This is a genomic window from Phenylobacterium sp. (genome assembly GCF_030645195.1).
Taxonomy (GTDB): domain Bacteria; phylum Pseudomonadota; class Alphaproteobacteria; order Caulobacterales; family Caulobacteraceae; genus Phenylobacterium.
Genome location: NZ_JAUSLW010000146.1, coordinates 1 through 56,312, shown reverse-complemented (window position 1 = coordinate 56,312; position 56,312 = coordinate 1). Strand labels below are relative to the sequence as shown.

Annotated in this window: 52 protein-coding genes; 34 read left to right on the top strand and 18 right to left on the bottom strand. The window is 69.5% G+C overall.

Annotation, left to right across the window (positions count from 1 at the left end):
* Positions 1-147: 147 nt before the first annotated feature.
* The 5 genes from Q7T09_RS12265 to Q7T09_RS12245 form a co-directional block, all read right to left on the bottom strand.
* Positions 148-525, bottom strand: coding sequence for a response regulator transcription factor (locus Q7T09_RS12265; protein ID WP_304700003.1), 378 nt, complete (start codon positions 523-525; stop codon positions 148-150).
* A gap of 193 nt (positions 526-718) precedes the next feature.
* The gene (locus Q7T09_RS12260) at positions 719-1,345 is read right to left on the bottom strand and encodes a response regulator transcription factor (RefSeq protein ID WP_304700002.1); all 627 of its coding nucleotides are present in this window, start codon (positions 1,343-1,345) and stop codon (positions 719-721) included.
* Positions 1,342-2,724, bottom strand: a complete 1,383-nt coding sequence (locus tag Q7T09_RS12255) for a sensor histidine kinase (protein ID WP_304700001.1) — start codon at positions 2,722-2,724, stop codon at positions 1,342-1,344. Before Q7T09_RS12255 ends, Q7T09_RS12260 begins: the two co-directional genes overlap by 4 nt.
* 170 nt (positions 2,725-2,894) lie before the next feature.
* Positions 2,895-3,623: an RlmE family RNA methyltransferase gene (locus tag Q7T09_RS12250; protein ID WP_304699999.1), complete on the bottom strand. Its 729-nt coding sequence runs from the start codon at positions 3,621-3,623 to the stop codon at positions 2,895-2,897.
* Positions 3,620-4,744: a Ppx/GppA phosphatase family protein gene (locus Q7T09_RS12245; RefSeq protein WP_370689239.1), complete on the bottom strand. Its 1,125-nt coding sequence runs from the start codon at positions 4,742-4,744 to the stop codon at positions 3,620-3,622. The genes Q7T09_RS12250 and Q7T09_RS12245 overlap by 4 nt, the downstream gene beginning before the upstream one ends.
* A gap of 230 nt (positions 4,745-4,974) precedes the next feature.
* On the opposite strand from Q7T09_RS12245, the gene hspQ reads away from it, so the two are divergent.
* On the top strand, positions 4,975-5,361 hold the full coding sequence (gene hspQ / locus Q7T09_RS12240) for a heat shock protein HspQ (RefSeq protein ID WP_304699997.1): 387 nt from the start codon (positions 4,975-4,977) through the stop codon (positions 5,359-5,361).
* Positions 5,362-5,609: 248 nt separating this feature from the next.
* Positions 5,610-6,479, top strand: a complete 870-nt coding sequence (gene phhA, locus Q7T09_RS12235) for a phenylalanine 4-monooxygenase (RefSeq protein ID WP_304699996.1) — start codon at positions 5,610-5,612, stop codon at positions 6,477-6,479.
* A 39-nt stretch (positions 6,480-6,518) separates the two neighbouring features.
* Here phhA and Q7T09_RS12230 read toward each other — a convergent pair whose 3' ends face one another.
* Positions 6,519-7,277: a cyclic nucleotide-binding domain-containing protein gene (locus tag Q7T09_RS12230; RefSeq protein WP_304700042.1), complete on the bottom strand. Its 759-nt coding sequence runs from the start codon at positions 7,275-7,277 to the stop codon at positions 6,519-6,521.
* 316 nt (positions 7,278-7,593) lie between these two features.
* On the opposite strand from Q7T09_RS12230, the gene Q7T09_RS12225 reads away from it, so the two are divergent.
* From Q7T09_RS12225 to Q7T09_RS12175, 11 genes are read left to right on the top strand one after another with little or no spacing between them, the layout of a single operon-like run.
* Positions 7,594-8,985: a nitrate/nitrite transporter gene (locus Q7T09_RS12225; protein ID WP_304699994.1), complete on the top strand. Its 1,392-nt coding sequence runs from the start codon at positions 7,594-7,596 to the stop codon at positions 8,983-8,985.
* Positions 8,985-10,409: a NarK family nitrate/nitrite MFS transporter gene (locus Q7T09_RS12220; RefSeq protein WP_304699992.1), complete on the top strand. Its 1,425-nt coding sequence runs from the start codon at positions 8,985-8,987 to the stop codon at positions 10,407-10,409. Before Q7T09_RS12225 ends, Q7T09_RS12220 begins: the two co-directional genes overlap by 1 nt.
* Complete coding sequence (locus tag Q7T09_RS12215) at positions 10,406-14,137, top strand: nitrate reductase subunit alpha (RefSeq protein WP_304699990.1); 3,732 nt, start codon at positions 10,406-10,408, stop codon at positions 14,135-14,137. Before Q7T09_RS12220 ends, Q7T09_RS12215 begins: the two co-directional genes overlap by 4 nt.
* Positions 14,134-15,657 (top strand): nitrate reductase subunit beta, encoded by a 1,524-nt coding sequence (narH, locus tag Q7T09_RS12210; protein ID WP_304699989.1) that lies wholly within the window; start codon positions 14,134-14,136, stop codon positions 15,655-15,657. Before Q7T09_RS12215 ends, narH begins: the two co-directional genes overlap by 4 nt.
* Positions 15,658-15,660: 3 nt before the next feature.
* Positions 15,661-16,368: a nitrate reductase molybdenum cofactor assembly chaperone gene (gene narJ / locus Q7T09_RS12205; protein ID WP_304699988.1), complete on the top strand. Its 708-nt coding sequence runs from the start codon at positions 15,661-15,663 to the stop codon at positions 16,366-16,368.
* 13 nt (positions 16,369-16,381) lie between these two features.
* Positions 16,382-17,149, top strand: a complete 768-nt coding sequence (gene narI / locus Q7T09_RS12200) for a respiratory nitrate reductase subunit gamma (protein ID WP_304699987.1) — start codon at positions 16,382-16,384, stop codon at positions 17,147-17,149.
* Positions 17,150-17,154: 5 nt separating this feature from the next.
* Entirely contained in the window at positions 17,155-18,279 is a 1,125-nt protein-coding gene (locus Q7T09_RS12195; RefSeq protein ID WP_304699985.1) for a peptidylprolyl isomerase, read from the top strand.
* Positions 18,280-18,282: 3 nt separating this feature from the next.
* Complete coding sequence (locus Q7T09_RS12190) at positions 18,283-19,470, top strand: hypothetical protein (RefSeq protein ID WP_304699983.1); 1,188 nt, start codon at positions 18,283-18,285, stop codon at positions 19,468-19,470.
* 23 nt (positions 19,471-19,493) lie between these two features.
* Positions 19,494-20,042, top strand: a complete 549-nt coding sequence (locus Q7T09_RS12185; RefSeq protein WP_304699981.1) for a hemerythrin domain-containing protein — start codon at positions 19,494-19,496, stop codon at positions 20,040-20,042.
* Entirely contained in the window at positions 20,039-20,704 is a 666-nt protein-coding gene (locus Q7T09_RS12180; RefSeq protein WP_304699979.1) for a carbonic anhydrase, read from the top strand. Before Q7T09_RS12185 ends, Q7T09_RS12180 begins: the two co-directional genes overlap by 4 nt.
* Positions 20,701-21,303, top strand: a complete 603-nt coding sequence (locus tag Q7T09_RS12175; RefSeq protein ID WP_304699978.1) for a molybdenum cofactor guanylyltransferase — start codon at positions 20,701-20,703, stop codon at positions 21,301-21,303. The genes Q7T09_RS12180 and Q7T09_RS12175 overlap by 4 nt, the downstream gene beginning before the upstream one ends.
* Here the strand turns inward: Q7T09_RS12175 and Q7T09_RS12170 are convergent.
* The 5 genes from Q7T09_RS12170 to Q7T09_RS12150 form a co-directional block, all read right to left on the bottom strand.
* Positions 21,239-22,453: an FAD-binding oxidoreductase gene (locus Q7T09_RS12170; RefSeq protein ID WP_304699976.1), complete on the bottom strand. Its 1,215-nt coding sequence runs from the start codon at positions 22,451-22,453 to the stop codon at positions 21,239-21,241. The genes Q7T09_RS12175 and Q7T09_RS12170 overlap by 65 nt on opposite strands.
* Positions 22,450-23,358, bottom strand: a complete 909-nt coding sequence (locus tag Q7T09_RS12165) for a U32 family peptidase (protein ID WP_304699974.1) — start codon at positions 23,356-23,358, stop codon at positions 22,450-22,452. The genes Q7T09_RS12170 and Q7T09_RS12165 overlap by 4 nt, the downstream gene beginning before the upstream one ends.
* Positions 23,355-24,347 (bottom strand): peptidase U32 family protein, encoded by a 993-nt coding sequence (locus Q7T09_RS12160; RefSeq protein ID WP_304699973.1) that lies wholly within the window; start codon positions 24,345-24,347, stop codon positions 23,355-23,357. The genes Q7T09_RS12165 and Q7T09_RS12160 overlap by 4 nt, the downstream gene beginning before the upstream one ends.
* A 1-nt stretch (position 24,348) precedes the next feature.
* On the bottom strand, positions 24,349-24,873 hold the full coding sequence (locus Q7T09_RS12155; protein ID WP_304699972.1) for an SCP2 domain-containing protein: 525 nt from the start codon (positions 24,871-24,873) through the stop codon (positions 24,349-24,351).
* A 107-nt stretch (positions 24,874-24,980) separates the two neighbouring features.
* Positions 24,981-26,351: an FAD-binding oxidoreductase gene (locus Q7T09_RS12150; RefSeq protein WP_304699971.1), complete on the bottom strand. Its 1,371-nt coding sequence runs from the start codon at positions 26,349-26,351 to the stop codon at positions 24,981-24,983.
* A gap of 228 nt (positions 26,352-26,579) precedes the next feature.
* Between Q7T09_RS12150 and Q7T09_RS12145 the strand changes: the two genes are divergently transcribed.
* On the top strand, positions 26,580-26,978 hold the full coding sequence (locus Q7T09_RS12145; protein ID WP_304699970.1) for a hypothetical protein: 399 nt from the start codon (positions 26,580-26,582) through the stop codon (positions 26,976-26,978).
* Positions 26,979-27,134: 156 nt separating this feature from the next.
* A complete protein-coding gene (locus tag Q7T09_RS12140; protein ID WP_304699968.1) occupies positions 27,135-27,737 on the top strand; it encodes a TetR/AcrR family transcriptional regulator in 603 nt (200 codons plus the stop codon).
* 114 nt (positions 27,738-27,851) lie between these two features.
* On the opposite strand, the gene Q7T09_RS12135 is transcribed toward Q7T09_RS12140, so the two are convergent.
* Positions 27,852-29,375, bottom strand: a complete 1,524-nt coding sequence (locus Q7T09_RS12135; RefSeq protein WP_304699966.1) for an AAA family ATPase — start codon at positions 29,373-29,375, stop codon at positions 27,852-27,854.
* 68 nt (positions 29,376-29,443) lie between these two features.
* On the opposite strand from Q7T09_RS12135, the gene Q7T09_RS12130 reads away from it, so the two are divergent.
* Positions 29,444-30,112 carry a phosphoribosyltransferase gene (locus tag Q7T09_RS12130; protein WP_304699964.1) on the top strand — a complete coding sequence of 223 codons (669 nt, stop codon included), beginning with the start codon at positions 29,444-29,446 and terminating at the stop codon, positions 30,110-30,112.
* 55 nt (positions 30,113-30,167) lie between these two features.
* On the opposite strand, the gene Q7T09_RS12125 is transcribed toward Q7T09_RS12130, so the two are convergent.
* A complete protein-coding gene (locus Q7T09_RS12125) occupies positions 30,168-30,827 on the bottom strand; it encodes a dienelactone hydrolase family protein (protein WP_304699963.1) in 660 nt (219 codons plus the stop codon).
* Between the two features lie 141 nt (positions 30,828-30,968).
* Between Q7T09_RS12125 and Q7T09_RS12120 the strand changes: the two genes are divergently transcribed.
* The 5 genes from Q7T09_RS12120 to Q7T09_RS12100 all read left to right on the top strand — a co-directional run bounded on the left by Q7T09_RS12120 (position 30,969) and on the right by Q7T09_RS12100 (position 37,481).
* Positions 30,969-32,279 (top strand): erythromycin esterase family protein, encoded by a 1,311-nt coding sequence (locus tag Q7T09_RS12120; RefSeq protein ID WP_304699961.1) that lies wholly within the window; start codon positions 30,969-30,971, stop codon positions 32,277-32,279.
* Between the two features lie 82 nt (positions 32,280-32,361).
* The gene (locus tag Q7T09_RS12115) at positions 32,362-33,519 is read left to right on the top strand and encodes a site-2 protease family protein (RefSeq protein WP_304699960.1); all 1,158 of its coding nucleotides are present in this window, start codon (positions 32,362-32,364) and stop codon (positions 33,517-33,519) included.
* A 3-nt stretch (positions 33,520-33,522) separates the two neighbouring features.
* The gene (locus Q7T09_RS12110; RefSeq protein WP_304699958.1) at positions 33,523-36,051 is read left to right on the top strand and encodes a cation-translocating P-type ATPase; all 2,529 of its coding nucleotides are present in this window, start codon (positions 33,523-33,525) and stop codon (positions 36,049-36,051) included.
* A gap of 9 nt (positions 36,052-36,060) precedes the next feature.
* Entirely contained in the window at positions 36,061-37,068 is a 1,008-nt protein-coding gene (locus Q7T09_RS12105) for a zinc-dependent alcohol dehydrogenase family protein (protein ID WP_304699957.1), read from the top strand.
* Entirely contained in the window at positions 37,065-37,481 is a 417-nt protein-coding gene (locus Q7T09_RS12100; protein ID WP_304699956.1) for a group III truncated hemoglobin, read from the top strand. The genes Q7T09_RS12105 and Q7T09_RS12100 overlap by 4 nt, the downstream gene beginning before the upstream one ends.
* Before the next feature lie 34 nt (positions 37,482-37,515).
* Here Q7T09_RS12100 and Q7T09_RS12095 read toward each other — a convergent pair whose 3' ends face one another.
* Positions 37,516-38,217: an alternative oxidase gene (locus tag Q7T09_RS12095; protein ID WP_304699953.1), complete on the bottom strand. Its 702-nt coding sequence runs from the start codon at positions 38,215-38,217 to the stop codon at positions 37,516-37,518.
* A gap of 172 nt (positions 38,218-38,389) precedes the next feature.
* On the opposite strand from Q7T09_RS12095, the gene Q7T09_RS12090 reads away from it, so the two are divergent.
* The 3 genes from Q7T09_RS12090 (at position 38,390) to Q7T09_RS12080 (ending at position 42,151) form a co-directional block, all read left to right on the top strand.
* Positions 38,390-39,991 carry a GMC family oxidoreductase gene (locus Q7T09_RS12090; RefSeq protein ID WP_304699951.1) on the top strand — a complete coding sequence of 534 codons (1,602 nt, stop codon included), beginning with the start codon at positions 38,390-38,392 and terminating at the stop codon, positions 39,989-39,991.
* A gap of 79 nt (positions 39,992-40,070) precedes the next feature.
* Positions 40,071-41,204 carry a zinc-binding dehydrogenase gene (locus tag Q7T09_RS12085; RefSeq protein ID WP_304699950.1) on the top strand — a complete coding sequence of 378 codons (1,134 nt, stop codon included), beginning with the start codon at positions 40,071-40,073 and terminating at the stop codon, positions 41,202-41,204.
* A gap of 2 nt (positions 41,205-41,206) precedes the next feature.
* Complete coding sequence (locus tag Q7T09_RS12080) at positions 41,207-42,151, top strand: retroviral-like aspartic protease family protein (protein ID WP_304699948.1); 945 nt, start codon at positions 41,207-41,209, stop codon at positions 42,149-42,151.
* 100 nt (positions 42,152-42,251) lie between these two features.
* On the opposite strand, the gene Q7T09_RS12075 is transcribed toward Q7T09_RS12080, so the two are convergent.
* The 3 genes from Q7T09_RS12075 to Q7T09_RS12065 form a co-directional block, all read right to left on the bottom strand.
* Entirely contained in the window at positions 42,252-42,944 is a 693-nt protein-coding gene (locus Q7T09_RS12075; RefSeq protein ID WP_304699947.1) for a TetR/AcrR family transcriptional regulator, read from the bottom strand.
* Positions 42,945-43,127: 183 nt separating this feature from the next.
* A complete protein-coding gene (locus tag Q7T09_RS12070) occupies positions 43,128-43,661 on the bottom strand; it encodes a GNAT family N-acetyltransferase (RefSeq protein WP_304699946.1) in 534 nt (177 codons plus the stop codon).
* A gap of 135 nt (positions 43,662-43,796) precedes the next feature.
* The gene (locus Q7T09_RS12065) at positions 43,797-44,999 is read right to left on the bottom strand and encodes a Xaa-Pro peptidase family protein (RefSeq protein ID WP_304699944.1); all 1,203 of its coding nucleotides are present in this window, start codon (positions 44,997-44,999) and stop codon (positions 43,797-43,799) included.
* A 52-nt stretch (positions 45,000-45,051) separates the two neighbouring features.
* On the opposite strand from Q7T09_RS12065, the gene Q7T09_RS12060 reads away from it, so the two are divergent.
* From Q7T09_RS12060 to Q7T09_RS12030, 7 genes are all read left to right on the top strand, one after another.
* Entirely contained in the window at positions 45,052-45,960 is a 909-nt protein-coding gene (locus tag Q7T09_RS12060) for an aminotransferase class IV (protein WP_304699943.1), read from the top strand.
* Positions 45,957-46,694 carry a hypothetical protein gene (locus tag Q7T09_RS12055; protein ID WP_304699942.1) on the top strand — a complete coding sequence of 246 codons (738 nt, stop codon included), beginning with the start codon at positions 45,957-45,959 and terminating at the stop codon, positions 46,692-46,694. Before Q7T09_RS12060 ends, Q7T09_RS12055 begins: the two co-directional genes overlap by 4 nt.
* A gap of 74 nt (positions 46,695-46,768) precedes the next feature.
* On the top strand, positions 46,769-47,698 hold the full coding sequence (locus tag Q7T09_RS12050; RefSeq protein ID WP_304699940.1) for a response regulator: 930 nt from the start codon (positions 46,769-46,771) through the stop codon (positions 47,696-47,698).
* Positions 47,699-47,717: 19 nt separating this feature from the next.
* Positions 47,718-48,212: a GAF domain-containing protein gene (locus Q7T09_RS12045; RefSeq protein WP_304699939.1), complete on the top strand. Its 495-nt coding sequence runs from the start codon at positions 47,718-47,720 to the stop codon at positions 48,210-48,212.
* A 177-nt stretch (positions 48,213-48,389) separates the two neighbouring features.
* The gene (locus Q7T09_RS12040) at positions 48,390-49,532 is read left to right on the top strand and encodes a GNAT family N-acetyltransferase (RefSeq protein ID WP_304699938.1); all 1,143 of its coding nucleotides are present in this window, start codon (positions 48,390-48,392) and stop codon (positions 49,530-49,532) included.
* Between the two features lie 4 nt (positions 49,533-49,536).
* Positions 49,537-50,472, top strand: a complete 936-nt coding sequence (locus tag Q7T09_RS12035; RefSeq protein ID WP_304699937.1) for a glycosyltransferase — start codon at positions 49,537-49,539, stop codon at positions 50,470-50,472.
* The gene (locus Q7T09_RS12030; RefSeq protein WP_304699936.1) at positions 50,469-51,386 is read left to right on the top strand and encodes a hypothetical protein; all 918 of its coding nucleotides are present in this window, start codon (positions 50,469-50,471) and stop codon (positions 51,384-51,386) included. The genes Q7T09_RS12035 and Q7T09_RS12030 overlap by 4 nt, the downstream gene beginning before the upstream one ends.
* A 25-nt stretch (positions 51,387-51,411) precedes the next feature.
* Here the strand turns inward: Q7T09_RS12030 and Q7T09_RS12025 are convergent, their stop codons facing one another.
* Positions 51,412-52,116, bottom strand: coding sequence for an FkbM family methyltransferase (locus Q7T09_RS12025; RefSeq protein WP_304699934.1), 705 nt, complete (start codon positions 52,114-52,116; stop codon positions 51,412-51,414).
* Between the two features lie 151 nt (positions 52,117-52,267).
* On the opposite strand from Q7T09_RS12025, the gene Q7T09_RS12020 reads away from it, so the two are divergent.
* From Q7T09_RS12020 to Q7T09_RS12010, 3 genes are all read left to right on the top strand, one after another.
* The gene (locus tag Q7T09_RS12020; RefSeq protein ID WP_304699932.1) at positions 52,268-53,440 is read left to right on the top strand and encodes an acetyl-CoA C-acetyltransferase; all 1,173 of its coding nucleotides are present in this window, start codon (positions 52,268-52,270) and stop codon (positions 53,438-53,440) included.
* Between the two features lie 72 nt (positions 53,441-53,512).
* Positions 53,513-54,211, top strand: a complete 699-nt coding sequence (locus tag Q7T09_RS12015; RefSeq protein WP_304699931.1) for an SDR family NAD(P)-dependent oxidoreductase — start codon at positions 53,513-53,515, stop codon at positions 54,209-54,211.
* Between the two features lie 122 nt (positions 54,212-54,333).
* Positions 54,334-56,312, top strand: a 1,979-nt coding sequence (locus tag Q7T09_RS12010; protein ID WP_304699929.1) for a TonB-dependent siderophore receptor, incomplete at its 3' end; no start/stop codon positions are given.

Genomic DNA, 56,312 nt, shown 5'->3' with positions numbered 1-56,312 from the left:
TCTCGCGCAGCGCGAAGACAGTCCGAAGGTAGTCGGCCGGCCGCAAGCGCGACAATTAGACTTGCGGAAGACGACGTTCTCTCAAGGGGTTAGGTGACCCTGCACCTTGGTATAGGTCCCCGGGGCCCTGCGCGGCCGGCGGAAACCTCAGGCCGGGTCCAGGACCGAGCGGATATGGCTGAGCAGCACATCCTGGTCGCAGGGCTTCTCCAGATAGGCCAAGGCCCCCGCCTCAAGCGCGCGGAGGCGTGGCGCGGGGTCAGGAGAGGCGGTGACGAAGATGGTCGGGAGACCGCGTCCCTCGGCGATGAGCCGGTCCTGCAGCTCGAGACCGCCGAGGTCGGGCATCTGCACGTCGAGGACCAGGCAGGCCGCTTCACGGGTCGCGTCGGACCTGAGGAAGTCGCCGGCCGATCCAAAGGCGGTGACGCGGTAGCCGAAGGCCTTGATCAAGCCGGCCAAGGCCTCCCGGAAGGAGACGTCGTCGTCCACGATGGCGATGAGAGACCGGGCCGATCCCGCCATCCGGACGTTCCTGACTGCTGAGACGCGACGACGGGCCCGAGGCCGGCGCCGACCGGGGGAGCGAGCCCCGATTGAAGACCCGGCGGGCTCCGGTTTCAAACCGAACTTGGGGTCGGCGGGGGCTCTTCAGGTCTTAGGCGACCTATCCCTTGGTATAGGTTCCTGGGACGATATGGCCGCCGGAGGGGCGGCGTCAGGGGCCGTCCGGCGCGAGACCCAGGCGGTCGGCCATGCGGACCAGGTCGGCCACCGAGCGGGCGCCCATCTTGCGCATCACCTGGCCTCGGTGGACCTTGACGGTGATCTCGCTGACTCCGATCTCGCCGGCGATCTGCTTGTTGAGGCGGCCGGTGGCCACCAGGCCCAGGACCTGGCGCTCGCGGGGCGTCAGGGCCTCGAACTTCGCCGTCAGTTCGGCGGCGGCGGCCTCGGCCTGACGGCGCGCCCGGTCGCGCGCCACCCCGACCCCAAGGGCGTCCAGCAGATCCTGTTCCCGGAACGGCTTGGAGAGGAACTCCACCGCCCCGGCCTTCATGGCCCGCACCGACATCGGGATGTCGCCGTGCCCGGTGATGAAGACGATCGGCAGGCGGATGTCGGCCCCGGCCAGCTCGGCCTGCAGATCAAGCCCGCTCTGGCCCGGAAGGCGGACGTCGAGGATCAGGCAGCAGGGTCCCTCCGGAAGCTTGCCGGCGAGGAACTCGGCCACCGAGCCGAACAGCCTGACCTGGAAGCCGACCGAGCGCAGCAGGCCCTCCAGCGACTCCCGGATCGAGATATCGTCATCGACGACGATGATGGTGGGCGGCGCCTCGCTCATGCGGCGGCGAGGGCCGCGACGGGGAGGCAGAACCGGAACACCGCGCCGTGGGGCGAGGCCGGACCGGCCCAGAGGCGGCCGCCATGGGCCTCGACGATGGAGCGCGAGATCGGCAGGCCCAGGCCCACCCCGCCGTCCTTGGTGGTGAAGAAGTGTTCGAACAGGTGATCGCTGGTGGCGGGGTCCAGCCCGACCCCGCAGTCCTCGACCTCCACCAGGACCTCGCCGTCAGCCCCGAGCGCGGACCGGACCCGCAGCCAGCGGGGACGGTCATTGACGCCCTTCATCGCGTCCACGCCGTTGAGAATGAGGTTGAGCATCACCTGTTGCAGCTGGATCCTGTCTCCCCGCACCAGGGGAAGTCCCGACGCGAGATCTGTCGACACGCTCACCTGGGATCGACGGCGCTCGTCGGCGGTGTAGAGCAGGACCTCCTCCGCCACCTCGTTCACGTCAAGGGGAGCGTCGTCGGTCCGGGACTTCGCGAGCAGCCCCCGGGTCCGGGCGACCACGCCGCTGGCGCGCTTGGCGTCACGGCTCATGCGCTCGATGGCGGCCCTCACCTCGTCCAGGTCGGGCGGGTCGCGCGCCAGCCAGCGCAGGGCGGCGTCGCCGTTGGTGATGATCGCGGCCACCGGCTGATTGATCTCGTGGGCGATGGAGGACGCGAATTCCCCCACCGAAAGCAACCGCCCGGCCCTCGCCAGTTCCGCCTGAGCCTCGCGGGCGGCGTCCTCGGCGGCGAGCCGCGCGGCCTCGGACGCCTTCAGCTGCGCCCGATCCTCGGCCACCGACATGGCGAAGGCCAGTTCGCTGCCAAGCTCCGAGAACAGCTCCAGTTCCTTGGTCCCGAAGGCGTGAGGGCGCGAGGCGTAGACCAGGATGACGCCCACCACGCGTCCGTCTCGCCTGAAGGGCACCGTGACGCTCGACCGGATGCCGAAGGGGCGAGCCCGCTCCCGCCAGGGCGCGAACATGGGCTCCGTCAGTGCGTCGCGCATGATCAAGGACTCGCCGCTGCGGATGGCGCGACCGGTGGGGCCATTGCCCTCCGGCAGGCTCTCGTCCCAGCTGAGATTGAGGCCGTCGAGATAGGCAAGGGCGGGACCGGCCCCCGCCAGCAGACGCACCGGTTTGCCCGGGCCGGAGTCCGCCAGGCCCACGGCGGCGATGACGTATTCCTCCTGGGCGACGATCGCGCCGCAGATGCTGGCCACCAGGTCGTCCAGGGTCTGGAAGTGGATCAGGGCCGAGGAGGAGCGCCCATAGGCCGCCAGCGCCCAGTTCAGCCGGCGGAGTTCGGCCTCGGTGTCGGCCAGGGCGCCATCAGCGGCCCGGAACAGGCCGTCTTCGCTCGGGGTGTCTGCGCGCCCGTCCAACTCCACCCCCGGCCAACCTTCTGCGCGACACCCGCCCTGAACCCGAGCGATTTCCAGACTCTCAGATCAGCGACCTTGCACCGCAGGAGGATAGCCTGAGGACTCCGCCGGTGAACAGGCCGCTTGAAGCAACCCAAGAGAGCATACCCCAGCCTCTAACGCGTGACAGCCTAGCGCCGCTCGCCACTCCGGCCCTTGAACCCCGTCGCCACCAGGTAGGTCTCCGAGGAGTCCGCGCGGCTGGCCTTGGGTTTCATGTTCTTCACCTCGGTGAAGTGGTGCTTGAGACTGGCGATGACCAGCGAGGTCTCGCCGCCCTGGAAGGCCTTGGCGATGAAGGCGCCGCCGGGCTTGAGCACGCTGATGGCGAAGTCCACGCCGATCTCGATCAGGCCCATGATCCGCAGGTGGTCGGTCTTGCGGTGGCCGACGGTGTTGGGGGCCATGTCCGACAGCACGATGTCCGGCGGCCCGCCCAGCATCTCGATCAGCAGGGGACCGCAGGCCGGGTCGGTGAAGTCCATCTCGATGATCTGGGCAGGCGAGATCGGATCGACCGGCAGCAGGTCGACGCCGACGATATTGACCACGCCGCGTTCGACGGCGACCTGGGTCCAGCCGCCGGGGGCCGCGCCGAGGTCGATGACCCGCATGCCGGGCTTCAGCAGGTGCAGGCGGTCGTCGATCTCCGTCAGCTTGTAGGCGGCGCGGGAGCGGTAGCCGTGGGCGCGGGCCTTGGCGGCGAAGGGGTCGTTCACCTGCCGCGACAGCCAGGCCTGGGAGGACGGGGTCCGCATCTTGGCGGTCTTCAGGCGCGCGGGCTTGCCGCGGCCTTCCTCGGTGCCGCCCATGGGCGGCTTGACCATGCGTTTGCGGGCCGGAGGGAGTTCGTCGGTCATTCGGCGGCCTGGGGCAAGGGTTTGCCGCGACGGCCGCGGCGGCGCTTGCGGCGGCTGCGGCCGCCGCCTTCGGACATCAGGGACATCAGGATGCCCTCGCGCAGGCCGCGGTCGGCGACGCGGACGCGGGTGCAGGGCCAGAGCTCCTGGACGGCCTGGAGGATGGCGGCGCCGGCCAGGACCAGGTCCGAACGGTCGGGGCCGATACAGGGCTGGTCGGCGCGCTGCTGGGCGGTGAGGCCGAGCAGCAGGTTGGCCGCGCCCTCGCACTCGTCCCGCGTCATCCAGATGCCGTCGACGCGGGAGCGGTCGTAGCGCGGCAGGCGCAGATGCATGCCGGCCAGGCTGGTGATGGCGCCCGAGGTGCCGATCAGGTGGGCGCGGTCCTCGTCGAACAGCGGCCGCATCGGGTCGGCGTGGCGGAAGGCGGCGAGATCGACCTTCACCCGTTCCACCATGGCGCGGAACCAGGCCTGGGTGACCTCGGCCCCCTCCGGGAACTGCTCGGCCAGGGTGACGACCCCGATGGGAATGGAGAGCCAGGCCTTGATGGGCAGCTTCGAGGCCACGAAGGTGCTGAGTTCGCCCCCCAGGCCCTCGCCCTTCAGGTCCACCCAGGAGAGCTCGGTGGAGCCGCCGCCCACGTCCACCACCAGGGCGGCGTCGGCGCTGCGATCCAGCAGGTTGAGGCAACCGGCGACGGAGAGCTGGGCCTCCTCGCGCGGGGCGATGATCTGCAGGCGCAGGCCGGTCTCCTCGAAGACCCGGTCGATGAATTCCTGACCGTTCTCGGCCATGCGGCAGGCCTGGGTCGCGATGGCCTTGAGCTTGACCACCCGGCGGCGACGGACCTTCTCGGCGCTGACCTTCAGGGCGGCCATGGCGCGTTCCATGGCGACATCCGACAGCCGGCCGCTCTGGGAAAGCCCCTCACCCAGGCGCACGATCCGCGAATAGGCCTCCACCACCCGGAAGCTCTTGCCCGACGGCGTGGCGATCAAGAGCCTGCAATTGTTGGTCCCGAGGTCGAGCGCGCCATAGCAGGGCGCATCACTCCCAGACCTCTCCCGGCCATTCCTCATGGCGCCGGGCGCGGACGCGCTTCCAGCCTGATCGCTCATTCAGGCGCCGGGCAAGCGCGTAGGATAAGAGGGCGAAACACGCATCGCGTGTTTCTGCGCGCCTCAGACATGGACCGCCAACCTGTCCTTCGCAGACGCCGGTACGGGCGCCTCGTTTCAAGGCGACTGTACCAAGCAAGTTCGCCTGCCGGAAGGCGCGCCCTTGTACACGGACGCGTGAGCGCTACGTTCATCTCCCAGTTAGGTACCTCGGTGTAGATTCTCAGGTCATGGACGCTCGACTCGAAAAGCCAAACGCAGGTCACCTGCCCAATCCCGCGGCGATCGCGGACATTCGGCTGGCCAAGTTCGCCATCGGCGACGTTGTGAAGCACCGTGTCTTCAATTTCCGCGGCGTGATCTTCGACGTCGACCCCACCTTCGCCAACACCGAGGAGTGGTGGCAGTCGATCCCGGAGCATGTGCGGCCCCGCAAGGACCAGCCCTTCTATCACCTGCTGGCCGAGAACGACGACAACGCCTATGTCGCCTATGTCTCCGAGCAGAACCTGCTGCCCGACGAGAGCGGCGAGCCGGTGGGCCACCCCCAGGCGCCGCTGATCTTCGAATCCTTCAACGAGGGCCACTACACCCTGCGGCCGCGCATCAGCCACTAGGCGCTTCTCCTCTCCCGCTGGCGGGAGAGGTCGGGTGAGGGCTCTTTCTGAACCTCCGTCGTTACTTCGAGGCCGTGACGCGCAGCCCTGCTGCGCGCCCCCTCACCCTACCCTCTCCCCCTGAGGGGGCGAGGCGTGGGCAAGCTCCACCCGTCTGGAGACCTTCCAAGCAAGGTTTTCGCGCCGACCTGGCCGAAACCGGCGCATTGCGAACGGAACTTCCGGCGATTTGGGGGCATTCTGCGGCCATGAGCGCTGACGGTTTTCCCCCGCCCGGAGCCCGGGCCGACTGGACCATCGACCAGGACTGGGCTGCCTACACCCCGGCCGAGCATCAGGTCTGGATGACCCTCTATGAGCGGCAGGCCAAGCTGCTGCCGGGGCGGGCCTGCGACGCCTTCCTGCACGGCCTGGACGCCCTGGACCTGCACCGAGGCGGCATCCCCGACTTCTCGCGGATCAATGAGGAGTTGGACCGGCTGACCGGCTGGCGCGTGGTGGCGGTGCCGGGCCTCGTGCCCGACGCGATGTTCTTCGAGCACCTGGCCAACCGGCGGTTCCCGGCCGGGCGGTTCATCCGTCGGCCGGAACAGCTTGATTACCTTCAGGAACCCGACATCTTCCACGACGTCTTCGGCCACGTGCCGATGCTGACCGATCCGGTGTTCGCCGATTATATGCAGGCCTATGGCGAGGGCGGCCTGCGCGCCCTGGGCCGGGGCCAACTGCACAACCTGGCGCGGCTCTACTGGTACACCGTCGAATTCGGCCTGCTGGAGACGAGCGAGGGCCTGCGCATCTATGGGGCCGGCATCGTCTCGTCCCACGCGGAGTCGATCTTCGCCCTGGACGACCCCTCCCCCAACCGCCTGGGTTTCGATCTGGAGCGGGTGATGCGGACCCCCTACCGGATCGACGACTTCCAGCAGGTCTATTTCGTGATCCCGTCCCTGCAGGCCTTGCTGGACGCAACCCTGCAGGACTTCGCCCCGATCTATCAGCGCCTGTCCGGCGCCGCCGACATCCCCATCGCGGCGATCGAGGCCGGGGATCGGGTGCTTACCCGGGGAACCCAGGCCTATGCCGTGGCCAAGGGCGTTTCCCAGGTTTCGGCGTGACGGGCGCCTGAACCGGCAGCCACTTCAGGCTGACACGCTCTAGCTGGCGCGGCTGGCCGGCCAGAGTTCCCGCTCGGCCTTGCCGATGGGCGCCGGGCTCGGCGGCTGGTGGTTGTCGATCAGGGGGTCGGGCTTGGCCAGGCGCTCCAGCACCACGGGCCGGGCGATGGTCACCTCGGGCCCGTTCACCACCACGCCATAGCCGGTCAGGGTGGCGAAAGCGCGGGAAAGGTTCTCCGGGGTCATACCCAGCAGGGAGGCCAGCAGGCGCTTCTCATGGGGCAGGGTGAAGGTCTCGGCCCCGCCCTGGCGCACCTTCTGGGTGATCAGGTAGTTCGCCAGGCGCTCGGCCCCGCCGCGTAGCTTGTGGTTCTTCAGCGAGCGCACCAAGCCGCGATAACAGCCGGCCAGCTCCTGGCTGGCGGCGTAGCTGAAGTGGGCGTCGGTCTGCATCGCCCGGCGCAGGGCCTCGCCCGAGAGCATCAGGATGTCGGACCGCTCGACGGTGCGGGCGCTCATCAGGGCGTCGGCGTCGAGGGCGACGGCGGCGAAGATGAAGGTGGAGACGGGTCGCAGGACCGCCAGCGTGGTCTCCTTGTCGTTCCAGGTGCCCTCCAGCTCCACGAGGCCGTCGAGCAGGACATAGAGGAAATCGACGGGGTCGCCCTCGTGCAGCAGGGTCGTGCCCGCCGGGAATTTCTGCAGGAAGGCGCCGGCGGTCACCGCGTTGAAGGTCTCGTCGGAGGCGCCGCAGAACAGAGGCAAACCCCTTACGCGCTCGACATCCACCACTCGCATCGACATTCCCTTGGTCCCCTTACGTCAACCATCAATCGGTCCGCTCAGCGAGTCGAGCCTTGATTTGGATCAAGCGGGGCGAAAGCGCCGCGGGCGGGCCCGCGGCTTGACGATCATCAATCGGGTGGCCCAACAAAAGTAATCGTGGGTGTTACGCGCGTAAATCGAGCTCGCTATTCGTGCTGTGAACCCGTCGAATATAGCAACATCGGGGGTTGGATTTGATGATCGTCAATCCAATTCCCGCGCGGCGACTGCATAGAAACGGTCGAAGCGAGGGCGCTTGGTCCCCGCCATAGAGAGGCCGGGGGACAAGTTGAGCGTCGCCGTCACACCGCCCACCACACAGGCCGCGCCGGGCGCCGGCATGGCGCTCTGGATGAGCACCTTCTCCTTCACCGCCTGTTTCGCGGTGTGGACGATCTTCTCGATCATCGGGGTGCAGATTAAGCAGAATCTCGGCCTCACCGAGGCGCAGTTCGGCCTGCTCGCCGGTACGCCGATCCTCACCGGCTCCCTGGTCCGCGTCATCCTGGGGGTCTGGGCCGACCAGTATGGCGGCCGGGTGGTGAACTTGGTGGTGATGCTGTCGGCCGCGCTGGCCACCTTCCTGCTTTCTCACGCGCAGACCTATCCGCAGTTCCTGCTGGCGGCCTTGGGCGTCGGCATGGCTGGCGGCTCCTTCGCGGTCGGCGTGGCCTATGTGTCCAAGTTCTTCCCCAAGGAAAAGCAGGGCACGGCGCTGGGCATCTTCGGCGCCGGCAATGTCGGCGCCGCGGTCACCAAGTTCGCCGCCCCCTTCGTGATGATCGCCTATGGCTGGCAGACCGTCGCCCAGGTCTGGGCCGTGGCCCTGGCGGTGATCGCCGTCATCTACTTCCTGCTGACCCGGGACGATCCCGAACTGGTGGAGCGCCGCCGGACCGGCGCCAAGCCCGTGGCCGCGGCGATGCAGTTCGCGCCGCTGATGAAGCTGCAGGTCTGGCGCTTCGCCCTCTACTACTTCTTCGTCTTCGGCGCCTTCGTGGCCCTGGCGCTCTGGCTGCCCCACTATCTGGTGGGGGTCTATCACCTGGACATCCGCACCGCGGGCATGCTGGCGGCGGCCTATTCGATCCCCGGGTCCCTGTTCCGGGTGTTCGGCGGCTGGCTCTCCGACAAGATCGGCGCGCGCAAGGTGATGTACCTGACCTTCAGCATCAGCGTGGTGGCCACCTTCCTGCTGTCCTATCCGCCCACCAGCTATGTGGTGGACGGGGTCCACGGACCGATCGTCTTCCGCCTGGCCACGGGGCTGGTCCCCTTCATCGTCCTGTTATTCTGCCTCGGCTTCGCCATGAGCCTGGGCAAGGCCGCGGTCTACAAGCACATCCCGGTCTACTACCCCGACACCATCGGCTCGGTGGGCGGCCTGGTGGGCATGGTGGGCGGTCTGGGGGGCTTTGTCCTGCCCATCGCCTTCGGGGCCCTCAACGACCTGACCGGCGTCTGGACCAGCTGTTTCATGCTGCTGTTCGTCCTGGTGGCCAGCGCCCTGGCCTGGATGCACTTCGCCATCCGCCGGATGGAGCATGCCGGCGCCCCGCAGCTGGGTGAGCTGCCCGAACTTCCCGAGATGGCGTCCCTGCACGCCGACCTTCAACCGCGCCCGGTTTCCGGTGCGCCCGCCAGCGCTCGCGCGGCGACCCCAAAAAGAGGAACGCATTGATGGCTTCCCGCAAACCCGCCCGCCACGTCCTGATCGACTGGCGCCCAGAAGACCCGGCCTTCTGGTCGGGATCGGGCAAGGCGATCGCCAGCCGGAATCTCTGGATTTCGATCCCCAACCTGCTCCTGGCCTTCTCGGTCTGGATGGTGTGGTCGATGGTGGTGGCCAAGCTGAAGCTGGTCGGCTTCAAGTTCACCACCGAACAGCTCTTCTGGCTCACCGCTCTGCCCGCGCTCTCGGGCGCGACCCTGCGGATCTTCTACACCTTCATGGTCCCGATCCTCGGCGGCCGGCTGTGGACGACGCTGACGACCCTGTCCCTGCTGATTCCGGCGATCGGCATCGGTCTGGCCGTGCAGGATCCCACCACTCCCTATGTGGTGTTCGTGGCCCTGGCCCTGCTCTGCGGCCTGGGGGGCGGCAACTTCGCTTCCTCGATGGCCAACATCGGGTTCTTCTTCCCGAAGAGCCAAAAGGGCAATGCGCTGGCCCTCAACGCCGGGTTCGGGAACCTTGGCGTGAGCGTCATGCAGTTCCTGGTGCCGGTGGTGATCGGGATCGGGATGTTCTTGCCCCTGGTGGGCGCGCCCCAGACCGTGGTGGAAAAGGGCGTGTCGAGCACGATCTGGCTGCAGAACGCCGGCTTCGTCTGGGTCCCCTTCATTCTCATCGCCGGCAGCCTGGCCTGGTTCGGCATGAACGACATCGCCTCGGCCCGGGCCTCCTTCACCGAGCAGTCGGTGGTGTTCAAGCGCAAGCATAACTGGGTCATCTGCTGGCTCTACGTTGGCACCTTCGGCTCGTTCATCGGCTTCTCGGCGGCCTTTCCGCTCCTGATGAAGACCCTGTTCCCCGACGTCCAAGCCATGCAGCTGGTCTTCCTCGGTCCGCTGGTCGGGGCGGCCTCGCGGGCGCTCACCGGCTGGGTCTCCGACAAGTTCGGCGGCCACAACGTCACCCACTGGGTGTTCATCGCCCTGGCGCTCGGCGTGCTGTCGGTGATGTACAGCGTCGGCGGCTTCGGCGCCGAGCCCTCCTTCCCGATCTTCTTCGCCAGCTTCATGTGGCTGTTCCTATGGACCGGGGTCGGCAACGCCTCGACCTTCCAGATGATCCCCGCGATCGTGCGGGCCGACATGCCTCGGCTGCTGCCGCAAGCTGATCCGGCCGCGCGCCTGAAGGCCGCGGAGATGGAGTCGGCGGCCATCGTCGGCTTCAGCTCGGCCATCGGCGCCTTCGGCGGCTTCTTCATCCCGCTGGCCTTCGGCAACGCGATGAAGGCCAGCGGCGGGCCGAGCGCCGCCCTGCTGGTCTTCCTGGCCTTCTACCTCAGCTGCGTCGCGGTGAACTGGGGCTTCTACGCCCGCAAATCCTCGCTGCTGCACGCGCCCCAAACCCCTTCGAAGATGGAAATCGTGGCATGAGCCATACCCTTGATCGCCTGACCTTCTTCGCCCGCAAGACCGAGCTGTTCTCCGATGGCCACGGCGTCCTCACCGACGAGGACCGCAAGTGGGAGGAGGCCTATCGGCGCCGCTGGCAGCACGACAAGGTCGTCCGCTCCACCCACGGGGTGAACTGCACGGGCTCCTGCTCCTGGAAGATCTACGTCAAGGGCGGGATCGTCACCTGGGAGACCCAGCAGACCGACTATCCGCGCACCCGGCCGGAGCTGCCCAACCACGAGCCGCGGGGCTGCGCCCGGGGCGCCAGCTACAGCTGGTATCTCTATTCCGCCAACCGGGTGAAATACCCACTGATCCGCTCACGCCTGCTGAAGCTGTGGCGGGCCGCGCGCGCCACCCGCAGCCCGGTGGCCGCCTGGGCCTCGATCCAGAACGATCCCGCCCAGCGCGCCTCCTATACGACCATGCGCGGGGCAGGGGGCTTCATCCGGGCGACCTGGGACGAGGTCACCGAGATCATCGCCGCGGCCAACGCCCACACCATCAAGGCCTGGGGCCCGGACCGCATCTTCGGCTTCTCGCCGATCCCGGCCATGTCCATGGTCTCCTACGCCGCGGGCGCCCGCTATCTGCAGCTGATCGGCGGCGTCTGCGGCTCGTTCTACGACTGGTACTGCGACCTGCCGCCGGCTTCGCCCCAGACCTGGGGCGAACAGACCGACGTGGCCGAGAGCGCCGACTGGTTCAATTCCGGGTTCCTGCTCCTCTGGGGCTCCAACGTCCCCCAGACCCGCACCCCGGACGCCCACTTCTACACCGAGGCCCGCTATCGCGGCGCCAAGTCGGTGGTGATCTGCCCCGACTATTCCGAGGCCTCGAAGTTCTCCGACCTGTGGCTGCCCGTGAAGCAGGGGACCGACGCCGCGCTCGGCATGGCCTTCGGCCACGTGATCCTCAAGGAGTTCCACATCGACAAGCAGGTGCCGTACTTCCGCGACTACCTGCGGAAATACAGCGACCTGCCCATGCTGGTCCGCCTGGTCCCGCAGGACGGCGCCTATGTGCCCGAGCGCCTGCTGCGCGCCGCGGAATTCGACAAGGCGCTCGGCGAGGCCAACAACCCCGACTGGAAGACCGTCGCCCTCGACGAGACGACCGGCGAGGTCGTCGTGCCCAACGGCTCCATCGGCTTCCGCTGGGGCGAGGACGGCAAGTGGAACCTGGAAGAGAAGGACGGGGCCGGTCGCGAAACCACCCTGCGCCTGGGCCTCAAGGGCGTCCACGACGAGGTCGCCGCGGTTCGCTTCCCCTACTTCGGCGGCGCGGCCACCAACGGCTTCGCCATGACCGATCACCCGGACGTCCTGGTCCGCAACGTGCCGGTCAAGCGCATGATGCTGCCCGAGGGCGAGACCCTGGTGGCCTGCGTCTATGACCTGTTCCTGGCCAATTACGGCGTCGACCAGGGCTTCGGCGGCGACCACATGCCCGCCAGCTACGACGATGTGGAGCCCTATTCCCCGGCCTGGGCCGAGGCGATCACCTCGGTGCCGAAGGACCAGATCATCGCGGTGGCCCGCGGCTTCGCCGGCAACGCCGAGAAGACCAACGGCAAGTCGATGGTGATCATCGGCGCGGCGATGAACCACTGGTTCCACATGGACATGAACTACCGCGCCGTCATCAACATGCTGGTGATGTGCGGCTGTGTCGGTCAGTCCGGCGGCGGCTGGGCGCACTATGTCGGCCAGGAGAAGCTGCGGCCCCAGACCGGCTGGGCGCCCCTGGCCTTCGCCACCGACTGGATCCGTCCGCCCCGTCAGCAGAACTCCACCTCCTTCTTCTACGCCCACTCCGATCAGTGGCGGTACGAGACGGTGGAGATGAGCGAGATCCTCTCGCCCACCGCGCCGGAAGGCGTGTGGGACGGGGCGATGATCGACTTCAACGCCAAGGCCGAGCGCCTGGGCTGGCTGCCCTCGGCCCCGGCCCTGAAGACCAACCCCCTGGAGGTGGCCAAGGCCGCCGCCGCGGCGGGTCAGGACGCCAAGGCCTACGCGCTCGATCAGCTGAAGAACGGCGATCTGAAGATGTCCTGCATGGACCCCGACGACCCCGCCAACTGGCCGCGCAACATGTTCATCTGGCGCTCCAACCTGCTGGGCTCCTCGGGCAAGGGCCACGAGTACTTCCTCAAGCACCTGTTGGGCGCCTCCCACGGCGTCCAGGGCAAGGACCTTGGCGAGGACGGGCGGCGCAAGCCCAATGAGGTCGTCTGGCACGACGAGGCGCCGGAAGGAAAACTCGACCTGCTGGTCACCCTCGACTTCCGGATGTCCACGACGGCCGTCTACTCCGACATCGTCCTGCCGACAGCCACCTGGTACGAAAAGAACGACCTCAACACCTCCGACATGCACCCCTTCATCCACCCGCTCAGCGCGGCGGTGGATCCGGCCTGGGAGTCGAAGTCCGACTGGGAGATCTTCAAGGCGATCGCCAAGACCTTCTCCGAGGTCTCGCCCGAGGTTCTGGGGGTCGAGCAGGACGTGGTCCTCACCCCCATCCAGCACGACAGCGCCGCCGAACTGGCCCAGCCCTTCGACGTGCGGGACTGGTCCAAGGGCGAATGCGAGGCGATCCCCGGCAAGACCATGCCGCAGATCACCATCGTCGAGCGGGACTATCCCAACACCTTCAAGCGCTTCACCGCCCTTGGCCCGCTGATGAAGAAGGTGGGCAACGGCGGCAAGGGGATCGGCTGGAAGACCGACCACGAGGTCGATCTGCTCACCGAGCTGAACGGCGCGGTGCTGGAGGAAGGTCAGACTCAGGGCATGGCCCGGATCGATACCGACATCGACGCCTGCGAGACCATCCTGATGCTGGCGCCGGAAACCAATGGCGAGGTGGCGGTCAAGGCCTGGGAAGCCCTTGAGAAGCAGACCGGACGGGAACACGCCCACCTGGCCCTGCCGAAGGAAGACGAGAAGATCCGCTTCCGCGACCTGCTGGCCCAGCCGCGCAAGATCATCACCTCGCCGACCTGGTCGGGCATCGAGAGCGAGAAGGTCTGCTACACGGCCGGCTACACCAACGTCCACGAACTGATCCCGTGGCGGACCCTGACCGGCCGGCAGCAGCTCTATCAGGATCACCTGTGGATGCGGGCCTTCGGGGAGGCGCTCTGCGTCTACCGTCCGCCAATCGATCTGAAGACCACCTACGTCAAGGGCCTCAAGCCCAATGGCGAGAAGGAGATCGTCCTCAACTTCATCACCCCGCACCAGAAGTGGGGCATCCACTCCACCTACCGCGACAACCTGATGATGCTGACCCTCAACCGGGGCGGACCTGTCGTCTGGGTCTCCGAGATTGACGCCAAGAAGGTCGGTCTGGTGGACAATGACTGGGTGGAGGCCTTCAACGCCAACGGGGCGCTCACCGCCCGGGTGGTGGTCTCCCAGCGGATTCGTGAAGGCACCACCTTCATGTATCACGCCCAGGAAAAGATCGTGAACACGCCGGGATCCCAGATCACCGGCAAGCGCGGCGGCATCCACAACTCGGTGACCCGCACGGTCCTCAAGCCGACCCACATGATCGGCGGCTACGCCCAGCTCGCCTACGGCTTCAACTATTACGGCACGGTCGGCTCGAATCGCGACGAGTTCGTGGTCCTGCGCAAGATGACCAAGGTCGACTGGTTGGAAGAGCCCCTCAACGCCAAGGATTTCGCCCAATGAAGGTTCGCGCGCAAATCGGCATGGTGCTGAACCTCGACAAGTGTATCGGGTGTCACACCTGCTCGGTCACCTGCAAGAACGTCTGGACCAACCGCGAGGGCGTTGAATACGCCTGGTTCAATAACGTCGAGACCAAGCCCGGCATCGGCTTCCCGCGCGACTGGGAGAACCAGAAGCGCTGGAACGGCGGTTGGACCCGCAAGGCCAACGGCAAGATCGAGCCGAAGATGGGGGCCAAGTGGCGGATCCTGGCGAAGATCTTCGCCAACCCTGACCTGCCGGAGATCGACGACTATTACGAGCCCTTCGACTTCGACTACGCCCACCTGCAGACAGCGCCGGAGATGAAGGCCTTCCCCACCGCCCGGCCGCGGTCGAAGATCACCGGCCAGCGGATGGAGAAGATCGAGCGCGGGCCCAACTGGGAGGAGATTCTCGGCGGCGAGTTCTCCAAGCGGTCGGCCGACTACAACTTCGCGGGCGTCGAGAAGGAGATCTACGGGGCCTTCGAAAACACCTTCATGATGTACCTGCCCAGGCTGTGCGAGCACTGCCTGAACCCCACCTGCGTCGCGGCCTGTCCCTCGGGCGCCATCTACAAGCGCGAGGAGGACGGCATCGTCCTGATCGACCAGGACAAGTGCCGCGGCTGGCGGATGTGCGTCTCGGCCTGCCCCTACAAGAAGATCTATTACAACTGGGAATCCGGAAAGTCGGAGAAGTGCACCTTCTGCTTCCCGCGCATCGAGGTCGGCCAGCCGACCGTGTGCTCGGAAACCTGCGTCGGGCGTATACGCTATCTCGGCGTCCTGCTCTATGACGCCGACCGCATCGAGGCCGCGGCCTCGACCCCCGACGAGCAGGACCTCTACCAGGCCCAGCTCGACGTCTTCCTGGATCCCAGCGATCCGGCGGTGATCGCCCAGGCGCGCGCCGACGGCGTGCCGGAGGCCTGGCTGGACGCGGCCCGCAAGAGCCCCGTCTACAAGATGGCCATCGACTGGAAGATCGCATTCCCGCTGCACCCGGAATACCGGACCCTGCCCATGGTCTGGTACGTGCCGCCCCTCTCGCCGATCCAGTCGGCGGTGGCGGCGGGCGCCCTGGAGATGGACGGCGACATGCCCGACGTCCACTCGCTGCGGATCCCGATCAAGTACCTCGCCAACCTGCTGACCGCCGGCAAGGAAGCGCCGGTCCAGCTGGCCCTGGAACGGATGCTGGCCATGCGCGGCTACATGCGGGCCAAGACGGTGGAGGGGGTGATCGACCACGCACTCGCCGCGCGGGTCGGCCTGACGGCGGCGGAGATCGACTCCATGTACCGCTACCTGGCGATCGCCAACTACGAAGACCGCTTCGTCATCCCCTCGGCTCACCGCGAGACCGCCGAGGACGCCTACGACATGCGTGGCGGCTGCGGCTTCTCCTTCGGCAATGGCTGCTCCGGCGGCCGCACGGAGTTGGGCCTGTTTGGTCCCAACAAGCGCTCGCGCGCCAAAACCCCCATGGAGGTCTGAGACATGGCCCGCACCTACAAGGCGCTCGCGCTGCTGCTGACCTATCCCAACCGCGACCTGCAGACCTTCGCCCCGGAGGCGCTCGCCGTCATCGAGGCCGAGGGCATGCTGGGCAAGACCCTGGTCCAGGCCCTGCGCAAGCTGGTCGCCGAGATCACCGAGGACGACATCTACGACCTGCAGGAGCGCTACACCGAGCTGTTCGACCGCACGCGCTCGCTGTCCCTCAACCTCTATGAGCACGTGCACGGCGAGAGCCGCGACCGCGGCGAGGCCATGGTGGCGCTGCTGGAGCTTTATAGGGCCCAGGGTCTCGACCTGGCGGCCAACGAGCTGCCGGACTTCCTGCCGGTGTTTCTGGAATTCCTCTCGACCCTGTCCGAGCCCCAGGCCGCGTCCCTGCTGGGCGAGGCCAGCCACGTTCTGGAGGCCATGGGCGAACGGCTCAAGACCCGGGGCAGCGCCTATCGCGCTGTGTTCGGGGCCTTGGCCCGGCTGGCCGACAACCAGGCCGATCCGGGCGTCCTGGCGGCCTTGCTCAGCGAGCCGGAGGAGAACCCCAACGACCTGGAGGCTCTCGACAAGGCCTGGGCGGAGACCGCGGTCACCTTCGGTCCGTCCGACTCCGACTGCCCCAAGGCCAGCGCCCTGGTCGAGGCCATGAACGCCGAACCGCCGCGCGCCTCACGTCGCGCCGGCGCGACGGCCTGAGGAGCCCCTTGAGATGCAACTGCTCAATCAAATCCTGTTCGGCGTCTATCCATACATCGCGCTGGCGGTCCTGGTGCTGGGGTCGGTCATCCGCTTCGACCGTGAACAGTACACTTGGCGCTCCGGCTCCTCGCAGCTCCTGCGGCGCAAGCAGCTGGTGCTGGGATCGGTCCTGTTCCACGTCGGGGTGTTGACCATCTTCGGCGGCCACTTCGTCGGCCTTCTGACCCCCATCTGGGTGTTCGACGCCCTGGGCGTGCCCCACGGCGCCAAGCAGATCCTGGCCATAGTCGCGGGCGGTATCGCCGGGATCCTGTGCCTGGCCGGCGGCCTGCTGCTGCTGCACCGGCGCCTGTTCGACCCCCGGATTCGCCACAATTCCAGCTTCGGCGACACCGCCATCCTGATCATCCTGATGATCCAGCTCTGCCTGGGCCTGGCCACCATCCCGCTGTCCCTCGGCCACCTCGACGGCGGGGAGATGCTGAAGTTCATGACCTGGGCCCAGGGGGTCTTCACCTTCCAGCCCAACGTCGCCGACCACGTCGCCGACGTGCACCCAGTCTTCAAGGCGCACCTGGTGCTGGGCATGACCATCCTGCTGGTCTTCCCGTTCACCCGCCTGGTGCACATGCTCTCGGCGCCGATCTGGTACCTCAACCGCCGGGGCTGGCAGCTGGTGCGGACGAGGCGTCCCCTGCCGCACCGCCGGGAGGCCGCGGCCCCGGTCTATCCCAACAGCCAGGCCGTCCGGCCCGCGCCCCTCAAGCGCGCGGAGTAGCCGCCATGACCGCGACAGCCGCGACCGCCACCATCGTCGTTGAAGGGGTTGAGATCCCAGAATTCCTCATCGCCGAGGAGGTCCAGAACCATCCCAGCCTGTCGGCCGCCGAGGCCCGCACCGCCGCCGGCAAGGCGCTGGCGGTCAAGGCCCTGTTGCTGCACCGGGCCGATGAGCTGGGCCTGACGCCGAGCCCCATCAAGGACGAGGCCGGCCGCGAGGAGACCAACGAGGAGGCCCTTATCCGGGCCGTCCTCGACGCGGAGATCGACATCGATCCCCCCAGCACGGCCGAGTGCCGGCGGGTCTACGACACCCAGCGGTCGCACTTCACCAGTCCGCCCCTGCTGGAGGCCGCCCATATCCTCATCGAACCCAAGGGCGAGGACGCCGAGGCCCTGGAGCGGGCGCGCCAGACCGCCCAGGGCGTCCTGGACCGCTGCCTGGCGCAGCCGTCGCAGTTCGCCCACCTGGCCAAGACCCTGTCGGATTGTCCCTCGGGCAAGGTCGGCGGCTCGCTCGGCCAGCTTGGCCCCGGCGACGTGGTGGGCGAGATCGAGCGGGCGCTGGGCGGACTTCAGGCCGGGGACATCTTCCCGCGCCCCGTCGCCTCGCGCTTCGGCTGGCACATCCTGAAACTGGAACGGCGCATCGATGGGCGCGAACTGCCCTTCGACTATGTGGAGGATAAGATCGCCCTCCATCTGGAGAGCCGCGCCTGGACCGCGGCGGCCACCCGCTATGTCTCCGACCTGGCCGACCGCGCCCGGGCCCAGGGCGTGGCTTTCAGCCTCAGCCGCGACGGGCGGTTCGCCACCGGATCCCTGTCGCTGGGCGAGCTGCTGGCCCAGGGCGGCTCGGCCGATGAGCTGGAGGCCTGGCTCGACGCCACCGATCCGGAACTGGCCGACCGGGTGAGGGCCGCGGCCCTGACCGACAATCTCGACGTCACCGCCTTCGTGCGCCGGGCTGTGGCCCACTTCGTCGACAATGCCGGCGACGAGAGCTGGACCCACCTGATCTCGGCCGCCCAGGGCGCCAAGGACCCGGCCATCGCCGCCATGGCGTCCCTGCTGAGAACCAAGCTGACGCCCAAGGCGCGCACCTACACCATCGTCCGGAGAGTCTGAATCATGCGTTTTCTTCCCGGCCTCATGGGCCTGGCGGCCCTGGCCGTCCCGACCCTGGCCTCGGCGGCCGAAGCGCCCAAGGGCCTGATCCTGGAGGCTCGTCTCCGCTACGAGACCGTCGCCCAGGACGGCTTTTCCAAGGACGCCCAGGCGGTCACCCTGCGCACCCGGCTGGGCTATGAGACCCCGGCCTTCCATGGCTTCAAGGTCCTGGTGGAGGGGGAGAACGTCACCGCGCTCTCCGACCGCTACAACAGCAGCACCAATGGCAAGACCGCCTATCCCCTGGTGACCGATCCCGAGACCACTGAGCTGAACCGCGCCCAAGTCTCCTGGGCGGGGACGCACGGCGAGGCGGTGGTCGGGCGCCAGCGCCTGATCCTCAACAACGCCCGCTTCGTGGGCAATGTCGGCTTCCGCCAGAATGAGCAGACCTTCGACGCGGCGAAGCTGGTCTACCGGCCGTCGCCGACGGTCAGCCTCACCTATGTCTATGTGGACAAGGTTCACCGGATCTTCGGCGAGGACCACCCGCAGGGGAACTGGCGCAGCGACTCCCACCTGGCCCAGCTGGACGCCAAGACCGGCCTCGGTCAGGTCTCGGCCTATGGCTACCTGCTGGACTTCGCCAATGCGCCCACCCAGTCGAGCGCCACCTGGGGCGCGAGGCTCACAGGCTCGCGACCGCTGAAGGCGGGCCTCAGCGCCACCTACGAGGCCGAGTACGCCCGCCAGACCGACTATCGCAACAGCCCCACCAGCTTCGACCTCGACTACATCGCCCTGTCGGCGGGGCTGAAGACCAAGACCAACGCCGTGGCGCTCGGATTCGAGCAACTGGACGGCGACGGCCGCCGCGGCTTCTCGACGCCGCTGGCCACCCTGCACGCCTATCAGGGTTGGGCCGACGTCTTCCTCACCACCCCCGCCAATGGGGTGCGCGACCTCAGCCTGACCGGCAGTTCGGTGCTCAAGGGGCCGCACGGCAAGCCGTTGAAGGTCCAGGCGTCGCTGCACCAGTTCGATGAGTCCGGCGGCGGCGGCGGGCTCGGCCAGGAGCTCGACGCCTCGGTGTCCATGCCCCTGACCCCGAAGATTGGCGTTGAGCTGAAGGCGGCGGCCTTCCAGGGCGATCGGCCCGCCTTCCCCGATCGGACGAAGATCTGGCTGACGCTGGAATTCAAGCTCTGACCCAAGGTCGAGAGGAGGCGGTGGTGAAACAAACGACCGAAATCGAGGAGGTTCCCCTGGAACTGCTCGCTGAGCCCCTCGACTGGTTCTTCGCCGAACACTATCGCCACCGGCAGCTCTGCCAGATGATCGACGAGGTCTGCGCGACCACGGTGTTCGACGGCGACAAGATCGGCAAGGTGGTGGCCTTCCTCGGCCACGATCTGGCCCTGCACGTCATCGACGAGGAGGAGGACTTCTTTCCCCTGCTGCGCCGCCGGTGCCTGCCGGAAGACGAGGTCGAGCGGGTGTTGGGGATGCTCTCGGCCGAGCACCGGGCCGACGTGGCCAAGGCCAGTCTGGTGAGCGACCTGCTCAAGGCCTGCCTGCTGAAGGAGACCGCTCCCGGCCTCGATCCGGCCCGGCGCAAGATCCTGTCGGAGTTCGCCAGCCAGGAGCGCCGCCACCTGGGGCTGGAGAACGCGGTCATCCTGCCCATCGCCCGGCTGCGGCTGGACGCCGAGGACCTGGCGACCCTGGGGCGGCGGCTGGCCGCCCGCCGTGGGCGGGTTCTCCATGAGCCGGACGCGTGACCCAGGCCCTGTTCCGTCGCAACCTGGCCTGGGCTGCGGCCAGGGCGCGGGACGATCGGGACTTCTTTCCTCGCCTGGCGGCCCAGGACGCCCCGGACTATCTGTGGATCGGTTGCGCCGACAGCCACCTGCCGGCCCATGACCTGACGGGCTTGGCGCCCGGCGAACTCTTCGTGCACCGAAACCTCGCCAACCTCGCCCCGGCCCAGGACGCCAGCTTCCTCTCGGTGCTGCAGTACGCCCTGGAGATCCTCAAGGTGCGGCACGTGATCGTCTGCGGCCACTATGGCTGCGGGGGGGTGCGGGCGGCCCTGACCGGCGAGCGCCACGGCCTGGTGGACCACTGGCTGCAGCCGGTGCGGAGCCTCTTCTGGCGCCATGCCGAGGAGCTGGAGCCGATCCTCGACATCGAGACCCGGGTGAACCATCTCTGCGAACGCAATGTCATCGAGCAGGTGGTCAGCCTGGCGGGCAATCCCCTGGTCCACGACGCCTGGCGCCGCGGCCAGCCGCTGACGGTGCACGGCTGGATCTATTCGGTCCACGACGGCCTGCTGCGCGACCTGGAGACCACCGTCGGCGACCTGCACCAGGCCCGCGCCCTGATCGGGGCGCCCGCCGGCGCCGATCCACGCCGCAAGCCCGCGAGGACAAGATCATGACCGGCGTCGCCGTGGTGCTGGCCGGGGGCGAGGGCCGGCGGATGGGGGGCGGCAAGCCCCTGCGCGCCTGGGGCGGCCGGCCGCTGCTGGCCCGGGCGCTCGACCTTGCCGCAGGATACTCGTCTCACGTCGCCATCGCCGTGCGGGACGCCGGCCAGGCGGGGCAGGGGGCCGCCGTCCCCTTGCTGTTCGATCCGCCGGACATCGGCGGCCCCCTGGCGGGTCTCGCCTCGGCCCTGGACTTCGGCCGCCGCCACGGCGCGCTCTGGGTCCAGACCCTGGCCTGCGACATGCCCTATCTGCCGGACGATCTCAGCGACCGGCTGGCGCGGGCCCTTGAGCCGGGGGTGGGCGCGGTCCTGCCGGTGAGCGGCGGCCGCCTGCATCCGGTCTGCGGCCTCTGGCGCGTCGCGTCGCGCGATCGCCTGGAGGCCTATCGGGCGACGGGTCGCTTGTCCCTGCGCGGCTTCGCCCAGCACGTGGGTCTGCGCGAGGTGGCCTGGGACGCCGCGGGACCCGACCCCTTCGTCAACCTCAATACGCTGGAAGACCTGGCGGTCCATCAGCCGTCACCCGCGGTCCTCGCCCTGGCGGGGTGACCGCGCGGGGCCCCTCGCCGAGCCGGCCCGGATCGTAGGTCGCGGCCTCCACCCCATGGTCGGCCAAATCCCGAGGCGCGCGTCGGCCCCGGACCAGGGCGGCGGCCAGTCGGGCCACGGCCGGGGCGGTCTGGATGCCGAAGCCACCCAGCCCCGCCAGCCAGAAGAACCCCGGCGCCGTCTCCGACCAGCCGATCACCGGCGCGCGATCGGCCGCGAAGGTGCGCAGGCCCGCCCAGCGGTGGTGGATCCGTGTCACCGGGTGATCGGCGGCGTCATGGAAGCGCATCATGGCGCAGGCGATGTCCAGCTCGTCGGGGGCCGCGTCGCAGGGCGGGCTCGGGGTCTCGTCGGCCGGGGTGATCAGCAGGCGTCCGCCGAAGGGGCGGAAGTAGAACCGCTCGTCGATGTCCTTCACCACCGGCCAGTCGTGGAAGCCGAGCTCCCGGGGCGCGTCCACCAGGATGGCGGTCCTCAGCAGCGGCGACAGGCCCTTGGGGGCGAGGCCGGCGTCGAGCGCGGTCTCGTCGGCCCAGGCGCCGGTGGCGTTGACCAGGGTCGGGGCGATGAGGCTGGCCTGGCGGGTCAGCACCCGCCATCGCGACCCCTCGCGGACGATGTCCGGCTTGCCGGCGTCGGCGAGGATGACAGCCCCGGCCTCGCGAGCCCGGCGCACCATGCCGTCATGCAGCCGCGCTACATCCAGGTCGCCCGCCCCGGTCTCCAGCAGGGCCGATTGCACCGCCTGCGGCCGCAGGATCGGCACCCGCCTCAGGGCCTCGTCGCGGCTCAGGCGGCGCAGGGCGGCCGCCCCGGCGGTCTTCCGCGCGAAAGCCTCCAGGCGCTCGCCCTGGTCGGCGCGGGCGATGTGCAGCACCGGGCGCGGGCTCAGCAGGCGCCCGGCGAAGCCGCACGGCGGATCCTCGAAGAAGCCCCGGCTGGCGGCGGTGAGGGGCTGGACCGCGGGACCGCCATAGGAGGGGATGTACATGGCCGCGGAGCGGCCGGTGGTGTGGTAGCCGAGCTGCGGCTCCCGCTCCACCAGGGCCACGCGGCGGTCGCTCGCCAACTGGGCGGCCAGGGCGGCGCCGGCGATGCCGCCCCCCAGCACCACCACATCGAAAACCTGGCGCGAGGGACAGGCGATCATGACGCCGGCGCCCAGTCGACGCCGGCCCGGCCGTGCAGATAGCCGTTGACCAGGGGCCCCGGCGGCCCGGCTTCCCGCACCTGGGCCGCCAGGTCCTGGGGCGAGAGCCGCCCCTGGCTGAAGCCCCGGAAGGCGGCGATCACCTTGAGCATGTCCCCGGTGTGGGGCGACAGGCGCAGGGCTCCGATCCCGGCCGCGCGGAGGTCGGCTATCGGCAGGTCGGCCGTCTGCACCCCATGGGACAGGGTCTGGACCCCGTTCACCGCGAGGAAGTCTTGGCCCTCCAGGGTGCGCACCGCCAGGCCGTCGGGATCGCGATCGCAGACCAGCTGGCAGGAGTCCTTGTGCAGGCCCTGGACGCGGGCGTGGTAGCAGCGCCCCGACAGGGCGAGCGGCAGGCGGCCATAGGCGAAGAGCTCGATCTCCAGGCCGGGGCAGGCCTGCGCCAAGCGCCCGATGGCCGGGAGCGACAGCTCGACATTGGGGCACAGCCGCACGCAGCCGCGGGTCATCAGCTCCCGGGCGGCGGCCTCGTTGTAGATATTGAGCAGGGGGCCGGCCACGAAGGGGGCTCCGAGGGGGCGGTGGGCCAGGGCCGAGATGTCGTTGATCTCCACCAGGCCCTCGCCGGCGGCCATCTGGGCGATCCCGCGCCGGTCGCGCGGCGTCGCCGGCAGCGCCAGGGTCGACCAGACCACCGTCTTGCCGGCCCGGGCCAGGCGATCGGCGGCCTCGGCCAGGGGCCCGGAGATGAAGGGCTCGCGCTTTCCGCAGACCACCTCCCCCAGATAGACGCGGTCGAGGTCGCTCTCCTCGGCGACGGCGGCGTAGAAGTCGGCGATGCGCTCGGCCGACCAGTTGAACAGCAGCGGCCCCAGGGCGATCTCGATCGCCGCGCCGCTCATCGCCAGGTCTTTCGGTAGGCGCCGGCCGTCTCCCGCCCGCCCTCGGCGAGGCCCGTCAGGCGCGCCTCATAGGGGGCGGTGGTCTCGCCGCGGTCCAGGGCGTCGAGCGCGGCCCGGAACGCCGCGGCCACCCGGGCCACATAGGCCTTGCCCCGCTGGCGCCCTTCGATCTTCACCGCCCTGACCCCGGCGGTGCGCAGCTCGGCCAGCAGGGCCATGGCGTTGAGGCTGGTGGGGTCCTCGAACAGGTGGGACGCGGTCCCCTCGGCCTCGAAGCGGCCCTTGCAGAGGGTCGGATAGCCGGCGGCCGCGCCCGGCGCGACCTGGTCGATCATGAAGCCCCCGAGGCGCGGGGTCAGCAGGCCGTCGGTCTCCTCCAGGGAGACTGAGTCCGGCGGGGAGCAGACCCCGGTCAGGTTAGGGGACTTGCCGGTGGCGTAGGAGGAGAGGGCGCAGCGTCCCTCGGCCATGACGCACAGTCCACCGTAGACGAAGGCTTCCACCTCCACATCGGTCTGCCGCACCAGGGCGGCGATCTCTGGCGCCGACAGGACGCGGGGGAGGACCACCCGCTTCACGCCATAGGCCTGGGCGTAGAAGGCGATGGCCTCGGCGGTGCCGGCGGCGGCCTGGACCGACAGATGCAGCCTCAGGCCGGGATGCTGGGCGTGGGCGTAGGCCAGCACCCCCAGGTCGGCGACGATGATGGCGTCGGCCCCCGCCACCGCGGCGCTGTCCACCGAGGCCCGCCAGGCGTCGACGCCGCCGGCGCGGGCGAAGGTGTTGACCGCCACCAGCACCTTGGCGCCCCGATCGTGCGCCCAGGCGACGGCCGCCTTCATCTCGGCGGGGGAAAAGTTCAGGCCGGGGAAGTTGCGGGCGTTGGTCTCATCGCGCAGGCCGCAATAGACGCTGTCGGCGCCGGCCTCGATGGCCGCGCGCAGCATGGCCGGGGAGCCGGCGGGGCAGACGAGCTCGATCGATCCCATCTCAGGCCCACCCAGCCTTGGCGGCGGCCGCCTGGCGGACAAAGCGGACGGTGGCGTTGGCCAGGTCGCTGACCGGCGCCGACAGGCCCAGCAGGTCGGCCAGGGTCAGCTCGGCGGCCTCCAGGGTGTTGTGCAGGGCCATCACCGCCTCGATGTCGCCGCTCACCCGGATGGCTCGGGAGAAGAAGGCGGTGTCGGCGTCAACGGAGCCGTCGAACAGCCCCAGCAGGGCGCCGAGCGGCCCCTCGATCCGGGCGGCGCAGGGCGAGCGGTCGTCGCGCCGACGCACCTGGACCCCGGCCGCCGCGCCCTGCGGCGCGAGCCGGAAGGCCACCGGCGAGCCGTCGGGGGCGATCAGGAAGGCGGCGTCCCCAAAGGCGCCCAGCCGCTCGAAGACCTCGGGCCGCCGCCGCGCCAGCCGTCGCAGGGCCGCGCTCAGCACCCACTCGGCCGGCGGCCGCAGCGCCATCAGCACCTCGGCGGGGTCGCCCCGGCGCGGCGCCCGGGGCCTGTGTCTCGTACGCATGACTGGAACCTCTTCGGGCTCCAACCTGCGTTACGCCCTGCGGCGCGGGGAACGGCGCAATGGCCGCCGCACCCGCGGAACTTGCTCAAGTCAGGCTTTGCCGATGATCAAGCCGGGATGACCTTTCCAGGATTGAGGATGTTGCGTGGGTCCAGCGCCGTCTTGAGCGTGCGCATCAGGGCGAGCTCCTCGGGGTTGCGGGAATAGGCGAGGTAGGGGCGTTTCTGCAGGCCGATCCCGTGCTCGGCGGAGATCGACCCGGCGCGCGAGCGCAGCGGCCCATAGACCATCTCCTCGATCTCCGAGCGGGTGTCCGGTTCGACGACGCCAATGATCAGGTGCAGGTTGCCGTCGCCCAGGTGGCCGAAGACGGTCATCCCCGCCTGGGGCCAGCGGGCGGCCAGGGCCCCGCGCACCTCCGCGACATAGGCTTCCATCGCCGCGATGGGCAGGCTGATGTCGAAGGTGATGATCGGACCGTTGCGGGCGGTCTGGGCCACATCGTCCCGCAGGGCCCACATGCGGTCCCGTTCGGCCTGGGACTTGGCGATGGCCGCGTCGGCCACAAGCCCGCTCTCCAGGGCGTCGGTCAGCACCTGCTCGAACCGCGCCGCGTCGTGGGCCAGGTCCGGGCCCAGGGCCTCCACCAGGACATAGTGGGCGTGGCCGGCGGGCAGGATGGGGCGGCCCGCCGCCGGCGGGGTGGTCACCAGGTCGTAGAAGGCCGGCCACATCACCTCGAAGGCCGACAGCGATCCGGCCAGGGAGGCCTCCAGGGACCGCAGCAGGGGCGACAGGGCCTCGAACCGGTCGACGGCCAGCCAGGCGGTCTCCTGCGACACCGGCCTGGGGCGCAGCCGGAACACCGCCCGGGTCACCACCCCCAGGGTGCCCTCCGACCCGATGAACAGCTGCTTGAGATCGTAGCCGGCGTTGTTCTTGATCAGGTGGTTGAGGGAGGAGATCACGGTCCCGTCGGCCAGCACGGCCTCCAGGCCGAGGACCGACTCCCGCGTCATGCCGTAGCGGAGCACCCGGTTGCCGCCGGCGTTGGTGGAGATCACCCCGCCGATGGTGGCCGAACCCCGCGCGCCGAGGTCCACCGGCAGGAACAGGTCCTGCGCCGTCGCCGCTCCGCAGGCGGTCTCAAGCACGCAGCCGGCCTGGACGGTCATGGTGGAGCCTACGGGATCGATCTCCTCGATGGCGGCCATGCGGTCGAGGCTGAGGGCCAGGGCGCCCTCGGCGAAGGCGCCGTCCACCAGGCCGGTGCGCCCGCCCCAGGGCACCACGCCCGCGCCCGCGGCGTGGGCCAGGCGCAGGATTCCAGACACCTCCTGGGTGCTCGCAGGCCGCAGGATCGCCCGTGGCGCCCCCAGCCGAGTCCAGGGGCTGAAGGCCCAACCGCTCGCCGCCGCGCCCGTCAGCACGTGGTCGGCGCCCAGCAGGGCCTCAAGGTCGGTCAGCAAGTTTTCCATTCCGCCTCCGGGGGTCTGGGCGGCAGTCTCCTCTCGCTTTGGCTAGGCCCGAATGATCGGGATCAAACGGGCAAGCCTCGCCGTCGACCCGGGGGGTGCGACATGCGGCGGCGCGCGTCGGCCGAGGGGTGTCGCACCCCCCGGCAGACATCAAGGCCGCCGTTGACGGCCGGCAAAGGTGGTTGGCCGCGTCGGGCCTAGGGTCAGGTGTCATCAAAGGAGGCCCACATGCCTGCCACTGCATCCCACACGACCCCCACCCGCAGCCGGTCGCTCGGCGCCTTGGTCACCACCCTGCTGGCCGGCGCGGCCATCTTCAGCTTCGCACCGGCCGCCCAGGCCCAGGAACTGTCGAGCATCAACGTCAGCCGGGCGCCCACCAGCGAGGCGATCAGCCTTCGCGGCAAGGATGTCGTCGTCGTGCGGCACGAGGTCCGCCAGGCCGCGGGCCGCGTCTGCCGTAACGCCTTCCTCAACCACGAGCTGGAGGTCTTCTACATCGACTGGTGCAGCACCGCCTCGGCCGACAAGGCCATGACGCGCTACCGCGCGATCGTGAAGCAGAACCGTCTGGCCGGCGGCGACCTCGCCCAACTCTCCACGAGGATCGTGCTCTCGGCGCGATGATCCTCGGCGGAGGCTCGGTCGATCGGCGGACGTTGCGCGCGCCGAACGACCGGGCTTGAGCCGGGGAGCCTTCGGCCTCTCCGGAGGCTGCACGATCCCGCCGGCCCCAGGCGGCGGCCGGACACCTCAGCGCACATCGCGGAGATTTGAAACGAAATGTGGGCGGAACAGTATCGGCCGCGACCGCGCAGGGCCCCGACCCCGAAGCCGAGACGCGCCGTCAAGGCGATCCGGCGGTCCACCAAGGGCGACGCCACGCGGCGGCGCATCCTGGACGCGGCCATGCTGATCGTCGCCGATGAGGGCTACCACGCGGCGACGCACCAGAGGATCGCGGAGGCCGCCGGCCTGGTTCGCACTGCGATCAACTATCACTTCCTGGACCCGGACTCGCTGGCCGACGCCCTCGTCGATCACCTCTACCGGTTGAAGGCCGAGAGGATGCTGGCGGTGATCGGCGCGTCCTCCCTCGACGACCCCTCCGCCTCGGCCATCGAGGCCTATTGGGCGCTTCTCCAGGAGGCGCCCTTCGTCGCCATCGCCGAGCTCGAGTGCTGCGCGCGCACGGATGCGGCGCTTCGCGCCCGGCTCGCCTCGGCCAAGGGGCGCCGGGCGCCGTCGAGCGGCGAGGATCCCGGACTTCATGGCCTCAGCCTCTGCCTGCTGGAGGGCATGGCCCGGGGCGGAATCCAGCATGACGGGGCCCGGCGCCTGCTGGACCTCCTGAAACGCGGCGCCCTGGCCGTTGAGGCGGTCTGACGGCCGCGACCTAGAGCTGTTCCCGTTTCGAATGTATCGAAACGGGGCTCTAGATTCCTTACTTGGTCGCTCTTCCTGATCGCCTGACTTGATCCAAGTCAGGCGGGAAACGCTCTAGGCCTCGAGGATTTCAGCGGCCAGCGCCTCCACGTCCTGGCTGGCGTCCAGCACGCGCCATGCGGGGCTCAGATGTTGCGGCTCCACCTGGGTGGCGGCGATCTCGGGGGTGGCGTCGGAGGCGTCGCCCTGACGGGCGGCGACCCGGGAGACCCGCACCTCCATCGGCGCCTGGAGCCACAGGCCGATGAAGGGCAAGCCGCCGCCGGCGGCTTCGATCTCGGCGCGGGGACCGTCCTCGCGGAACGTGGCGTCGGCGATCACGCAGGCGCCCGCCGCCAGGGCTTCGCGGGCGTGCCGCGTCTGCACCTTGTAGACTGTCTCGCGGCCCACCCGCCGATAGGCCTCGTCGGACAATCGCGCGGTGGGCTCGACCCCGGCCAGGGCCTTGCGCAGAAGGTCGGTCCGCAGGAGGCGCGCGCCGCAGGGGCCGGGCAGGCGTGGGGCCAGGGCGCGAGCCAGGGTGGACTTACCGGTCCCCGACAGCCCGCCGATCGCCAGCAACCGCGGGGGCGATGGCCGCAGCAGGGTTTCCCCGAGCTCCCGGTAACGCGCGGCCTGGGCGAGGTCGCCGGACTCCACCGCCACGGCCATGCGCACCGCGGCCCGCAGGGCCATGAACAGGGGCAGCACGGCGAGCGCCGCCTCGGGCTGGCCCGAGGCGTCCCAGTAGCGGTTCATGGCGAGGTTCGCGAGGGCGTCCAGGCCGCGGGCCCGCAGGTCCATGAACAGGAAGGCCGCGTCATAGATGAGGTCGGCCGTGGCCAGGGCGGGATCGAATTCCAGGGCGTCGAAGGGGGTCACCCGCCCCTGGAACAGGCAGATGTTGCGCAGATGCAGGTCGCCGTGGCCCCGGCGCACCCATCCGTCCCGCCGGCGCGCCTCGATCAGGGGCGAGAGGCGGGCGAGTTCCTGCTCCAGGGCGGCGAACAGCCTCGCCGAGCCTGGCTGGAGGCCGAGGGCGGCCGCGCCCTCGGCCTCCGTCCGGCGCAGGCCCTCGATGATCTTTCGGTAGTCGGCGACGTGGCCCGTATCGGGGTGCGAGGGCAGGCCGGCGTGGAAGGCGGCGACGGCCCCGACCGCCTCGTCGACCAGCTCCGGCGTCAGGCGTCCGGCCCGGGCGATCTCGTCGAGCAGGGCGCCGTCGGGAAACCGCCGCATGGACACCACCCAGTCGATCGCCTCGCCGTCGCCGCCGACCCGGATCGCGCCGTCCGCCGCGCGGACCACCGGCAGAACCGCTTCGTAGAGATCGGGGGCCAAGGCCTTGTTGACGGCCAGCTCGGCCTCGCAGGACAGGCGGCGGGCCTCCGTCGTGGACATGTCGGCGAAGGGATGGCGGCGGTTCTGCTTGAGCTTGTAGACGCGTGTCTCACCCAGGAAGAGGTGGGACATGTGGGTGTCGATGCGCTTGAGCGGTTCCTCGCCGGTGGCCGCGCCGCTCTCCAGGGCGCGGACGATCACCTGTTGGTCGATGTCCTTGGGCATGGCGACGGCGCTCCGGTGGACTGCGAGGATCACGCGCGGTCCAACGCCGAACCTTGATCATGGTCAAGGCGGTCCGTCATGGTGGCGCCCATTCTATTTCTATGGGACCTCTCTTCACCGACCGCGCCGAAGCCGGTCGCTGGCTCGCCGAAAAGCTGGCGGCGCGCCCGTTGGGCGATGCGATCGTCTACGCCCTGCCGCGTGGCGGGACTCCGGTCGCCTTCGAGATCGCCCAGGCGCTGAACGCCCCCCTGGACCTGGCCCTGGTGCGCAAGATCGGCGCCCCGGGCCAGCCGGAATTGGCGGTGGCCGCGGTGGTGGACGGCGACGATCCCAAGATGGTGGTGAACGAAGACGTGATGCGCGTCACCGGCGCCACCCCAAAATACCTGGCCTGTGAAAAGGCCCGGGAACTGATCGAGATCGAGCGCCGCCGTCGGCTCTATTTCGGCAAGCGGGTCAGGCCCGACCCCAAGGGCAAGACAGCGATCGTCGTCGACGACGGCCTGGCCACCGGGGCCACGGCGCGGGCGGCGATCCAGGGTCTGCGGGCCCAGGGCGCCACGCGGGTGATCCTGGCGGTGCCCGTGGCGCCGCGCGATACGGCCGCGGCGATGCGCGAGGAGGTCGATGAGCTGGTCTGCCTGTCCGAACCCGCGCAGTTCTGGGGCGTCGGACGCTTCTACGCCGACTTCCACCAGTTGGATGACCAGGAGGTGCTGGACCTGCTGGCCCGCGCCGCCTCATTCGGCGGGACAGGCTCAGTCTGATGAGTTTGGAGCGTGGCGGCCGCCTGAACCGGTGTTCAGGTCAGCCTGCTAGGCTCTAGGGTTCGGCCCAGACCTCCGCGCCCAGGCGCTCGGAGAACCAGTCGAGGGCCAGTTCGATCACCTCTTCCAGCGTTCCAGGCTCCTCGAACAGGTGGGTCGCGCCTGGTACGATCTCCAGCCTCGACGGCCCGCCAAGGCGCCGCTGTGCGGCCTGGTTCCAGGCGATCACCGGCTCGTCGCGCCCGCCCACGATCAGCAGGGTCGGTGCGGTCACCTGATCGAGCGCGGCGTCGGCGAGGTCCGGACGACCGCCGCGGGAGACGACGGCGGCCACGGCCTGGGGCCTGGACGCGGCGGCCGTGAGGGCCGCGGCCGCTCCCGTGCTGGCGCCGAACAGGCCGATGGGTAGGGCCGCCAGGGCGGGTTCGGAGCGGGCCCAGTCGATGGCCTGGGTCAGACGTTCGGCCAGCAGGTCGATGTCGAAGACATTGGCGCGGTTGCGCGCCTCGTCCTCGGTCAGCAGATCCAGAAGCAGGGTCGCCAAGCCCGCCTCGTTGAGCGCCCGGGCGACCTCCTGGTTGCGGGGGCTGAAACGGCTGGAGCCGCTGCCATGGGCGAAGATGACCAAGCCCTTCGCGTCGTCCGGCGCGCGCAAGTCGCCGGCCAGCCGCAGGGGTGGGATCAGGACCGGGACGGAAGCTCGGATCGCGGCCATGGTCGACCTCGCAAGGTTCGCCGCCGACGCGGCGGCGCCTGAGACGTTAGTCGCCAGCGGCCGGCGGGCCTTGACCAGGGTCAAGGTGGATTGCGCAGACTACGCTGACATGGAAGCGGCGCTCGATCTGGAGCCATGCCGATGACCATATCCGCCGACTCCCACGTCGATGACCTCGTGGCGCTCCTGCGCCAGCGCTCCGACCCCTTGCCCGACATCGACGACGCGGCCTTCGCCGCCGCCTTCGACCGCTTTGGCGACGCCAAGGTGGTGTTGCTGGGGGAGGGGACGCACGGCACCTGCGACTTCTACCGGGCGCGGGCGGCGATCACCCGGCGGCTCATCGAGCGGCACGGCTTCCGGATCGTGGCGGTGGAGGCCGACTGGCCCGATGTCGCCGAGCTCGACCGGTTCGCCCGCAACCGCGGCGTCTGGGGCCAGAAGGGGAGCTTCCCTAACTTCCCGCGCTGGATGTGGCGCAACGTCGAGTTCGCCGCCTTCGTCCGCGACCTGCGGGCCTGGAACCTGGAACGAGACGCCGAGGATCGGGCCGAGCTGCGGGGGCTGGACGTCTACAGCCTGACGGAATCCCGCGCCGAGGTCCTGGCCTATCTGGATCGCGTGGACCCGGCCGCGGCCGAGGTGGCGCGCCGGCGCTACGGCTGCCTGACCCCCTATCTCGATGAGCCGCAGCGCTATGGCGCGGCGGCGCGGTTCGGTACGGCCGACTGCGAGGACGAGGTAGTGTCCCAGCTCGTCGCCCTGATCGAGCGCCGGAAGATCTATGCCGGGTTCGACGGCGGCGACTATCTCGACGTCGAGCAGAACGCCCGGGTGGTGAAGGCGGCCGAGGCCTATTATCGGGCCATGTATCGCGGCTCGGTGGAGAGCTGGAACCTGCGCGACAGCCACATGTTCGACACCCTCTCGCGGCTGCTGCAGGCGCGGGGATCCGACGCGCGGGCCATCGTCTGGGCCCACAATTCTCACATCGGAAACGCCTCGGCGACGGCCATGGGCGCGGGCGGAGAATACAATATCGGCCAGCTCTGCCGCGAGGCCTTCGGCGCCGGCTGCGTCTCCATCGGCTTCGGGACCGATCGCGGCCGCGTCGTGGCCGCCGACGACTGGGGCGGGGCGCCGCGGGTCAAGGAGGTCCTGCCCTCACGGCGCGACAGTTGGGAGCAGCTGTTCCTGCGCGCCGGGCTGCGGCGCTCTCTGACCGACTGGCGGTCGGATCCAGAGCTGGCGGCGGCCCTGAGCCTGACCCGCCTGGAACGCGCGATCGGCGTGATCTACCGGCCGGAGACCGAACGGCGCAGCCACTATTTCGAGGCCCAGCTCTCTCGGCAGTTCGACGCCTTCGTCTGGTTCGAGGAGACCGAGGCGGTGACCCCGCTGCCCGGCGCGCCGCCGGAAGGGGCGCCGGACATCTATCCCTTCGGCCTCTGAACGCCTTGCGTCCCTTGAGCCCTGTCAAGGACGGGGGCGTGCGGACGGCCCAGGATGCCCCATGCAAATGGGGAGACCTTCGATGGCCGAGGCTGAGATCGCGCGCCGCAACGGTGGTCCGCGGCTGCTCGGAATCCAGATCCGGGTGCAGCCGAGCTGGCTGATCATCGCCTTGCTGCTGGCCTGGTCCCTGGCGGCCGGATCCTTCCCGCAGATCTATGAGGGTCTGCCCACCGCCTCCTACTGGACCATGGCGGTGGTGGTGGTGGTCGGCCTGGCGGTGTCGCTGGTCCTGCACGAAATGGCCCACAGTCTGGTGGGACGGGCCTTCGGGCTCTCGGTGGACCGCATCACGCTCTTCATGTTCGGCGGGGTCGCGGAGCTGCGCCAGGAGCCGACCGCGCCGCGGGCCGAGCTGCTGATGGCGCTGGCGGGCCCGGCGCTCAGCCTGGTCCTGGCCCTGGTGTTCGGCGCCCTGGCGACGGCCGCCAAGGACACCGGGCCCGAGATCGTGGGGTCGCTCAGCTATCTGGCCACCCTCAACCTGGTCCTGGCGGTGTTCAACCTGGTCCCCGCCTTCCCCATGGACGGGGGCCGGGTATTGCGCGCCCTGCTTTGGATGGCCATGCGGGACGCCGACCGGGCGACGCGGATCGCGGCCCGGGTGGGGGAGGGCATGGCCCTGCTGCTGATCCTGGCCGGGGTCGGCCTGGCCCTGACCGGCCAGGTGGCCGGCGGCATCTGGTGGGCCCTGATCGGCATGTTCCTGCGGACGGCGGCTAAGGCCTCGGCCTTCGACCTGCACGCCCGGCGGCTCCTGAAGGGCTATCCGGTGGGCGACCTGATGGACGACACCCTGGAAATCCTCTCGGGCGACATGACGGTGGACGACTATGTGGCGCGGCGCCTCTATGCCGGACAGCACGGAATGTATCCGGTCGCGAAGGGCGGGGCGACGATCGGCGTGGTGGAGGCGGAGAACATCTTGAAGACGCCGCGCGATCGCTGGTCGAAGGCGACCCTGTCGGAGGTCTGCACGCCGCTGGACTGCGTCTCCACCGCCCGGTCCATCGACGACGCCCACGCCGTGCTGGACCGCATGACCCTGGAAAGCCGCAGCCGGCTGCTGGTGCTCGATCACGACCGGGTGGTGGGAGTCATCACCCTGCGCGACCTGCTGGAACGGCTGGAATTGGCCGCGCAGTTCGAACGCGGCGCGGGCCGGCGGAGCGAAAGCTAGTTCATGTCGGGGGATGGGCGACGATCGGGCCTGGACGAGGCCGAGGCCGCCCGTCGGCTGCTCCAATTCGGGCCCAACGAGCTCTATCGGGCCAAGGGCCGCGGACTCCTCACCATCCTGCTGGGCGCCCTGCGCGAGCCGATGTTCCTGCTGCTGCTGGGCGCCTCGGTTCTCTACCTGGTGCTGGGGGATCTGGGGGAGGGGCTGTTCCTCACCGGCGGCGCCTGCATCGCCATCGGCCTGGTCATCTTCCAGGAGGCCCGCAGCGAGCGGGCCCTGGCGACGCTACGGGAGCTGGCCGAACCCGAGGCGCGGGTCATTCGCGGTGGGATCGAGCGCAAGATCCCGGCCCGCGACCTGGTTCCCGGCGACCTGGTTCTGGTGGGGGAGGGGGATCGGCTGGCGGCCGACGCCCTGCTGCTGCGGGGCGACATCCTGAGCGTCGATGAGTCCACCCTGACCGGGGAGTCCGTCCCGGTGGCCAAGTCGCCGGACGTCGCCGCCACGGCCGCCGAGCCCTATCCGGCGCCGGGGGGCGAGGGCGGGGTCTTCCTCTTCGCCGGGACCCTGATCGTTCGGGGCCACGGCGCGGCGGAGGTGGCGCGCACCGGCGCCCAGACCGCGCTTGGCCGCATCGGGGCGTCGCTGGCCGGCATCACCGACGAGCCGACACCCCTGCAGCGCACTGCGGGCCGGCTGGTGGGCCTGTTGGGCCTGGTGGCGCTCGCCTTCTGCGCCGTGCTGGTGGTGGTCTACGGGCTGATCCGCGGCGACTGGGTGGAGGGCGCCCTGGCGGGGATCACCGTCTCGATCGCCCTGATCCCGGAAGAATTCCCGATGGTGCTGGCGGTGTTCCTGGCCATGGGGGCCTGGCGGCTGGCGCGGCACAATGTGCTGGTGCGGCGCGCGGCCGTCATCGAGGCCCTGGGCGGGGCGACCCTGCTCTGCGTCGACAAGACCGGCACCCTGACCGAGAACCGCATGCGGCTGGCCCGGCTCTGGGTCGATGGGGCGGAACACAAGGTGGGCCGCGGATCGGTCCCGGCGACAGCCGCCCTGCTGGAGGCCGCGGCCCTCGCCTCGGCCCCCCGGTCGGCCGATCCCATGGACCGGGCCATCCTGGAGCTGCACTCACCCGCGATCGCCGCGCCTCACCAGGAGCCCGTGCGAACCTGGCCCCTGCGTCCGGAGCGGCTGGCGGTCATCCAGGTCTGGTCGGGCGATGGCGGCCAGGTGGCGGCGGCCAAGGGCGCCCCCGAGGCGATCTTCAAGCTCTGCCGGCTGCCGGCGGCCCAAGGCGCGGCCCTGCACAAGGTGCTGGACGACCTCGCCGCCGAGGGCCTTCGCGTCCTGGCCGCCGCCTCCTGCCGCTGCGAGGGCGATTTCCCGGAGACGCCCGAGGCGGCCGCCTGGGTCTTCGAGGGTCTGCTGGGCTTCCAGGATCCCCTGCGCGCCGACGTTCCCGCGGCGCTCGCGGAGGCGAGGGGCGCCGGCATCTCGGTGGCCATGATCACCGGCGACCATCCGGCCACGGCCCTGGAGATCGCCCGCCAGGCTGGAATCGACACCCGGGCCGGCGTGGTGACCGGCGCGGAGATCGCGGCCCTGAACCCTACCGACCTGGCGCGGCGGATCCGCGACGTCCGGGTCTTCGCCCGCATCGCGCCCGAACAGAAGCTGCAGCTGGTGGAGGCCTTCAAGGCCGACGGCGAGATCGTCGCCATGACCGGCGACGGGGTGAACGACGCCCCGGCCCTGGAGACCGCCCACATCGGGATCGCCATGGGCCGGCGCGGGACCGACGTGGCCCGGGAGGCCGCCGACCTGGTGCTGCTGGACGACAGCTTCGCCTCGATCATCGGCGGGGTGCGGCTGGGCCGGCGGATCTTCGCCAACCTGCGCAAGGCGCTGACCTATGTCACCGCCATCCATGTGCCGATCGCGGGCCTGGCCCTGCTGCCTATCCTGATGGGGCTGCCGCCCATGCTGTTCCCCATGCACGTGGTGCTGCTGGAGCTGGTGGTCGATCCGGTCTGCTCCATGGTCTTCGAGGCCGAGCCCAGCGAATCCGGCGCGATGCGGCGGCGGCCGCGCAAGGCGTCGGAGACCCTGTTCGGCCCGCGTGAGATCGGGCTGGCGGTGCTGCAGGGGTTGATCGTGCTGGCCGCCGTGCTGGGGGTCTATGCCTGGGCCCTGCAGGCGGCGACCGAGCCGCAGGCTCGCGCGGCGGCCTTCGCGGCCCTGATCCTGGCCAACCTGGTCCTGGCCCTGTCGGACTCGGCCTCGGCGGGGGTGCGGTTGTTCGACCGGCACCGGGTGGCGTTCTGGGCGATCACCGCCACGGCGGTGGCCGTGCTGGGGCTGGTGCTGTTCGTGCCGATGTTGGAGTCGATCTTCCAGATCTCGACGCCCTCGCCAGGCGTGCTCACCGTCGCCGTCCTGGCGGGCCTGGTCGCGGGCGGATGGTTCGGCCTGACGCGGCTCCTGCGGCGGCTGGCGCCGGGGGGCCGTTCGGCCCAGGGTCCGACCTAGGAGGATCCGATGTTCGCCATGTCGCTTGCCGCCGATCGCGCCGTCCTGGCGCCGGAGACGCGGCCCGATCCCGAGCCGGGGCCGGGCGAGATTCGCCTGCGGGTGAAGGCCTGCGGGGTGTGCCGCACCGACCTGCATGTGGTGGACGGCGAGCTGCCGCGGCGACGGACGCCGATCATCCCAGGCCATGAGGTGGTGGGCGTCGTCGACGCCCTCGGCCCAGGGGTCGAGGGCGTGGCGGTGGGCCAGAGGATGGGGGCGGCCTGGCTGGCGGAGACCTGCGGCGCCTGCCGCTACTGCCGCGAGGGCCAGGAAAACCTCTGCGACGCGCCGGGCTTCAACGGCTGGACCCGCGACGGCGGCTATGCCGACACCATGATCGCGCGCGCCGATTTCTGCTTCCCCATGCCCGAGGGCCTGTCGGACACCGAGGCCGCGCCGCTGCTCTGCGCCGGACTGATCGGCTTCCGGGCTTGGCGGATGGCCTGCCGGCCCCGGCCGGTGAAGACCCTCGGACTCTACGGCTTTGGCGCGGCGGCGCACCTGCTGGCGCAGTTGGCGGTGTTCGAGGGGCAGTCGGTCTACGCCTTCACCCGGACCGGCGATGCCGCGGCCCAGGCCCTGGCGCGGGACGTCGGCTGTGTCTGGGCGGGCGGCTCCGAGGCGCCGCCGCCCGAACCCCTCGACGCCGCCATCATCTTCGCCCCCATCGGCGCCCTGGTGCCGGCAGCGCTGGCCGCCGTGCGCAAGGGCGGGATCGTGGTCTGCGGCGGCATCCATATGAGCGACATTCCGAGCTTCCCTTACGCCCTGCTGTGGGAGGAGCGGCAGGTGGTCTCGGTGGCCAACCTCACCCGCCAGGACGGGCTGGACTACCTGCCCTGGGCGGTGCGCGCCGGCGTGCGGCCTCACGTGACCACCTATGGGCTCGATCAGGCCAACCAGGCCCTGGAGGATTTGAGGACCGGCGCCTTCACGGGCGCCGCCGTCCTGGTTCCGCGGGAGGAAGGCTCATGACTCCGGAAGACAGGGCGCGCCGCGAGCGCCTGGCGCCTGGGACGCCGGTGGGAATCGACGAGGCGATGATCCATCGCCTGGTCCACGCCTTCTACGCCAAGGTCCGCCGCGATTCCGTGCTGGGGCCGATCTTCGACGCCGCCATCGGCGATCGCTGGGACGAGCACCTGGCGCGGCTGTGCGACTTCTGGTCGTCGGTGATGCTGATGACCGGGCGGTTCAAGGGGACGCCGATGTCGGCCCACATGGCGCTGCCGGACATTCGCCGCGGTCACTTCGCCCGCTGGCTCCACCTCTTCCAGCAGACGGCCGAGGAGACCTGTCCGCCACAGGCCGCCGCCCTGTTTCGCGCCAAGTCCGAGATCATCGCCCAGAGCCTGCTGATGGGCGTGGAATCCCAACGCAGGGCCTGATCGCGTCAGGCCCTGCGCCGGAGACGGGATGGCTTCAGGCGGCGGTCTTGCGCCAGTTGGGGGTCAGCTCCACATGGGCCGGGCAGGGGGCCACCGCGCCGAGCGGCAGACCCACGAGGTCGTTGGCGAAGCCGTGATTGACGTCTCGGTGATGGGCCTCGTCGGCGCGGACCACCAGGACCACGTCGCGCAGGGTGGCGTCGGCCGGCAGGTCCCAGTAGCGGATGGCGATGGCCGGGGCCGGGACGTTGGGCGAGCGGCCCTCGTCGATCTCGGCGAGGTAGTGGGTGTAGCTGATCACCGCCTCCTCCTCGAAATAGCCCACCAGCCGGTGCGCGGTCTTCGGGGCGACGATGTAGAGGCCGAAGAAGAACAGGTAGAAGACCCACTGGGCGGCGATGACCATGAACCGCTCGAAGGTGGTGGGCTTGCAGACCTCGATGAAGGTCATCAGGTGCATGCGCTCGTTCTCGGCCTCGTCCATCAGGGTGCGGATCCAGCCGCGGTCGTCCTCCATCCGGCGCAGGCACTTCAGGTGGTTGAGAGTGGCGCCCACCATGCCCGGCACGGCGGCGACCGTCTCCAGGACCACGGCCCGGTGACCGTAGCGCTTGGCGAAGAAGGTGTCGGCGAACAGGCGCAGGAACTTGGTGACCCCCAGGGCGAAGCGGTCGGAGAGGCCGCTCGGCTGGTAGTGGACGCTGAGGTCGACCAGGGGCGCATTGGCGGTGGACATCGGAAACTCCATTTCGAACTGGCCCCTGGATAGGCCTGTCCCACCGCCCGCGAAATTCGGCGCCTTCCCCTAAGGGTTGCTACCTAGGCCAAGCCTGTTTCGCCTAGCCAGCCACGGGCGGGGGCGGATATCTGGGACCGCGAAGCCCGGCGAGGGCCGGGGCGGAGACCTCATGGCCGATCATTTCGACTACATCATCGTCGGCGGCGGATCGGCCGGCTGCGTCCTGGCCAACCGGCTGTCGGCCGACCCGCGCCGCCGGGTCCTGGTGCTGGAGGCCGGGGGCAAGGACGACTGGATCTGGTTCCACATCCCGGTGGGCTACCTGTTCTCCATCGGCAATCCCCGCGCCGACTGGATGTTCGAGACCCAGGCCATCCCCGGCCTCGACGGCCGCAAGCTGGCCTATCCGCGCGGCAAGGTGATCGGCGGCTCCTCGGCCATCAACGCGATGATCTACATGCGCGGCCAGGCCGCCGACTATGACGGCTGGCGGCAGATGGGCCTGACGGGCTGGGGTTGGGACGACGTCCTGCCGCTGTTCCTGGCCCAGGAGGACCACATCGCCCCCTCCGGCGACCATCACCGCAGCGGCGGGGAATGGCGCGTCGAGCATCCGCGCATGCGCTGGGCCGTGCTTGACGCCTTCGCCCAGGCCGCCGAGATGGCGGGGATCCCCCAGGTGGGCGACTTCAACGCCGGCGACAATTTCGGCTGCGGCTATTTCCAGGTGAACCAGCGGGCCGGCCGCCGGTGGAGCGCGGCCAGCGGATTCCTCAAGCCGATCCTCAACCGGCCCAACGTCAAGCTGGTGACCGGCGCACAGGTGACAAGGGTGCTGGTGGAGGCCGGCCGCGCCATGGGCGTCGCTTGGACGCAAGGGGCGGAGAGCTTCGAGGCCCGCGCCGACGGCGAGGTGGTGCTGGCGGCCGGAGCCGTCGGCACGCCGCAACTGCTGGAGCTGTCGGGGATCGGCGACGGGGGGCGGCTATCGTCGCTGGGGATCGAGACCCAGGCGCACCTGCCGGGCGTGGGGGAGAACCTGCAGGACCACTTGCAGATCCGACCCTATTACGGCGTCACCGGCGTGCCGACCATGAACGAGCTCTACGCCTCCTGGTGGCGCAGGCCGCTGATGGCGGCGGAATACGCCCTGTTCCGCAAAGGCCCGATGTCCATGGCCCCCTCCCAGCTGGGCGCCTTCGCCAAATCCTCGCCGGAACAGGCGACGCCGAACCTGCAGTTCCACGTCCAGCCCCTGTCCCTCGACCGGTTCGGCGAGGCCCTGCACGTGGCGCCGGCGATCACGGTGAGCGTCTGCAATCTGCGGCCCGCCAGCCGCGGCTCGATCCACGCCGCCAGCGCCAATCCCCGCGCCGCGCCCCTGATCCAACCCAACTATCTCTCCACGCCGCAGGACGAGCGGGTGGCCGTCGACGCCATGAAGCTGGTGCGCCAGATCATGGCCCAGCCGCCGCTGGCGCGGTTCTCGCCGGTCGAGCGGCGGCCGGGGGCGGAAGCCAGCTCCGACGCCGACCTGCTGGCCGCCGCCCGCGCGTTGGGCACCACCATCTTCCATCCGGTGGGGACAGCGAAGATGGGCTTGGCGAGCGACCCCGCCGCGGTGGTGGATGCGCGGCTGCGGGTGAATGGCGTGGCTGGCCTGCGAGTCGCCGACGCCTCGGTGATGCCCACGATCACTTCGGGCAACACGAACTCGCCCACCATGATGATCGCCGAGAAGGCCGCCCGGATGATGGTCGAAGACGCTTGAACCAGCTCGGCCATTGCGGCGCGCGCCGTGACGCGCTCTTTTGGCCGCCAACGAGACGCAAGCATTAGGGAGACGCCGGATGGCGAACGAAACTCAAGGCCTGGAGCTGCGCTCCCTGGTGAAGTCGAGCGGCGAACTGGAGCTGTCCCTGGCGACCGTCTCCATCCCCGATCCCGGCCCCGACGAGATCCTGGTCCGCGTCCAGGCCTCGCCGATCAACCCGTCGGACCTTGGCCTGCTGCTGGGTCCCGCCGACATCGCCCAGGCCAAGGTCGCCGGCACGGCGGACCGCCCGGTGGTGACCGCCCCCATCCCACCGGCCATCATGCGCGCCATGGCCGCCCGGGCCGATGAATCCATGCCGGTGGGCAACGAGGGCGCGGGCGAGGTGGTCAAGGCTGGCGCCAATGCGCAGCACCTGATGGGCAAGACCGTCGCCATGCTGGGCGGCGCCATGTACGCCCAGTACCGCCTGTTGAAGGCCGCCGATGTCCTGGTCCTGCCGCCGGGCGCGAGCGCCGCCGACGGAGCCTCCTGCTTCGTCAATCCGCTGACGGCGCTGGGCATGGTGGAGACCATGCGCCGGGAGGGTCACACCGCGCTCGTCCACACCGCGGCGGCCTCCAATCTCGGCCAGATGCTCAACAAGGTCTGCCTCAAGGACGGGGTGGAGCTGGTGAACATCGTCCGCAGCCCCGAGCAGGTGAAGATCCTCAAGGACATCGGCGCCAAGCACATCGTCGACTCCAGCCGGCCCGATTTCCAGGAGGAGTTGGTCAAGGCCTTGGTGGCCACCGGCGCGACCCTGGCCTTCGACGCCATCGGCGGCGGCAAGCTGGCCGGCCAGATCCTCAACGGCATGGAGGTGGCGGCCAACATGACCGCCAAGACCTATAGCCGTTACGGTTCAACCACCTACAAGCAGGTCTACATCTATGGCGGGCTCAACACCGCCCCCACCGAGCTCAGCCGCGCCTTTGGCATGTCCTGGGGGCTGGGGGGCTGGCTACTGACCCCGTTCCTGATGAAGATCGGGCCGGAGGCGGGCGCCAAGCTGCGCCAACGGGTCCTGGACGAGCTGAAGACTACCTTCGCCAGCCACTACTCCCACGAGATCTCGCTGGCCGAGGCCCTGAACCCGGAGATCATCGCCGCCTACAACCGGCGCGCCACCGGTGAGAAGTACCTGATCAACCCGAGCAAGGGCCTCTAGCCTTGGCGACGCCCCGCCTGACCCGACGCGACGCCGCCTCGGTGATCGGCGGGGCGGGGGCCATGCTGCTGACGGGCGGCCTTGCCTCCGCCCAGACGCCGCCGGAGCCGCCGGTCATCGACGACGATCAGGCCACGGTGGAGCCGACCCAGGTCGCCAGCGGCAAGGACGCCTTCGCGCGGATCACCGTTCCGGTGACGATCAACGGCCAAGGCCCCTTCGCCTTCATGGTGGACACCGGCGCCAACCGCTCCTGCATCTCCACCGAGCTGGCCAAGGTTCTGACCTTGCCGGACGGGGGCACGGTGGTGGTCAACACCATCATGGGCCGCCGGTCGCGCAACAGCGTGCTGGTGGACCGCCTGCAGGTGGGCAGCCGGGCCCAGCGCCGGGTGAAGATCCCGGTCCTGCCCTTCGTGGGCACCGACATCGACGGCCTGCTGGCGGTGGACTGGCTGAAGGGCCAGAGGCTGATCCTGGACATGAAGCGCAAGCAGGTCTCGATCACCGCCTCGCGACGCGACACCACCACCGCGGACCGGGTGGTGGTGGTGGCCCGCAAGCGGATCGGCCAGCTGACCATCGTCGATGCCGACCTCGGCCAGAAGCCGATCAGCGCCATGATCGACTCGGGGGCCCAGCTCTCCATCGGCAATCCCACCCTGAGGGCCATGCTGGACAAGCGGCTGGAGGGGAAGTTGGAGAAGGTGACCATGGTCTCGGTCACCGGGGAGACCTTCGTCGGCGACATGCTCTACCTGCCGTTCCTGCGGCTGGGGGGCGTGCAACTGGGCAATGTCCCGGTGGTGTTCGCCGACCTGCCGGTGTTCGGACTGTGGGGCCTGGCCAACAAGCCGGCCCTGGTGCTGGGCATGGACCTGCTGGCCGCCTTCACGGTGGTGTCCCTGGACTTCGGCCGCTCGACGGTGACCTTCGAGATCGGCTGAGCGGCTATTTCGCGGGCTTGCCGATGGTGGCGTCGATGAAGCCGAAGACCTTGGTCAGGACCTGGTCGTGATGGAACGGCGCTCGACGCAGGTGTCCGGCTCACTTCGCCACGAAACGGAGGATCATGTCCGTGACAGACTCGCGGCGTGCGGCGGCGGCGGCCCGGGAGGTCATGTCGACCTTGAAGATGGTCGAGAAGGTGTGACGGTTGCCGACATTGAAGGAACACAGGGCGCTGATCGACATGTGCAGGTCGATCGGGTCGATATCAGGGCGCATCGTGCCCTCCGCCACCCCGCGGGCGACGATGTCGCGTAGGGAATCGATGGCCTCCAGATTGGTGATCGGCAGGTTGGGAAGCTGGGCGATGTGTTCGCCGTGGTGGATGTTCTCCACCATGACCATGCGGATGAAGTCCGGATTGGCGATCTGGTAGTCGAAGGTGAAGCGCACGCGTTGGGCCAGCGCCTCCATCGGCGGCTTGGCCTTCAGATCCAGGCTGCTCTCGATAGTGCGGATGCGGCGATAGCAGTCCTCGAGGACCGCGCGGTACAGGCCCTCCTTACTCTCGAAGTAGTAGTAGATCATCCGCTTGGAGGTGTGAGTCCGCTCGGCGATCTCGTCGATGCGCGCGCCGCTCAGACCCTTTTCCGAGAACTCGTGGGTAGCGACCTCGATGATGTTGGCCCGTGTGCGGTCCGGGTCGTTGGTGCGGGTCTTCTCCCGAGCATCGGTCTTCGCCGGGGCTGACTTGGCGCCTTCGCCGCGAGGTTTCGCCGAATCACTCGCCATCTCGGATCCCTCTGATCCAGCTTACTTATCGCGCCGGTCGGATCACGCAACCGAGAGCTTTCCCGGGGAGCCCGCGCGCTCACCTGCCCCCAGGCGAGGCGTGCGCTGGGGCTCGATCTCACCCACGAGATTCTCGACTTGGACCATCTGCCGGTGAAGCCGCATCCGCTGCCGAAACAAGTTTCAACCGCCCGGTAGGGCCTTCTCCAGCACGATGAACGCCAGGTCGTCCCGCAGGGGCTCTCCGAACCGCTCGTCGTCATAGGGGAAGGGCCGTGTCTCGCCCGTGGGGTCGTAGCCGCGCCGCCGGTACCAGGCGACCAGGGTGTCGCGGATGCTGACCACGGTCATGCGGATGCTGCGCGCGCCACGGCGCTCGGCGAAGGCCTCGGCGGCGTGCAGCAGGGTGCGACCCAGGCGACGGTCCTGCAGGTCGGGACGCACGGTCAGCATGCCCAAGTACCAGACCCCGGGCTCGGCGGGCTCGAGCCAGACCGCGCCCAGCAGGGGGCCGTCGGGGTCGTCGCGCCAGACCAGCAGGGCGGCGTCGGCCTGGGCTGCCAGGTCACGGCGAAGTGTCTCGGGGTCGGTGCGCTGGCCGCCGAGATAATCGGCCTCCGTCGTCCAGCCCCGGCGCGAGCTCTCGCCGCGATAGGCGGAGTTGACCAGGCCGGCGACGGCGATGAGATCGTCCTGAACGGCGGGATAGAGCGGCATGCAAAGTCCTAAAGTCATGGGTCGGGCCCGGTCGCAAGTCCGAGTTGGATATCCATCTTCGTCGCGAACTCGTGAGTGGCTCGGCTTTCAGAGTGAGCGCGACGCCGCCGCCGCCGTGGAGCGGCCCTTCGCCGCCTAGCGGCCGAAGGGGGCGTCCAGGCTGTCCTGCGGCTGGGTGAACCAGGCCGCCCCGTCCTGGGTGACGTGGAAGTGGTCCTCCAGCCGGACGCCGAAGGTCTCGGGGATGACGATCATCGGCTCGTTGGAGAAGCACATGCCCGGCGCCAGCGGGGTCTTGTCACCGCGCACCAGATAGGGCGCCTCGTGGATCGAGAGCCCGATCCCGTGGCCGGTGCGGTGGGGCAGGCCGGGCAGGTCGTAGTCGGGGCTGAAGCCCTCTGCGGCCAGGACGCGGCGGGCGACGGCGTCGATCTCCTCGCAGGGGACGCCGGGCTTCACGGCGGCGAAGGCGGCGGCCTGGGCGCGCTTCTCGACCGCCCAGACGCGGGCCTGCTCCTGGGTGGGTTGGCCGAAGACATAGGTGCGGGTGATGTCGGAGTTGTAGCCCTGGACCCTGCAGCCGGTGTCGATGAGCACGAGCTCATCCTGCGCTAAACTCTGCTCGCCCGGCAGGCCATGGGGATAGGCGCTGGCCACCCCGAACTGCACCGCGCAGAAGGACGCGCCGTCGTCGGCGCCCAGCGCCCGGTGTGCCTGGTCGATGAAGCGGCCGACTTCGGTTGTCGTGATCCCGGGCGCCAGGATGCGGGCGGCGCGGCGGTGGACCTCCAGGGTCATGGCCTTGGCCTGGGACATCAGGGCGAGCTCCGCCGGCGACTTGATCATCCGGCATCCGTCCACCACCGGGGCGCCGTCCAGCAGGGCGAGGTCCGGCGCGGCCAGCCTCAGACCGTTGAAGACGAAGAAGGGCAGGGCGGGGTCGATGGCCAGCGATGTCGCCCCCAGATCGGCGAGGGCCTTGGCGGTCAGGGCGTAGGGGCTCTCGTGCTCCTCCCACAGCAGCAGGTCCGCCTCGATCAGCAGGGCCGCCTGCAGGGAGCCGAGCTCGAACCGCGGGCAGATCATCTTCGGCGCGCCCTGGCGCGGCAGGACCATGGCCACCAGGCGCTCGGTGGCGTTCCAGGCGACGCCGGTGAAGTAGCGCAGGGAGGGACCCGCGCCGATGATCAGGGCGTCGGCCCCAATCTGGTCCATCAGCTCCCGGGCCCGCGCCATGCGGGCGGCGCGTTCCTCAGGCCCGATGGCCGGCGCCTTGGGCCAGGGCTTGAGGTCGGCCAGCTGTTCGTCCGCCGTCGATCCGCCGATCCCGTGGGTCATCTGATGCTCCTGGTCTAGCCGCAGCCGTTCTGCCTCCATACAACTGCACGTCATGGCAGGCAGTCAGGATTTCGCCGTCGATCCGCGCAACGCGGCGGCGCGCCTCTATCTCAACGGCGAGCTCGTCAAGCGCGAGGACGCCAAGGTCTCAGTGTTCGACGCGGGCTTCGTGCTGGGGGACGGGGTCTGGGAGGGCCTGCGCCTGCACAGGGGCGTGCTGCTGTTCCTCGAGGCTCACCTGGACCGGCTCTACGCTGGGCTGAAGGCCATCGCCCTCGACATTGGCCTGACGCGAGACGAACTGACCGCCGAGATCTGGAAGCTGCTGGACGCCAACGGCATGACCGACGGCGCGCACCTGCGCCTGATGATCACCCGGGGCGAGAAGGCCGCCGCCAACCAGGACCCGCGCAACTGGCTGGGCAGGCCCACCATCGTCATCACCTCGGAATACAAGGCGCCGAGCCCGGAGATCGTCACCCGCGGCCTGTCGCTGTTCACCTCCAGCATCCTCTGCACTCCGGCGCAGATGTTCGACATGCGACTGAACTCCCACTCGCGGCTCAACCTGATCACCGCCCTACTGCAGGCCATCGAGGCCGGCTGCGACGAGGCCCTGATGCTGGACCCCGGGGGCTTCGTCTCCAGCTGCAACGCCACCAACTTCTTCTTCGTCCGCGCCGGGCGGGTGATGACCTCCACCGGCGACTTCTGTTTCAACGGGGTGACCCGGGCCAATGTCATCGCGCTCTGCCGCGCCAAGGGCGTTCCCATCACGCTCGGGGACTTCGTCCTGGACGATGTCCATGACGCCGACGAGGCCTTCGTGACCGGCACCTTCGGCGGCCTGACACCGGTCCGCGAGATCGACGGCCATGTCCTGCCGGCCGCCCTGCCGGGGCCGGTGACGACGTTGCTGCGGGCGGCCTATGAGGAGCTGAAGGACGCGCAGGCGGCATGACGGAGCCCGTGCGCATCGCCATGTGGTCGGGGCCGCGCAACATCTCCACGGCCATGATGCGCAGCTTCGAAAACCGACCCGACACCGCCGTGGTCGATGAACCCTTCTACGCCGCCTATCTGGCCGCCACCGGCCTTGACCATCCGATGCGGGACGAGGTCCTGGCCTCGCAGGCCCAGGACTGGAGCGCGGTGGCCGCGGCGATGTCGGGCCCGGCGCCGGGCGGCGCGGCGGTCTTCTATCAGAAGCACATGACCCACCACATGGTGGACGGTTTCGGCCTGGACTGGACGGCCGCCTGCGTCAGCGCCTTCCTGATCCGCGATCCCGCCGCCGTCCTGGCCTCCTACGCGGCCAAGCGGGCCGAGGTGACCTTGGCCGACATCGGGGTGGTGCGGCAGCGCGAGCTGTTCGACCGCGAGGCCGACCGCCTGGGCCGCGCCCCGCCGGTGGTGGAGGGCGCCGACGTCCTGGCCGATCCGGAGCGGGGGCTGTCGGCCCTCTGCGCGGCTCTGGGAATCCCGTTCCGCGCCCAGATGCTGGCCTGGCCCGCGGGGCCTCGGGATACCGACGGGGTCTGGGCGCCGGCCTGGTACGACGCGGTGGAGCGCTCCACAGGGTTCGAACCGCCCGGCCCGGCGCGCGAGTCGCGTCTCACCGACGATCTGAGCCGCATCGCCGACCAGGCCCGGCCCCACTACGAGGCGCTGGCGGCCCATCGCCTCAATTTCTGAAGGCGGCTTGGCCATAAACCCGATCTCAACGCTCGGCGATCATGTTCGCCGAAGGTGTGGGGATTTCGGGGCAAATGAGCTCTCAACGACTGCTGCCAAGTTCGAACCTGACGCCCGACGACCTGTCGGGCCTCAAGATCATGGTAGTGGACGACCATTCCAACACCCTGCGCCTGATCACCGACGTGCTGCGCGCCGGCGGGGTGGGGGAGGTCTTCACCGCCACGGACGGCGTGCGCGCGCGTGAACTGCTGCGCCATCGTTGTCCGCACATGATCTTCACCGACTGCAAGATGCCGGTGATGGACGGGCTGGAACTGGTCCGCTCGATCCGCCGGGCCGCGATCTTCCCGGACCCCCTGGTGCCCGACCCGGAAGTCCCTGTGATCATGGTGACCGGCCAGCGCAGCGAGCGCGACGTGCAGATCGCCCGCCTGGCCGGGGTCAATGAGTTCGTGATCAAGCCCTTCACCCCGGCAGCGATCCTGTCGCGCATCCAGCTGGTCCTGCGCCGGCCTCGGCCCTTCATCGTCAGCGAGGCCTATGTCGGCCCCGATCGCCGACGGAAGGTGGAGCTGAACTATTCCGGCCCGCTGCGCCGCACCTGCGATCCCGACGAGGTGGCCGACGAGGTGGAGCGCGAGGTGGCGCGCGAGACCATCAGCGTCGAGCTGGAGGCCATGCGTCGCCTGATCTCGGCTCGGGGCGGGGTGGACCGGTCCACCCTGCAGATGATCTACCGGGTGATGCAGCACACCAGCTTCCGCGCCCGCCAGGTGCGTGACAAGACCGTGGAGCGGGCCTCCCAATCCATGATCACCTATGTGGACGCCATGGGCGGGCCCGACGCCTGCGACCCGGCGGTGATCGAGATCCACTTCGACGCCATCCGCAATCTGTTGTCCCAGACCGAGATGGATCCCGCCGAGGCCGACCGCATCGGCCGCAACCTGGAAGCCGTGGTCGCCCGCAAGCGCGCGCGGCGGCTGGTGGCGGTCGGCTAGCTGGCTATATAAGGCCGCCATGGCCGAAGCCTTCAACGATCTGACCCTGCCCGACCACAAGGCCGCCCGCTACGCGACGGTGGCGCAGGAGATCGCCGCGGTGCTGGAGGGTGAGCCCAATCGCACCGCGCGGATGGCCACCATCGCCGCCATGCTGGCCGCCAGTTTCGACCACTATTTCTGGACCGGCTTCTACGTCGTCGATCCCGACAAGGACCGTGAACTGGTGGTGGGTCCCTACCAGGGCAGCCTCGGTTGCCTGCGGATCGCCTATGGCCGCGGAGTCTGCGGGGCCGCGGCGACCACGGGACAGACCCAGCTGGTTCCGGACGTGCATGCCTTCCCAGGGCACATCGCCTGTGACGGGCGCTCGGCCAGCGAGGTGGTGGTCCCCGTGTTCGATGCGCAGGGCGAGCTGATCGCCGTCTTCGACGTCGACGCGACCGAGCCTGCGGCCTTCGACGAGGTCGACGCCGCCTGGCTTGAGACCATCCTCAAGGCCGCATTCAGCTAGATCACCGGCGGGATCTAGCTGTTTGCTTGGAACGGGACGCGAGCGGAAAACCGGCCTCCACTTTTCCTCGCCCCGTTCAGATCGCGCCTGACGCGAAACGGCACACGTCTCAAGGCATGTGGTTTGCAGCGCGCAGGTCCACCTTTCCCTAACCGGGATGAGCTAGGGCTTGAGACCATGCTGACCGCCGAGACCTTCCATCCGAGCGAGTTGCCGCAGGCCGATGTCGCCACCTGGCGCGCCCTGTGCGCCGGCCGTCCCGAATTCGCCAATCCGCTGATGGGCCCCGACTTCGCCCTGGCGGTGGGAGCGGTGCGGTCCGACGCCCGGGTCACCGTCTGGCGCTGGCCGGGCCGGACCGCCGGTTTCCTGGCCTATCACCGCCGCCCCGGCAGCTTCGCGCGGCCCATCGGCGCGCCGCTGTCGGACTATCATGGCCTGGTCTCCGAACAGGGCCTGGACGCCGACGAGGCCTTGGCGCAGGCCGGACTGTCGGTCTACCGCTTCACCGGTCTGACCGATCCGAACCGCGCCTTCGCCGGCTTCGTGGCTTCCGAGCGCGAGAGCTTCGTCATTGAGTTGGAGACCACCGGCGAGGCCTATCTGGAGGCCCTGCGCGCCGCCAGCCCCAAGCGGTTCAAGAACTATCGCCGTCTGGACCACAAGCTTGACCGCGAGGTCGGCGCCCTGTCGATCACCGGGGCGGACCGTGATCAGGCCGCCTTCGACACGCTGCTGCGCTGGAAGCGCGAGCAGCTGGCCCGCACCGGCGCCCACGACTTCCTCAGCCCCGACTGGACGCGGGATCTGCTGCAGGCGCTGTTCGAGCGCCAGGACGGCGGCTTCCAGGGCCTGATGGTCAATCTCTACGCCGGCGACCGCCTGGTGGCCGGCCACTTCGGCATCCGCCAGGGCGGGGTCTACCATCCGTGGATCGCCTCGACCGATCCGGAGCTGGCCGCCTGGTCCCCAGGCCAGGTCTTCCTGGGCCGGGCGATCGCCGCGATGACCGAGATGGGCCTGACCACCTACGACCTTGGTCCCGGCCACGAGCACTATAAGCGTCCCTATGCGCTGACCACTCGCACCATCGGCGAGGGCGTGGCCACGGCGGCCAATCTCGGCGGCCGCGCGGCCCAGATGTCGGAGCAGGCCTGGAGCCTGGCCGGCGCCCATGGCCAGGGCGCGGTGGGCAAGCTCCGCCGCCGCCTGGATATCATCGCCAGCACCGAGCTGTCCTTCGCCGGCCGCGCGCGCGGCGTGGTCCAGGCCCTCGGCAGCCGCGCCCGCCGGTCGTCGGGCGAAATGGAAGTCGCCTGATCCCATGCCCGCGCCGCGTGTCAGCCTGATCATTCCCACCCAGCGTCGCCTGGACGGACTGGCCACGGCCGCGCGCTCGACCTTCGCCCAGGCCGGGGTCGACCCCGCGACCCTGGAACTGGTGGTGGTGGACAACGATCAGGTTCCGTCGGCCAAGACGCTCGCCGCGACCCTGGCCGCCGAGGCCCCGTTCCCGGTGGTCTATGTCCACGAGCCCGAGCCGGGCGTCGCCAACGCCCGCAACGCCGCCATGGCCCGGGCCCGCGGCGACGTCATCGCCTTCCTGGACGACGACGAGGAGGCGCCGGCCGGCTGGCTGGCCGCCCTGCTGGCCGCCCAGGCGAAATATCAGGCCGACGTGGTCTTCGGTCCCGTGCGCGGCCGCGCGCCCGCCGGCGTCGGCAAGCATCGCGCCTACCTTGAGTGGTTCTTCTCGCGGATCGGGGACGGGCCGGCCGAGGGGCCGATCGACCACTATTACGGCTGCGGCTGCTCCCTGCTGAAGCGCGCCAGCCTGCCCGATCCCAAGGCCCCGTTCTCGGCCATCCGCAACCATATCGGCGGCGAGGACGATCTGCTGTTTGGCGGCATGAAGGCCAAGGGCGCACGGTTCGCCTGGGCGCCCGACGCCTGGGTCTGGGAAGACCCGGTGCCCAGCCGCCTGACCCTGGACTACACGATCGCGCGCGCCTTCGCCTACGGACAGGGGCCCTCGGCCCACTGCGCCATCAGCAGCCCGCCCGACCGCCTGGGCGTGGCGCGCTGGATGGTGATCGGCGTGGCCCAGGCCGGCGTCTACGGCCTGCTGGCGGCCGTGCAGTGGCTGGTCCGCAGTCCGCGATTCGCCTTCACCCTGGACCGCGCGGCCCGCGGCCTGGGCAAGACCCTGTGGTGGGGTCCCTTCAAGATTCACTTCTACGGCCTGAGGGCTCCGACATGAGCATCATCACCGACTGGACGCCCGAGAAGGGCTGCGCCTTCACCAAGGCGAACCTGACCTTCGAGCACGGCCTGCACGAGCGGCCGATGTTCAAGGACGAAGGTCTCGAGGAACTGCTGGACCGCTATCCGCGCGACCAGATGGGGGTCTTCACCATGGGCGAGGATCCCGTGGCCTGGACCACCTGGCGGCGCGGCACGGCCGGGAACCTGTCGGGCTCGCGGCTGCTGGAGGCCGCCCAGTCGGGGCGCATCTGGCTGAACCTGCGGCAGACCAACCTGCACCTGCCGGAATACGCCAGGCTGGGGGACGAAATCTTCGCTGAGAAACGCGCCCACGTCCCGGGTCTGCGGACCTTCAAGCACGACCTTGGCATGCTGATCTCCTCGGCCAACGCCCAGGTCTTCTACCATCTGGATGTGCCCCTGGTGTCCCTGTGGCAGTTGCGGGGCCAGAAGCGAGTCTGGGTCTATCCGGTGGCCGATCCCTATGTGGGCGACGAGGCCCTGGAGAAGATCGTCCTGCGGGAGACCGCCGAGCAGTTCGCCTTCAATCCCGAATGGGACAAGGGCGCGGAGGTCCATGATCTGACGCCCGGCAAGATGGTCACCTGGGCCCAGAACGCCCCGCACCGGATCGAGAACGGCCCGATGCTGAACGTCTCGCTGTCCATCGAATTCATGACGCCCGAGGCCCTGATGCGGGCCAATGTCATCTACGCCAACGGCGTCCTGCGCCGGCGGCTGGGCGCGCGTCGCCCGCGCATCCAGCAGGGCTTCACCCCCGGCGCGCTCGGCAAGCTGGCGGTGGCGCGCGGCGCCAAGGCGCTGAAGCTGCAAAAGCCCAACCCGCGGATCCTGCCCACCAGCTTCAAGCTGGACGGCGAGCGGCTGGGGGCGTTGCTGCCTGTATAAACACCGCTCACCCCGGCGGGTTTTATCAGTCCGCCACGAACAGGTAGTCCTCGACCCCGGCATATCCGTCGACCGCGACGAAGTCTGGCGCCTTGAGCGCGTGGTAGCCCAGGGGGCGCAGTAGGTCCCAGATGTCGGTGGGGCGGGCGCCGGCGCGGGCCAGCGAGGCGTCGGAGATCTCCAGGAAGAGGGCGGGCCTGTGCTTGGCCAGGGTCTTCAGGCCGCCCTTCAGGACATTGACCTCCCAGCCCTCGACGTCGGCCTTGAGGAAGTCCAGGCGTGTCAGGCCCTCGGCCTGGGCGAAGGCGTCCAGGGTGGTGAGCGGCACCACCTGGTCCATGGTGTCACGGGCGTCCTGGCCGTCTTCGCCGAAGTGGGCGATGCCGAAGCCGAGGCCGCCCCGGCTCTTGATGGGCGTGCGCAGGATCAGGTCCGCCGGCGCGTCGGACAGGCCCATGGGGATCACCTTCACATGGGACAGCCGGTTGAAGGCCAGGGCGCGGGTGAGGATGGAGCGAGCATAGGCCGAGGGTTCGAAGGCGTAGACCCGGCCCCGGGGCGCCATCTTGGCGAACAGCTTGGAGAACTGGCCGGCATGGGCGCCGACGTCGACGATCACGCCGTCCGCCGGGATCAGGGGCTGGAAGACGGGGATCAGTTCGCGGTGATGCTGGCGCAGGGACGCCTTCAGCAGGTGGGCCAGGAAATCGACGCGGCGCTTCAAGATCATCGGGCGACTCCACAGGCTCGTGGCCGTGCTTGTGGCCCAATTCGGAGCCGCTGTAATCTAACCCCGGCGGGTCCCCGTTGGCTTCCGTGACGGCGCCCGCCTAGAGTGCTTGCCGACGCGCGAGACGCGCAATTCCAAAGGGAGCGGAACAATGGGCGAAGCCTATATCGTCGCAGCCTCACGCACGGCCGGTGGCCGCAAGGGTGGCAAACTGAAGGACTGGCATCCGGTTGATCTGGCCGCCAATGTCCTCAATGACCTCATCGACCGCGCCAAGGCCGATCCGGCCCTGGTGGAGGACGTGATCATGGGCTGCGTCGGCCAGGTGGGCGAGCAGGGGATCAATGTCGGGCGCAACGCCGTCCTGGCCTCGCGTCTCCCCGAGAGCGTCCCCGGCACCAGCGTCGACCGCCAGTGCGGCTCCTCGCAGCAGGCCCTGCAGTTCGCGGCCCAGGCCGTGATGAGCGGCACCATGGACATCGTTATCGCCGCCGGCGTCGAGAGCATGACCCGCGTGCCCATGGGTCTCTCGGCCGCCCTGCCGGCCCAGAATGGCTTTGGCACCTATATGAGCCCGGGCATCCAGGCTCAGTATCCCAACATCCAGTTCTCGCAGTTCGTCGGCGCCGAAATGGTCGCGACGAAGTACGGCCTGAACCGGGACCAGCTGGACGAGTTCAGCTTCCAGTCTCACCAGCGCGCCATCGCCGCCACCCAGGCCGGCGCCTTCAAGAACGAGATCATCGCCATCGAGGTGACCGACGCCGAGGGCAACAAGACCCTTCACACCGTTGACGAGGGGATCCGTTTCGAAGCCAGCCTCGAGGGCATCAAGGGCGTGAAGCTGCTGCGTGAGGACGGCTGCCTCACCGCGGCATCCTCCAGCCAGATCTGCGACGGCGCCTCGGGCGTGATGATCGTCTCGGAAAAGGGCCTGAAGGAACTGGGCGTGAAGCCGCTGGCCCGCATCCATCACATGAGCCTGCTGGGTCATGACCCGGTGATCATGCTGGAAGCCCCGTTGCCGGCCACCGAACGCGCCCTGAAGCGCGCCGGCATGAAGGTCGACGATATCGACCTGTTCGAGGTCAACGAGGCCTTCGCCTCCGTGCCCGTCGCCTACATGAAGGCCCTGGGTGTTCCCCGCGACAAGATCAACGTCAACGGCGGCGCCATCGCGCTCGGCCACCCGCTCGGCGCCTCCGGCACCAAGCTGATGGCCACCCTGCTGAACGCCCTGGAATCGACCGGCGGCAAGTACGGCCTGCAGACCATGTGCGAAGGCGGCGGCATGGCCAATGTGACCATCGTCGAACGCCTTTAGACCCTCTCTCTCTTCGCTTGGCTTCCTTCGTCCTCTGCGGGAGAAGGAAGCCAAGTGGAATTGGGGACTGACTTGAGCACGCCACGTATCGTCGCCGTCACTGGCGCGCATGGAATTCTGGGCTCGGCGGTGGCCAAGGCCGCGGCCCGGCAGGGGGCGAAGGTCGTCCTCATCGACCATGCCCCGCGCGCGCCCGAGGGTCTGGTGGAAGCCTGCGGGCGGGACGCCCTGGAACTCTCCGGCGTCGACCTCACCGATCCCGCGGCGGCCAGGACCGCGATCGACGCGGCCGCCGCCAGGTTCGGCGGCCTGGACGCCCTGATCAATGTCGCCGGCGGCTTCGCCTGGCAGACCCTGGCCGACGGCGATCCCGCGGTCTGGGACAGACTCTACGCCATGAACGTCAAGACCGCCGCCAACACGGCCCGCGCGGCCATCCCGCACCTGAAGGCCAGCACCGCCGGACGCATCGTCAATATCGGGGCCAATGGCGCGGTGAAAGCCGGGGCGGGCATGGGCGCCTATGCCGCCTCCAAGGCCGGGGTTCATCGCCTGACCGAGAGCCTGGCCGAAGAACTGAAGGGCCAGGTGACGGTCAACGCCGTCCTGCCCTCGATCATCGACACGCCCACCAACCGGGCCGACATGCCCAAGGCCGACTTCGCCAGCTGGGTGACGCCCGACGAGTTGGCGGCGGTGATCCTGTTCCTGATCTCGGCCGCCGCCAGCGCCGTGACCGGGGCGCTCATTCCGGTCACCGGGCGCGTCTGACTCGCCGAGCGCGTTACGTCAAAGCCGCAGGTTCGGGCGAATCGCGCCATCGACTTCAAGGCGGGTGGCGAGGGCTTACGAAGTAAGCCAGAACCGTCCGGTTCCTGGGGAGGGGCGGCGCGATGAGTATGCTGATGATCGCCGCGGCGGTGGCCGTGCTGGCCGCGGGCGAGCCGGGCCCGGCGCCTCCTGCGCCACCGACGGAGGCTCGCGCCGAGACGGGTGTCCTCGCCTACCCCGCCAGCTTCTTCGCCGAGGCCTCGCCGTCGACGGCCTATGACATGGTCATCCGGGTGCCGGGCTTTTCCTTCGACAAGGGGACGGTGGTTCGCGGCCTGGCGGGATCGGGCGGCAACGTCCTGATCGACGGCGAGCCGGCGGTGGCCAAGAACGACGCCCTCGATGAGATCCTAAAACGCATTCCGGCCTCGGCCGTGGCCCACGTCGACCTGATCCGCGGCGGCGCGCCGGGCATCGACATGCAGGGCCGCACGGTGATGGCCAATGTGGTTCGCAAGTCCGCCGCGGGCTTCCGAGGCGCGACGACCCTGGGCGCCTATTTCCTCTATGACGGCCGGACCCTCACCAGCGCGCGGACCGAGGGACAATGGCGCTGGGCGGGCGGGCGGGCCGCGGAGGCCTCCTTCGTGCTCGGCTTCGGCCCGGACGACCAGCTGGGCGACGGCCGCCGCATCCGTTACGCGCCGAATGGCGGGATCCTGATCCTCTCCGACGTCGACGCTGACGGGAAGGGCCTGCGAATCTGGAACACGGGCGCCTTCGAGACCCCGCTGGCCGGCGGAAAGCTGCGCCTGAACGCCGCCTATATGCTCAATCCCTATTCGGCCGAGATCACCGATCGCCTGCGTTTCCCAGGCGGCCGCGAGTACCAGTACGACACTCAGGACCGGCTGCAGGCCGAGGTGGGCGGTCGCTATACGCGCGCCCTGACCCCCCGCGTCGCCCTGGAGGCCGTGGCCTTCCAGCAGTGGAACAACAACGACACCAAGTCCCGCTTCGAGGGCGCCAACCTGGTGCGCAAGTTCGAGGGCGACCGCAAGACCACCGAGAGCGTCGGCCGCGCCCACCTGCGGTTCTCGCAGAGCGCGACCCTTGCCTGGGAGGTCGGCGGGGAGGGGGCTTACAACAAGCTCGACAACACCACGACGCTTTTCCAGAACGGGGTGAAGGTCAGGTTGCCCGCCGCCAGCGTCCTGGTGACGGAGAAGCGCGGCGAGGTCTTCGCCACCGCCACCTGGCGGCCCACCGTCCAGCTCTCGGTGGAGGCGGGCCTGCGCCAGGAGGGCTCGACCATCACCTCGGAGGGCGACGTGATCCTGGAGAAGTCGCTGTCCTTCACCAAACCGCGCATGGCGGTGACCTGGTCGGCCAGCCCCACGACCCAGCTGCGGTTCCGCTTCGAGCGTGAGGTCGGCCAGCTCAACTTCGACGACTTCGTGGCCCCGTCGTCCGTGGCCAACACCGGCACGGTGATCGCCGGCAATCCCGACCTCTCGCCTCAACAGGCCTGGGTGACCGAGGCGGCGGTGGAGCAGCGGTTCTGGAAGAGCGGGGCCGCCGTCCTGACCCTGCGCCACTACGCGCTCACCGACGTCATCGACCGGGCGCCGATCTTCGGGGCCGGGGGCAGCGTCGCCGACGCGCCTGGCAATATCGGCGAGGGGACCAAGGACGAGCTCCAGGCCAGCCTCAGCGTGCCCCTGGAGCGGTTCGGCGTCCCCGCCGCCCAGCTCAAGGCCCAGGCGGTCTGGCGGCGCTCGGAGGTCACCGACCCCCTGACCCTGAAGCCCCGCGAGATCTCCGGCCTGCGCCATGTGGAGTGGGACCTGCACTTCAGCCAGGACCTGCCGCGGCTGAAGTCCAACTGGGGGATCGACGTCAACAAGGGCGGCTCCAACGCCAACGACGCCTATGGCTGGCGCGACCGCGCCTATCGCCTGTCGGAGGTGGAGACCCGCAAGCTCGACACCTATGTGACCCTGTTCGGAGAGTACAAGCCCAGGCCCGACCTCAGCCTGCGGGTGGAGCTGATGAACCTCACCGAGCGCAGCGCCCAGCGGACTCGCGAGGTCTATGCCGG

Bases quoted from the DNA above. Each gene is read 5' to 3' on its own strand.
- Q7T09_RS12260 (WP_304700002.1), bottom strand. From the start codon at position 1,345: ATGAGCGAGGCGCCGCCCACCATCATCGTCGTCGATGACGATATCTCG.
- Q7T09_RS12025 (WP_304699934.1), bottom strand. From the start codon at position 52,116: ATGATCTTGAAGCGCCGCGTCGATTTCCTGGCCCACCTGCTGAAGGCG.
- Q7T09_RS12190 (WP_304699983.1), top strand. From the start codon at position 18,283: ATGCGTTTTCTTCCCGGCCTCATGGGCCTGGCGGCCCTGGCCGTCCCG.
- Q7T09_RS12100 (WP_304699956.1), top strand. From the start codon at position 37,065: ATGACTCCGGAAGACAGGGCGCGCCGCGAGCGCCTGGCGCCTGGGACG.
- Q7T09_RS12115 (WP_304699960.1), top strand. From the start codon at position 32,362: ATGGCCGAGGCTGAGATCGCGCGCCGCAACGGTGGTCCGCGGCTGCTC.
- Q7T09_RS12230 (WP_304700042.1), bottom strand. From the start codon at position 7,277: ATGCGAGTGGTGGATGTCGAGCGCGTAAGGGGTTTGCCTCTGTTCTGC.
- Q7T09_RS12170 (WP_304699976.1), bottom strand. From the start codon at position 22,453: ATGATCGCCTGTCCCTCGCGCCAGGTTTTCGATGTGGTGGTGCTGGGG.
- Q7T09_RS12110 (WP_304699958.1), top strand. From the start codon at position 33,523: ATGTCGGGGGATGGGCGACGATCGGGCCTGGACGAGGCCGAGGCCGCC.
- Q7T09_RS12075 (WP_304699947.1), bottom strand. From the start codon at position 42,944: ATGGCGAGTGATTCGGCGAAACCTCGCGGCGAAGGCGCCAAGTCAGCC.
- Q7T09_RS12245 (WP_370689239.1), bottom strand. From the start codon at position 4,744: ATGAGCGATCAGGCTGGAAGCGCGTCCGCGCCCGGCGCCATGAGGAAT.
- Q7T09_RS12070 (WP_304699946.1), bottom strand. From the start codon at position 43,661: ATGCCGCTCTATCCCGCCGTTCAGGACGATCTCATCGCCGTCGCCGGC.
- Q7T09_RS12150 (WP_304699971.1), bottom strand. From the start codon at position 26,351: ATGGAAAACTTGCTGACCGACCTTGAGGCCCTGCTGGGCGCCGACCAC.
- hspQ (WP_304699997.1), top strand. From the start codon at position 4,975: ATGGACGCTCGACTCGAAAAGCCAAACGCAGGTCACCTGCCCAATCCC.
- Q7T09_RS12220 (WP_304699992.1), top strand. From the start codon at position 8,985: ATGGCTTCCCGCAAACCCGCCCGCCACGTCCTGATCGACTGGCGCCCA.
- Q7T09_RS12045 (WP_304699939.1), top strand. From the start codon at position 47,718: ATGGCCGAAGCCTTCAACGATCTGACCCTGCCCGACCACAAGGCCGCC.
- Q7T09_RS12265 (WP_304700003.1), bottom strand. From the start codon at position 525: ATGGCGGGATCGGCCCGGTCTCTCATCGCCATCGTGGACGACGACGTC.
- Q7T09_RS12105 (WP_304699957.1), top strand. From the start codon at position 36,061: ATGTTCGCCATGTCGCTTGCCGCCGATCGCGCCGTCCTGGCGCCGGAG.
- Q7T09_RS12165 (WP_304699974.1), bottom strand. From the start codon at position 23,358: ATGAGCGGCGCGGCGATCGAGATCGCCCTGGGGCCGCTGCTGTTCAAC.
- Q7T09_RS12020 (WP_304699932.1), top strand. From the start codon at position 52,268: ATGGGCGAAGCCTATATCGTCGCAGCCTCACGCACGGCCGGTGGCCGC.
- narI (WP_304699987.1), top strand. From the start codon at position 16,382: ATGCAACTGCTCAATCAAATCCTGTTCGGCGTCTATCCATACATCGCG.
- Q7T09_RS12125 (WP_304699963.1), bottom strand. From the start codon at position 30,827: ATGGCCGCGATCCGAGCTTCCGTCCCGGTCCTGATCCCACCCCTGCGG.
- Q7T09_RS12140 (WP_304699968.1), top strand. From the start codon at position 27,135: ATGTGGGCGGAACAGTATCGGCCGCGACCGCGCAGGGCCCCGACCCCG.
- Q7T09_RS12250 (WP_304699999.1), bottom strand. From the start codon at position 3,623: ATGACCGACGAACTCCCTCCGGCCCGCAAACGCATGGTCAAGCCGCCC.
- narH (WP_304699989.1), top strand. From the start codon at position 14,134: ATGAAGGTTCGCGCGCAAATCGGCATGGTGCTGAACCTCGACAAGTGT.
- Q7T09_RS12175 (WP_304699978.1), top strand. From the start codon at position 20,701: ATGACCGGCGTCGCCGTGGTGCTGGCCGGGGGCGAGGGCCGGCGGATG.
- Q7T09_RS12035 (WP_304699937.1), top strand. From the start codon at position 49,537: ATGCCCGCGCCGCGTGTCAGCCTGATCATTCCCACCCAGCGTCGCCTG.
- Q7T09_RS12060 (WP_304699943.1), top strand. From the start codon at position 45,052: ATGGCAGGCAGTCAGGATTTCGCCGTCGATCCGCGCAACGCGGCGGCG.
- Q7T09_RS12195 (WP_304699985.1), top strand. From the start codon at position 17,155: ATGACCGCGACAGCCGCGACCGCCACCATCGTCGTTGAAGGGGTTGAG.
- Q7T09_RS12215 (WP_304699990.1), top strand. From the start codon at position 10,406: ATGAGCCATACCCTTGATCGCCTGACCTTCTTCGCCCGCAAGACCGAG.
- Q7T09_RS12095 (WP_304699953.1), bottom strand. From the start codon at position 38,217: ATGTCCACCGCCAATGCGCCCCTGGTCGACCTCAGCGTCCACTACCAG.
- Q7T09_RS12050 (WP_304699940.1), top strand. From the start codon at position 46,769: ATGAGCTCTCAACGACTGCTGCCAAGTTCGAACCTGACGCCCGACGAC.
- Q7T09_RS12055 (WP_304699942.1), top strand. From the start codon at position 45,957: ATGACGGAGCCCGTGCGCATCGCCATGTGGTCGGGGCCGCGCAACATC.
- Q7T09_RS12030 (WP_304699936.1), top strand. From the start codon at position 50,469: ATGAGCATCATCACCGACTGGACGCCCGAGAAGGGCTGCGCCTTCACC.
- Q7T09_RS12065 (WP_304699944.1), bottom strand. From the start codon at position 44,999: ATGACCCACGGGATCGGCGGATCGACGGCGGACGAACAGCTGGCCGAC.
- Q7T09_RS12130 (WP_304699964.1), top strand. From the start codon at position 29,444: ATGGGACCTCTCTTCACCGACCGCGCCGAAGCCGGTCGCTGGCTCGCC.
- Q7T09_RS12145 (WP_304699970.1), top strand. From the start codon at position 26,580: ATGCCTGCCACTGCATCCCACACGACCCCCACCCGCAGCCGGTCGCTC.
- Q7T09_RS12040 (WP_304699938.1), top strand. From the start codon at position 48,390: ATGCTGACCGCCGAGACCTTCCATCCGAGCGAGTTGCCGCAGGCCGAT.
- narJ (WP_304699988.1), top strand. From the start codon at position 15,661: ATGGCCCGCACCTACAAGGCGCTCGCGCTGCTGCTGACCTATCCCAAC.
- Q7T09_RS12090 (WP_304699951.1), top strand. From the start codon at position 38,390: ATGGCCGATCATTTCGACTACATCATCGTCGGCGGCGGATCGGCCGGC.
- Q7T09_RS12155 (WP_304699972.1), bottom strand. From the start codon at position 24,873: ATGCGTACGAGACACAGGCCCCGGGCGCCGCGCCGGGGCGACCCCGCC.
- Q7T09_RS12085 (WP_304699950.1), top strand. From the start codon at position 40,071: ATGGCGAACGAAACTCAAGGCCTGGAGCTGCGCTCCCTGGTGAAGTCG.
- Q7T09_RS12160 (WP_304699973.1), bottom strand. From the start codon at position 24,347: ATGGGATCGATCGAGCTCGTCTGCCCCGCCGGCTCCCCGGCCATGCTG.
- Q7T09_RS12120 (WP_304699961.1), top strand. From the start codon at position 30,969: ATGACCATATCCGCCGACTCCCACGTCGATGACCTCGTGGCGCTCCTG.
- phhA (WP_304699996.1), top strand. From the start codon at position 5,610: ATGAGCGCTGACGGTTTTCCCCCGCCCGGAGCCCGGGCCGACTGGACC.